The sequence below is a fragment of the Curtobacterium sp. 1544 genome (genome assembly GCF_040544915.1).
In the GTDB taxonomy this organism is placed as follows: domain Bacteria; phylum Actinomycetota; class Actinomycetes; order Actinomycetales; family Microbacteriaceae; genus Curtobacterium; species Curtobacterium pusillum_C.
Genome location: NZ_JBEPKX010000009.1, coordinates 1 through 55,270, shown reverse-complemented (window position 1 = coordinate 55,270; position 55,270 = coordinate 1). Strand labels below are relative to the sequence as shown.

Below are 55,270 nucleotides of genomic sequence, written 5' to 3'. Positions count from 1 at the left end.
GTCGGGGCGGGCCTCGCCGTTCGGCGGCCAGTGCACGAGCCAGAGGTCGAGGTGGTCGAGGCCGAGCTGGTCGAGGCTCTCCTCGATCGTCTCGCGCACGCGGTCGGCGTTGTCCGGCGGCAGCTTCGTCGTCACGAAGACGTCGTCACGGGCCAACCCCGAGTCGGCGATGGCCTTCCCCACCCCGCGCTGGTTGCGGTAGCCGGTGGCGGTGTCGATGTGCCGGTAGCCGGCCTGGAGCGCCTCACCCACGGCGGCGGGGGCATCGGCGTCGGGGATCTGCCAGGTGCCGAAGCCCAGGAGCGGCATCGACCCACCGGTGACGGACACGGACGGATTGGCGTAATCGGTCATGTGCCCGTGTCTACCCCTCGACCCTCCGCGGGGGTCCCGGGAGATGTCCGAGGTCTCCGGCATGATCGTCGAGGCCGTCCGGCCCGCACCACCCGCACCACCAGGAGCACCACCGCAGCATGACGTCCCGCCGACGCCGCACCCGCACCAGTCTCACGTCCGTCCTCGTCGTCCTCGGGCTCGCCGTCGGGGCGTACGCGCTCCACACGACCGGCTTCCTCGCACCCGATGCCGAAGCCGCACCCGCCGTCACCAGCGCACCCGCGGGGTCGGACGCTCCCGTCATCACGACGGAACCCGCCGCGCCGGAGACGACCCGCGCCTCCAGGCCGGGGTCAGAGCCGACCACTTCGGTGACCGGCACCGCGACCGACCAGCAGGACGCGCAGACCGCGCGGGCGCAGCTCGCCGACCTGCCCGTCAAGGGCAAGGCGCCGGCGACCGGCTACGACCGGGTCGGGGACTTCGGGACGGCGTGGCTCGACGTCGACCGGAACGGGTGCGACACCCGCAACGACGTGCTCGCCCGGGACCTCACCGAGATCACCCGGCAGGGGCCCTGCAAGGTGGTGACGGGCACGCTCGTCTCGCCGTACACCGGCGCGACGATCGACTTCGTCCGCGGGAACACGACCTCGACGCTCGTGCAGATCGACCACGTCGTCGCGCTCGAGAACGCCTGGCGCACCGGCGCGCAGCAGCTCCCCCAGGCCCAGCGCGAGGCACTCGCGAACGATCCCGACAACCTGTTCGCCGTCGACGGGCACTCGAACGCGCAGAAGCGTTCCGGCGACGCCGCGACCTGGCTGCCCGCCGACAAGTCCTTCCGCTGCACGTACATCGAGCACCAGGTGGCCGTGAAGACGAAGTACCGGCTGTGGGTCGCCCCGGCCGAGCACGACGCGATGGCGAGGATCCTGCAGTCCTGCTGATCACCGCCGTCGGGCAGCGCGCCCCTCCCGGGCGAACCACACCATCGACGCGACGACGAGCACCAGGGCGAGCCGCGCGATCCAGAGGAGCGCCGGGCTGGCCGGTTCGCGGAACGGCACGCCCAGCAGGACGCCGACGGCTTCGAGCAGCCGACCGCCGCGTCCGACGTAGCCGTGGGACTCGCTCGGCACCGCGAACGTCACGGCGATCGCGAACGCCACGATCGCCAGGAGCATCGCCGCGAGCGACGCAGCGACACGGTTGCTCCCCGTGCGGCCGATCAGCGTCGCGACCAGCGTGACGACGGGCAGCACGACGAGCATGTCGACCAGCCACGCGAGCAGCAGCCCGATCGCGGACAGGAACGCGAACATCGACGAGAGGAACCACCCGGTGGGGTCGTCGTCACGCACGACCACGACGACGCCGAGCGGGAACGCCAGCACGACCAGCACGAGGTCGAGCAGGAGCAGGTCGAGCGCGGTGCGGCGGCCCTCCCGCGAGGTCTGTTCGGCAGCCCGTACCCGGTTGCGGCTCTCGAGCGAGTCGAACGGGTTCCACCGCAGCCCCACGACGAGTCCGGCGATCGCCATCGCGCAGAGCACGCTCGTGATGCCCGTCCCCCAGTCCGGGTCGGGCGTCAGCACCAGGAGCGCGACCTCACCCACCGCGGCGAGCGCGAACGCCACGCCGATCACGAGCAGCACCGCCTGCCTCCGTGTCCCGTCCCACACGATCCTGCTCAGCAGCGTCCTGTTCCCCACGGCACGGCAGCCTAGCGCCCGCGCGGGCCGCGTTTAGACGACAGGTGTAGCCTAGTTCGGGCCGATGCGGACGCACCGACCTTCACCGTCGAAGACCTCAGGAGGCCTCCCATGACCACGTCCCGCTTCACCGACCGCGTCGTCCTCATCACCGGCGGCGGTTCCGGCCTCGGCCGCGCCACCGCCGTGCGCCTGGCGACCGAGGGTGCCGCACTCTCCCTCGTCGACGTGTCCGCCGAGGGCCTCGAGGCATCGAAGGCCGCCGTCCTCGACGCCGCCCCGGACGCCCAGGTCCTGACCACCGTCGCCGACGTCTCCGACGAGGCCCAGGTCGACGCCTACGTCTCGGCGACCACCGAGCGCTTCGGACGCATCGACGGTTTCTTCAACAACGCCGGCATCGAGGGCAAGCAGAACCCGACCGAGTCCTTCACGGCAGCGGAGTTCGACAAGGTGGTGTCGATCAACCTCCGGGGCGTGTTCCTCGGCCTCGAGAAGGTCCTCGCCGTGATGCGCACGCAGGGCAGCGGCATGGTCGTCAACACCGCCAGCGTCGGCGGCATCCGCGGCATCGGCAACCAGTCCGGGTACGCCGCCGCCAAGCACGGCGTCGTCGGTCTGACCCGCAACTCCGCCGTCGAGTACGGCCGCTACGGCATCCGCATCAACGCCATCGCGCCGGGAGCCATCTGGACGCCCATGGTCGAGAACTCGATGAAGCAGCTCGACCCGGAGAACCCGCGCGGGGCCGCCGAGGAGTTCATCCAGGTCAACCCCGCCAAGCGCTACGGCGAGGCTCCCGAGATCGCCGCCGTCGTCGCCTTCCTGCTCTCCGACGACGCGTCCTACGTCAACGCGACGGTCGTCCCGATCGACGGCGGGCAGTCCGCCGCGTACTGACCCACGCAGCCCGGCGCGCGCCGATCTCGGTGTGCGCTGGGCATCGGCCTGGAGGCACGGCGCACCCCCGCCACGCATGGCAGGCTGCGAGCATGGCTGAGCAACTCACGGTCCCGCAGGCGTTCGCGCTGCTCCAGGTCGAGTCCGACGGGCGGAAGTCCACGGACGTCCAGACGCTCGACGCCGGGCTCGCCGGCGCCGTCCTCGCCGACCTCGCCCTCCGCGGTGTCGTCTCGCTGCAGGACGGGCTGGTCACCGTCGTGAACGGCGCCGCGACCGGCGACCCGGTGCTCGACGGCGTCGTCGGCACCATCGCGGCGACCGACAAGCCCCGCAAGGCGAAGTGGTGGATCACCCGGCTCGCCAAGCGCCCGCTGCGCGACGACGTCTTCGCCGGGTTGATCTCGCGGGGCGTGATCACGCTCGAACAGGGGAAGGCGCTCGGCATCTTCCCCACGACCAAGTACCCGGAGCGCGACGGCGGGCCCGAGACGCTCCTGCGCTCGACGATCGCCGACGTCCTCGCACAGCGGTCGGCCCCGACGCCGTTCGCCGCAGCGGTGATCGGACTCCTCGACGCGACGAACACCCTCCGCAAGCACTTCGGCAAGGTCGACCGCGCGCTCGTCAAGGAGATCACCTCGGGCAGTTGGGCGACCCCGGCGGTCAAGGCGGTCCTCGAGGAGATCCAGATGGCCGCGATCATGGCCAGCGTCGCGGCGTCGACCGCAGCCACGACGGCGACGATCTCCTCGAGCTGACCCGCGGACTCAGGCGCCGAGTGCAGTGATCGCGGGTGCCCACCAGTAGCCGAGCAGGGCACCCGCGGGGACGGCGAGCACCGCCACCACCCGCGCCTTCCGGAGCAGGGCCCGACGCGCTTCGGCCTGCTGCCGGTCCCGCTCGAGACGCTCGAACCGTTGGACGTGCCTGAGCGTGTCGTTGATGACGACAGCGTCCACGTGCCAGGTGCCGCGTTCCTCGGCGAGCATCGTGAGGTAGTGCACGGCCTCGTCGGAGTGCGCGCGCGGCAGCCCGGTGATCCACGGCCCGATCTCCTGGGGCCGCAGCGTGACGACCGCCGGCGCCTTGTCACCGAACCGGAGCTTCGCCGCGGCGACCACGAGGATCGGCTGCACCAGGATCGGGCCGCCGGCCGCAGCCGAGAGCAGCCGGGTTGCTCGCTCGCCCTCCGTGAGGGCGCTGTGCATGTGCCGGGTCCGCTGCCCGCTCACCATGAGCGTCCGCCCGCCGACCCAGACGTCCTGCCCCGAGTGGTTCTTCGTGTTGATCGAGAACACCCCGGTGGGCCCGATGACCAGGTGGTCGATGTCGGTCTCGTGCTTGCCGACAGGGACGGCGTGGAGCACGGTGAAGTCCGGACCGAGCGACTCGAGGGCCGTCGCGACCTCCCGCTCTCCGATCGCGCCCTTGAACCACGACCGTGCGTCCGGGTGGAGCGGGTCGTGACCCCAGAACCGTTGCCACCTCGTTCGAGCCGGAGCGCCGGACTGGATGGACAGGCACTCCTGCATGACCGCGTAGCCGGGCTTCCGAGCGCGCAGCGTGAGCGGCGCGCTTCCTCGTACTTCCCCCATGCGTCCACCGTCCCACGGCGACAGGTGTCGGACGAGCCCTCGTTCAGGCGTCACGGTTCGGCGCAGCGCGGCGGACGGGGCAGTTCCGTTCCGGGTTCGACCGTTCTGGTTCGCGATCGCCGGGGTTCGTGAACCGGAACGGTCAATCGCCGGAACGAGAACGGGCTCGCCCCGGCGACGATCGGCTCAGGAGCGGGGTTCGACGAGCTCGATGAACCGGGACAGCAGGGACAGCCCGGCGATCGACGGCGGCAGGCCCGTGGTGAGCGCGGGCGAGTACACGAGGTACGCCGCCCACTTCGCCCGGGACAGCGCCACGTTCAGGCGGTTCGGCATGAGCAGGAAGTCGAGTCCGCGCGGGATGTCGGCAGCGCTCGACGCCGCCAACGACACGATCGACATCACGGCTTCGCGCCCCTGGAACATGTCGACGGTGCCGACCTGGGTCCCCCGGAGTCCGGCACGGTCCAAGGCGTCGCGGATCACGGCGCCCTGGGCGTTGTACGGCGCGACGACGATGACGTCCTCGTCGGTCAGGGTCCGGATTTCGTCGCCGTCCACCCATCGCCGTCCGACCACGTCCTGTGCGATTTCCACGACGCGCGCGGCTTCCTCCACCGAGGACGTCGTGTTGCCGGCGTGCACGACGGGTACCGGGTGCACGCCCGCGTCGACGTCGTCGAGGTGCCGACCGGACACCATCGAGGCGAGCTGCCCGTCGTAGGACAGAGCAGAGACCGAGGCCGTCAGAGCGGGTTCCATGCGCCGGGTGCGGGCGAGGAAGTAGCCGAACTCGGACGGCAGCACGTGTGTCCCGTCGGTGAGCCACCCGAGCGCCGACTGGTCGACGGGTTCGGGGTGCGACCCCTGCGACACCTGGGGCAGCTGCTGCGGATCACCGAGCAGGAGCAGGCGGGTCGCGGCGACCGAGGAGGCGATCGTAGGCGCGAGCGAGAACTGGCCGGCCTCGTCGACGACGAGCAGGTCGAGGGAGCCGCGGGCGATCGTGGCCTCGTTCGCGAAGGTCCACGCGGTGCCGCCCACGACGCCGCCGGTGCCCGAGGCCTCGCACGACGACAGGAACGCGGCGATCGCGGCGCCGTTCTTCACGGGCGTCCACGCCGCGGCCTCGACGTCCTCCGGGTCGGCACCGGCGCGCGGCACCTTCACGACCCGATCCTCCGGCACGCCCGCTCGCACCACCGAGGCGAGGAAGTTCTCCGAGGTCGCGTGGGACTGCCCGACGACACCGACGCGCCAGCCGTACTCGCGGACCAGCCGCGCGACGACGTTCGACCCCACGTAGGTCTTCCCGGTGCCGGGAGGGCCCTGGATCGCCAGGTACGACCGGTCGAGGCCGAGCAGCGTCGCGACCACGGCGGACACGGTGTCGTCGCCCTGCACGGGAACGATCGGCCCGCGCGGCGGAACGCGGCGGAGCAGGTCGAAGGCCGGGTCGGGCAGCATCGACGGCAGCGCGTCGAGCACCGCCTGCCCCCACTCGGCGATCGCTTCAGGCTGGGGCTTCGCGCGGGGCGGCGCTGCCGGTGCGAGGGCGACCGGGAGGTCTCCGTGCGGCGATCCGCCGACCGGCAAGCCCTCCTTCACGAGGACCTCGACGGCATCGCCGTCGTCGCTGACGTCCACGATGACCGCGCGGGACGACGCGCCCTTCGAACCAGGGCCCGGAGAGACGACCGATGGCGGGAGCGGGTCGTCGTAGACGAGGTGGGGCGTGCCTCCAGGCCGGAGCCGCGAACCGGGCGCGAGCGTCCCCGACAACCGGATCTCACGCGACTGCGACCGGGCACGCGGCAGCGTGTCCCAGTCGCGCTCGACGGACGCGCGCTCGACGACGAGGACGTCGCGGGTGTCCGCCCACTCGTCCACGGGGTTGCGGAGGCGGTCGAAGTGGTCCTGCCAGAACGTCTTCGCCTCGCGACGGTGGTAGTCGATCGCGGCCGCGGCGAGCGCCAGGGCGGTCTGGTCGGGGGTGCGGTCGAGGGCGTCGACGTCCTCGAGTTCGGCGGCGAGCGCGAGGTACACCGGGTTCGGCTCGCGGTCGACCGGGATCGGCGGGAGGAGTTCGTCTTCCTCCCGTGGGTCGGCCGGCGAATCGGCGCGCAGCGACAGGAGCCAGTCTCGCAGCCGGAGCGTCGAGCGGCAGTCGTAGGCGTTGTAGTCGGCGACCTCGTCGAGCATGTGCTGCCCGCGGGTCGCGTCGCCCGTGCGGATCTCGGTGATCGCGTCGACGTAGGCGGTGATGCTGTCTGCGGCGTTCGTGACATCGCTCAGCCGGAGGTCCTCGCCCATGTACAGCGGCTCGAGCTTCTTGATCGAGTAGCTGCGGCTGCCGACCACGAGGGCCTTCCGCACCACCGGGTACAGGTCGACGAGCACGCCCGCGCGCAGGAGGTCGTCGACCGCCTCTTCGCCGACGCCGTGCCGGGCGGCGAGGGACAGCAGGTGCGTCCGCTCGTACGCCGCGTAGTGGTAGATGTGCATGCCCGGGTACTGCTCGCGCCGCCGCTGCACCCAGGCGAGGAAATCGACGAGTGCCTGCCGCTCCTCGCGCAGCGTGTGCGCCCAGAACGCCGTGAACCCGGCTTGGTCGTCCACCAGCCCGAACAGGTAGTCGATGCCCCAGTGCACGCCGTCCTCGGTGTACAGCGGGTCGCCCTCGAAGTCGAAGAACACGTCGCCCGGGTCCGGTGCAGGGATCGCGTCGAGGGCCCGGGCGTCCAGGACCTCGAACAGCGGCTTGCGTCCGCCGGTGTCCTGGCCGTCGACCTGGAGGCGCGCCTGACGCACCAGCCGCTCTCGCGTCGAGTTCGCCATACCTGGCACGGCCGTGGCCCGGTCCGCGAGGTCGTCGATCGTCCGCACCCCCTGCCGGATCAGCTTCGTCCGCTGGTCGAGGCGCATGCCCGCGACGAGGACCAGGTCGCGGTGCTGTTCGACCTGCGTGCTGCACACGTCGCACCGGCCGCACGACGAGTACCGCGGGTCGCCCCACTGCAGTGGTTCGTCCGCCTCGAGCCGCTCGGCGATCACACGCTTGAGCTCTGCGCGCTGCGTCCGGTACACCGGGGCGATGTCGGCGAGGTCGTGCGTGGTGGTGGTCCGGTCGCCGAGCACCAGGTGGACCTGCTCGCCGGTGGGGATGCCGTGTGCCTGCATCCGCTCGGCGTAGGCGGCGAGCTGCAGGAGGGCGCTGATCTTGGCGTGCCGGGCGAGCTTGGTGTCGTAGACCTCGTACTCGCCGCGGTCGTTGCGGATGATGAAGTCCGCGAAGCCGATGAAGCCCGCGTCGTCCGCGGTCGGAGGTGCGTGGAAGGTCGGCTGGTACAGGACGTCGGCGCCGTTGCGCATGGCTGCTAGGGCCGCCGCTGCCGCCGCGGGGTACTCGGGCGGGGCCGGGCGCTCGAACTCCACGACGTCCCGCGTCTCCTTGAGGATCGCGAGGTAGTCGAGCTCGTGCTGGTCCCCCAGCCGGGCGGTGCGCTCGAGCATGTCGTCGTGCGTCTCGGGCAGGGCTTCGCCGCGGCCGAGCTTGGCGTCCATCCGCCGCAGGAACGCCCACTCGCACGAGGCCCACGTGGACAGGTCGCTCGGGCTGAGCAGGACGTGCCCGTCGGTGCCGATCTGCATGCACTCCCCCGTCTCGTCCGGTGCCCTGCGAGCCTAGGGGCGGCCGCCGACACCGCCGACAGCCACGAAGCGCGGCCCGTCGTAACCGTCGCGGGAGACGTGCGCCGTGAAGTCGGCGAGCGTCCGGACCCAGTGCCCGCGTTCGCCGTACAGCGCCTGGTACACGACGACCGGCTCCTCGGTCTCGACGTCCCGCGCGACGAGGAGCACCTCGTAGTCGTTCCCCTTGAAGTGGCGGTACTGGCCGGGCGTCACGTCGTCGCTCATCCCCCGATGCTAGGGCCGCTCCTCAGGTGCTCGGTACGCTCGGCACCATGAGCGAGCAGACCGAGCAGGCACGGACCGAACGTGGCCTCGACCGCCTCGTGAACTTCTCCGACGCGACCGTGGCGATCGCGATCACGCTCCTCATCCTCCCGCTGGTCGACATCGCCGGGGAGCTCACGCACGGGGAGAGCGCGGGCCACCTGCTCAGCGAGCGCTGGCCGGCAGTCCTGGAGTTCGGCATCACGTTCTGGGTGATCTCGCGTTCCGGACGCTGCACCACCAGGTGTTCGAGCACGTGCGCTCCTACAACCTGCGGATCGTGCGGCTGAACTTTCTCTGGCTGCTCAGCATCGTGTTCCTGCCGTTCGCCGCCAACCTGCTCAACACCGGCGAGAGCGACGACCGGGTGTCGCACGGGCTGTACCTCGGAAGCATGGTCGTCACGAGCCTGACGCTCACCGTCATCGAGTGGGAACTCCGACGCTCCCCGGAACTCCTGTCGTCCCCGCTCGGTGACAGCTGGAAGGGCCCGACCGCTGCCGGTCTGCTCGCCCTGGCCCTGGTGCTCGCGATGATCTTCCCGTCGATCGGGCTGTTCTGGGTGCTGCTCCTGCTGCTGCAGACCCCGATCGCCGCGGTCGTCCGACGCCGCCGCTGACCCGTCACAGTCGGTCATGTCGGTGACCCGGGCGCCGAGAGGACGTACCGTCACGGCATGACCGTCATCGCGGCCGCCGCCGCCCTCGTGGGTGTCCTCGCACTCGCCACGATCCTCGGCGTGGTCCTCCGCACGAGAACGGGACGCGCACGCCCGACGGGCGGACGCACCGGACGCGCGGGCACCGCGCAGACACACCCCACCGCGGACCTCGCTCCTGCCGACGCCTTCGGCACCGCCGCCACCCTCGTGCAGTTCTCCACGCCGACGTGCGCCCGCTGCCCGGCCACCCGCCGTCAACTCGACGCCGTCGCCGACACCACCCCCGGTGTCACGCGCATCGAGATCGACCTCGCCGAACGCCCCGAGCTCGCCCGTCGCTTCGACGTCATGCAGACCCCCACGGTCCTGCTCCTCGACGGTGACCGCGCCGTCCGCACCCGCTTCGGAGGGCCACCCCGTCCCACCGAACTCTCCGCAGCCCTCGACACCGTCCTGACCACAGGCACAGAGGAGTCCCGATGACCACGCCCACCACCCCGAACGGCATTGATCCGCGTTCCCCACGCTTCGGCGCGGCCATCACGACCGTCCTGCTCGCCGCGACGATCGTCCTCACCCTGATCCCCGCGACCTGGGCGGCCGGCATCGTCCTGCTCGCCGTGATCGTGGTGCTCTTCGCCATCGGCGGCATAGCCGGCATCCGTCGCCACCCCTACGGCGCGCTCTTCCGCCGGTTCGTCCGCCCGCGGCTCGCCCCGCCCGCCGAACTCGAGGCGCCCGAACCCCCGACGTTCGCCCAGCAGGTCGGCCTGGTCATCACGGCGCTGGCGTTCGTCCTCGCCCTGGTCGGCGTCCCGTACGCCGCACCCGTGGGCGCCGCGATCGCGCTGGTCGCCGCCTTCCTCAACGCCGTCTTCGATGTCTGCATCGGCTGCCTGCTCTACGTGTGGCTGGTCCGGGCGGGCGTCTTCCGGCAGCGCACCACGGCCTGACGCGAGGGCCGGGAGGCACGGCTCGCCCCCGTCACCCCGGCACCTCGCGCAGACGGCCGGTCCGCGCGCGCTCAGCCCAGCCGGCCACCACCGTCGACGTGCAGCGTGGTGCCGGTCACGAACCCGTTGTCTATCGCGAGCAACACCGCCGACACGACGTCGTCCGGCGCGCCGACGCGGCCGACCGGGTTCGACGCCGCGGTCTCGGCGAACATCCCCCGTTTGGCGTTATCGCCCATGCCGTCCCACGCGCCGGAGTCGACGATGCCCGGCGAGACCGCCACGGCACGCAGCGGCGCGAGCTCGACGGCGAGCGCCTCGACCAGGAACGACACCGCACCGTTCGTCGTCGCCATCACGGCGAGTCCCGGCGCCGGCTTCCACGCCGCGACGCCGGAGAACAGCACGAACGCACCACCGGCACGCATCACCGGAGCGAGGTGCTTCGCGAGCAGGATCGGCCCGACGACCTTGGCGTCGAACGCGCCGCTGATGGCGCCACGGTCGAGCGCTGACACCCGACCGTTCGCATGGGCGGCCGCGAGGGAGACGACCGCGTCGAAGGGCCCGGCTGCGGCGAGCGCGGCGATCGACTCCTCGTCGCCGAGATCCGCGCGGAGGACTTCGACGCCCTCGAGCGCCTCGGGCATCGCGGCCGCGGTCCGTTCGGGGTGGCGAGCACCGATGACGGGTTCGTCCCCGCGATCGAGCAGTGCTGCGGCGATGGCGCGCCCGATCCCGGATCCGCCGCCGATGAGCAGGATGCGCTTGTTGTCGTCGTTCGTCATGGTGTGGTCCTCTCGTCGTTCCGAGCACGGCGGTCACCGTGCTCCGATGGGAACCTCGGCGAGTCCAGCGCGCGTCCCGAAACGCCTTCGATGTTTTCTGGGGATTCCATAAACTGCTTTGATGGCCAATCTCAGAGCGTTCGAGGTCTTCCTCGCGGTCGTCGACGCCGGCTCGATCTCCCGTGCTGCCCGGACCCTGCACCTCACGCAGCCCGCCGTGTCGCACCAGATCGGGAGCCTCGAACGTGACCTCGGCGTTGCCGTCCTCGATCGCGGGCGGCACGGCGCGACCCTGACCGCCGCCGGGCGGGCCTTCGCTCCCGCAGCCCGGGCAGCGGTCGATGCCGCCGTCCGCGCCGACGCCGCAGCCCGGGGCCCCGTCGCGCTCCGGCTCGTCGTCGCGCAGAGCTTCACGGTGCCGTTCGTCGTTCCGGCGCTCCGCGACCTCGTCGACCGCGGCGTTCCACTCCCCACGCTGTCCGAGGGCTCGAGTGCCCGCACGATGGTCGAGGCGGTCCGCTCTGGCGAGCAGGACGTCGCGGTCGTTCCGGGGCCGGTGGAGGCGCCGGACCTGCTCCTCCGAACCGTCGGACACGAGGAGGTCGTCGTGGTCGGCTTCCCCGGAACGGCCATCACGCTCGAGGCCGTTGCCGACCGGCCCGTGATCGGCCTCCCGGTCGACCGCGGGTACGGACAGTGGCTCGCCGAACGCTTCGCCCGGGCAGGTCTCACTCCCGAGGTCGTCGCGACGGTCGACTCACCCGCGGCCGCCGCAGCCCTCGCGTCCGCTGGGCTCGGTACCGCCGTGGTACCGGAGTCCGCGGTCGCCCGCGCCGTGCCCCGGGCACACCTCGATCCACCGGTGCACCGCGCGATCGTGGTCGTCGCGCGCTCGCAGGACGTCGTCGACTCGGTCGCCTCGGCCTTCGAGCAGGAGGGAGAGCGGGACGCGTCGTAGCGGGCCTAGAGGCGGCTCCCCTCCGCCCCGCCGCTCACGTCGCCGACGGCGGAGACTCCCCCCATGGCAGCCTCCGACGCCGGCGTCGGGTCACGCGGTCAGCGCCTGCTCGCTCAGCGTGACGAGGTCGTCCGCGCGGAGGTTCGGCCAGCCGTGCAGCAGCTCGCGCCAGTCCACCGGCAGCGCCGAGGCCCCGTAGAGCGCTCCGGCCAGGCCTCCGGCGATCGCCGCGACCGTGTCGGTGTCGTTGCCCGTGCGGACGGCTCGGACGAGGGCGTCCTCGAGCGAGGTGCTGTGCTTGACCGCGGCGTAGGCGGCCTGCATCGCGGAGACGACCCACCCGTTCGAGTCCGTGAAGTCCACCGGCTCGGAGTGCTCCGCCGTGACGAGCCGGTCAACCCACAGCCGGCGCCGGTCGAGGTCGAGCAGGTCGAGGCCGCGGAGGACGTCGAGCTCCCCGGTCAGCACTGCGTGCCGGATCGCCACGCACCAGAGCACGCACGCGTCCCCTGCGTCCGTCTCGAAATGCGTCAGGTCACTGATCGCCCGCGCCGCTGAGGCGAGCCGCTCCTCTTCTGCGAGGTCCCCGCGCAGGTACGCGAGGACCAGCGGGGCGGTCCGCATGAGCGACCCGTTGCCGGCGGAGCGGCCCTTAAAGTCGTGTTCCTGCCGGGCCGCAGCGCGTGCGTGGGAGGCGGTTCGTGCCTCCAGGCCGGTGAGGACGTTGCGTGTCTGGATGCCGACGTCGGGCGCGTTGACCGACCACGCTGCCCAGGCGGCCACGAGGCCGTCGAGCGCCTCCTCGGAGGCGGGGTCGCCGCCGCGCGCGACCGTGCGGAGGATCGGGACGGCCATGCTCGTGTCGTCCGTCCACTCTCCCGGTGCCCAGCCGAACGAGCCGCCGCCGGCCATCCGGATCGGGGTGGGCGCGGGGACGGCGGGGCGGAACTCGTAGCCGGCACCGAGGGCGTCGCCGGCGGCGGAGCCGAGGACGGCACCGACGGCCCGGTCGACCCGGACGGTGGTCTGCGTGGTCATGTGGGCCTCCGATGCAGGTTTACGCGGAATTGCGTAAAACCGAGTCTGCACGCTCCTGTCGGTTTGCGCAAGTGTGCGTAAACTCGTGCTCATGACGAACGAGTACCGCGACGCCGACGGCAAGCGCCTGACGGACTACCCGCGCCCGTCGGTGGCCGTGGACACCGCGGTCCTCACCGTTCCCGCGAGTGGACCGTTGTCCGTGGTGCAGGTCCTCGACGCGGTCGACGGAGACTGGCGGCTGCCCGGGACGTTCGTGCACGAAGGCGAGCGGCTGGCTTCGGCCGTCCTGCGGTCCCTCTCGACGAAGGCCGGCGTGACAGGGCTCGCGCCGGAGCAGTTACACGTGTTCGACGATCCCTCGCGGGACGACCGGGGGTGGGTGCTGTCGGTGGCGCACGTTGACGTGGTACCTGCTTCGTCGCTGTCTGCGACCCTGGACGCGTCGCGTGCTCGGATCGTGCCGGTCGCCGACGTCACGGGCATGGTGCACGGGCACGACGACATCGTCGCATTCGCGGTCGATCGGCTCCGTGCCGCGTACGCGGGTGCGCCGGATCCGCACCGACTGCTGGCTGAGCCGTTCACGATGACGGAGCTGCGGCGGGTGCACGAGGCCGTTCGAGGCGAGGCGCTGCTGCCGGACTCGTTCCGGCGGGCGATGCTGCCGATGCTGACGGCGACCGAGGCGAAGCGGGCCGAGGGGCCCGGGAAGCCGGCGACGCGGTACCGGCGGCGCTGATCAGTTCCCCGCTGCTCGCGGGATGATGCAGTCGCTCTCCACGAGCAGTTCGTTCGACTTCGCCCGGTACTCGATCTCGGAGAGCGTGTCGGCCGGCCGGAGCGACGGATCCCCGTCCCCCTGGTGGGTGTAGGCGTGGTCGGCGCCGCGGCTCGCCTCGTCCCGATCGTCGAAGTGGTCCGACAGCGCCTCGGTCGTCGCGTCGCGGTCGAGGGAGTCGGGCAGCGCGATCGTCGCCGTGTAGGTCGTGCAGGCGTTGCCCCCCTCGGTCTTCCCCGCGGTGAAGTCACGTCGGACGTCCACGGCGTCACGACGGAGGTGCAGCACACCGAGCGCCTCGGTGATCTCGGGGTCCATGCGGTCCGCGGCCTGGTGCGCGTCGGCCGGGTCCGCGGGGTCCAGTTCGTCGAGCTCGTCCTGTGCGAGCGTCGCGCGGTAGGCCCGATCGTCGGCGGGTGCCTGCCGGATGACACCGACGGCAGGCAGGACGACGCACACCCCGGCGACACCGACGCACAGGGCGGCGACGACCGTCAGGACGACTGCCGGTCGACCGTCCCGGCGGCGACGCACCGCGACGATCCCGATGGCGAGGAGGACGAGCGGGACGCCGAGGCCGATCACCAGCGCCGCGATCTGCGAGCCCAGGTAGTCGCCGCTGCCGTGGTTGAACGTGCGCCAACTGACCGAGATCAGCGTGATGACCTGGAGGCCGAGTGCGAACACCGTCGCGATCGGGGCCACCACGGCGAGCACGACCAGCAGTCCTCGGCCGATCCCCTCTGGCCTCGACGAATCGTCGTCCCCCACGAGCCCTCCCCTGTCGTCAGGTCCAGGGTGCCACACCGGGGCGACGACGACAGCGCCGCCGCCGCGCATCGAGTGAGCAGAAAACGTCGAGTCCAGCGCGGCGACTCGACGTTTTCTGCTCACTGAACGCACGAGCGCCGCCGCCCAACCGACGTAACACGCAATTTACTTTCACGCCTAGCGCCCACGTTTGCAATGCGCTTTCATGGAGCGCATGACGATCACCGATCGCGCCGACCGCGCCGACGCGTTCGCCCTCGTCCGGACCCAGTCCCGCACGATGCCGACGAGCATGCGCGCCATCGCCGACGCCGTCCTCGACGCGCCCGCCACGGCTGCGACGACCAGTGCCGCCGAGCTCGCCGGACGCGCCGGGGTCTCGCCCGCCACCGTTTCCCGCTTCGCCCAGCACCTCGGGTTCGCGAACTTCGCCGCACTCCAGCGGAGCATGACCCGGGCCGTCGAGCGGGGCATCCACGAGCGAGCGGACACCGAGATCCACGCCGGCGTCAGCGTCGACGACGACGTGGCCACCGTGATCGCGAAGGTCACAGAGGACGTCCGGGCCGTGATGAGCGACACCCGTGCGACCCTCGACCCGCACGCCCTCGAGGCCGCAGCCATCCGCATCAGCGAAGCCCGTCGGGTCGTCCTCTACGGCGTCGGCGCGAGCGGCATCGTCGCGCGGGACCTGCACCTCAAGCTCGAGCGCATCGGCATCGCGAGCTCGATCGCCGACGACCCGCACAACGCCCTGACCCTCGCGAGCGTCCTCGGCCCCGAGGACGTCCTCGTCATCACGAGCCACTCCGGCACGACGACCGAGGCCCTCGAGGTCGCAGCGCTCGCCCACGAGAACAGCGCCACCGTCGTCGCAATCACCGGCCACGCCGCCTCGCCACTCATCGACCACACCGACCACGTCCTGCTCGGTGTCGCCGGCGCCGAGAGCGACCTCCGCCCCGCCGCGATGGGCAGCCGGATGAGCCAGCTCGCCATCGTCGACGCCCTCTTCATCGTCGTCGCCCAGCGCACCGACGAACGCTCCCGCCCGCTCCTCGCACGCAGCCGCCACGCGGTCCGCACGCACCACCGTTCCTGAATCGAGCACCATGCCCCACCACGACGACCTGCGCGCCGAACTCCGGCACCTCGCCACCGAGGCCACCGACTCCACCCTCGACGACATCGACCTCGTGCCCACCCTCGAGGCTGCCCAGCGCATGAACGCGCTCGACCGCAGCGTGCCTGCGGCACTGGAGCCGTGCCTCCCGGCCATCGCCCTGGCGGCAGACTCGATCGCCGCAGCGTTCAGTCGAGGCGGCCGCCTCGTCTACGTCGGCGCCGGCACGCCGGGCCGGCTCGGCGTCCTCGACGCCAGCGAGTGCCCGCCCACCTTCGGCACCGACCCCTCGCAGGTGGTCGGCCTGATCGCCGGCGGCAAGGTCGCGCTCACCACCGCGGTCGAGGGCGCCGAGGACGACGAAGAGGCCGCCGTTCGCGACCTCGACGCGCTCGGCCTGACGGCCGACGACGTGGTCGTCGGGATCAGCGCGTCCGGGAGGACGCCCTACGTGATCGCAGCCATCCTGGAGGCGCGGCGCAGGTCCGCCCTGTCGGTCTCCGTCGCGTGCAACGCCGACTCTGCCGCGGGGCGGGAGGCGGACATCGCCATCGACGTCGTCGTCGGTCCCGAGTTCATCGCCGGGTCCACCCGCCTGAAGGCGGGGACCGCGCAGAAGCTCGTGCTCAACATGCTCACCACGCTGGCGATGGTGCGCAGCAACAAGACGTACGGCAACCGGATGGTCGACGTGCGGGCGACGAACGCGAAGCTCGTCGCCCGGGCGTTCACCCTCGTGCAGGACGTGACCGGGGCCTCGGACGCGGTCGTCTCGTCAGCGTTGGACGACGCCGACGGCGAGGTGAAGACGGCCATCGCGGTGATCCTGACCGGGGCGTCGGCGTCCGTCGTCCGTTCACGACTCACTGCTGCTGACGGTTCCTTGCGCGCCGTCCTTTCCTGATCTCTTCCGTTCGTCCTCCCTTTCCTCCGAGGAGCACCATCAATGACCGATGCACAGCAACTCGCACAACAGATCCTCGACACCGTCGGTGGGTCCTCGAACATCGCCGACGTCGAGAACTGCATGACCCGGTTGCGGGTCGAGGTGGCGTCTCCTTCCTCTGTTGATCTGCCCGCTCTCCAGGCCACCGAGGGCGTCATGGCCGCGATCGCCGCCGGGTCCAACCTGCAGATCGTGCTCGGGCCGGGGTTGGTGGACCGGGTGGCTGACTCGTTGGAGGGGCTGCGGGCCGGGCCCGCTGGTGCGTCTGTGTCACCTGATGAGCTCGCCGCTCGCGGCACCGCGATCAAGGCGTCCGCCCGTTCCCGCTCCGACGGCCGGACCATGCGCGCCATCCGTCGCATCTCGGCGATCTTCATCCCGCTCATCCCCGCGCTGATCGCCTGCGGGCTCATTGCCGGGATCAACGGCATCCTGACGAACCTCGGCTGGTTGCCGGGGGTGACGCCGTTCCTCGCTGTCCTGTCCAGTGGCTTCCTGTCGCTGCTCGCGGTGTTCGTCGGGATGAACGCGGCAAAGGAGTTCGGCGGGACGCCCATCCTCGGGGGCGCGGTCGGTGGGATCATCGTCGCGGCCGGTGTCGCGAACGTGACCGTGTTCGGTGAGACCCTCGCGCCCGGGCAGGGCGGTGTGCTCGGAGCGCTGGCGGGCGGCATCCTCGCGGCCTACGTCGAGCGCTTCATGCGGCGGGTCACGCCGGACGTCATCGCGCTCATCGTCGTGCCGACCGTGACCGTCCTCGTCGCCGGCTCCGTGACGCTCGGCATCCTGATGTCCGTCGCGGGAGTCGTCTCGGTCGCGATCGGCACCGCCGCTACCTGGCTCCTCGCGAACGGCGGGGCGTTCGCCGGGTTCATCCTCGGTGGGTTCTTCCTGCCGCTCGTGATGACCGGGATGCACCAAGGGCTGATCCCGATCCACGCCACGCTGATCGAGCAGACCGGGTGGACCGTGCTGCTGCCCGTGCTGGCGATGGGTGGTGCCGGGCAGATCGGTGCATGCATCGCGCTGTGGGTGCGGTTCCGGTCGAACGCCTCACTCGTGCGGACCATCCGCGGGGCGCTGCCGGCAGGGTTCCTCGGGGTCGGCGAGCCGCTGATCTACGGTGTGACGCTCCCCCTCGGGCGGCCGTTCATCACCGCGTGCATCGGTGGGGCGTTCGGTGGCGGGGTCGTCGGGCTGTTCGACCAGCTCGGGCACTCCGTCGGGGCGATCGCCATCGGCGCCTCAGACCTCTCGCTCATCCCGCTGTTGAACGGCTCGTCCGGCTACGGCTGGGCACTGCTCGGGTACGGTTCGGGTCTCGTCGCGGCGTACGTGGTCGGGTTCGTGGCGACGCTCTTGTTCGGGGTGTCCGCGTCAGTCAAGGCCGACCTCGAGTCGCAGTCGGCTGCTCCGGCCGGGGATCCGGTCGCTCCGGAAGCACCGATCGCGACAAGTCCCGCTGCTGCGTCCGCTGTTGACTCCGTCGGGGCTGCGCGCTGATGCGGTTGGGCGCGAGCGCGTACCTAGCGGACGCTCCGCTGACGGGTCCGACGTTCTCGGCCGCGGCGGAGGCAGGTGCGACGCTCGCGTTCACCTCATTGCACATCCCCAAGGACTCGGCCGCGGGCGCCCGAGCGGCGGCGACCGCGATCGTGTCGGCGGCCACGGACTCCGGGCTCTCGGTCGTCGCCGATGTCTCCCCCAACACCGCTCGGTTGCTCGGAGATTCACCGTGGGAGTTCCTGCAGTCGATCGGGGTGGCCCGGGTACGGATCGACTTCGGATTCTCGGTCGCTGAGATCCGATCGATCGCTGCCGTCCTGCCGATCGCTCTCAATGCGAGCACGCTGCGCGCCGTCGATCTCGCGCCGTTCGCGGACCTCGACGTCGAGCTGATCCACAACTTCTACCCGCGGGAGTGGACCGGGCTAGCGCTGGCGTCTGTCGCCTCGTCCGTCGCGGTGGCACGTTCGTTCGGGTGGCGGGTCGGGGCGTTCATTGCGGGCGACTCTGTCCGACGGGGGCCGCTCGGCGAGGGGCTGCCGACCGTCGAGGACCATCGGACGATTCCGCCGTTGTTCCAGGTGCTGGCGCTCGTCGACGCCGGTGTGGACGACGTGTACGTCGGGGATCCGGCGCTGACCGATCGCTCGTGGGCGCGGCTGGGTTCGTTCGTCAGGGATGACGTCGTCGTGCTCGACGGCGTTGCGGCGCCGGGCGTGCACCCGGCGGTGGTCGAGACGCTGGCGATCTCTGATCGGAACTGGCCCGACGCTGCCGAAGCGATGATACGGCTGGAGCACTCGCGGGAGCGGTTCGCTGGGCTACCGCTGCCTGAGGGCGGCGGGCAGCCGAGGCCGGCGGGCTCGGTCACCGTTCAGTTGCCGGCGGCGGGGAGGTACTGCGGCGAGGTGGCGATCACGCTCCGAGACCTGCCCGCCGACGACCGCGTGACAGTCGTTGGGCGGTTGTCAGCGCAGGTCCCCGAGTTCCGCGCGCGCTCCTTCACAACGCTGCTTCACTGACTCCCCATCCACCAAGTGCACTCTGTCGCGCCATGCGGCCGCTGGTTCGAGAACGATCGTCGAGATGGAACTCTGGGAAGCCGACGACGCTCGCCGACGGTACATGGCGCGGTTCAGCCGCCGGGACACCGCACCCGAGCTCGCCCTCAGGCGTGAGCTCCACCGACGTGGCCGGCGGTTCTTCGTGGACAGACGGGTCAGCGAGGGCTGCCGTGTCCGGCCGGATCTCGTCTTCCCTCGCGCACGCATTGCGGTGTTCGTCGATGGGTGTTTCTGGCACTACTGCGAGGAGCACGCCAACCTTCCGAAGGCGAACGCCGAGCTCTGGCGCCAGAAGCTGCTCGCCAACCGACGGAGGGATGCCGCGAACTCCGCTGTGCTCCGCTCGGAGGGCTGGCGTGTGGTCAGGGTGTGGGAGCACGGCGACCCACGTGAGGCCGCGGACTCAATCGAATTCGAGCTCGCGCGGTGGAGGTCGATCGTCGGCCGCTGACCGGGTAGAACTGGCTTGTGGACACCATAGAAGTGGTCGCGGCCGTGGCGGTTCGCGGGGACGGCACGATCCTTGCATGCAGACGCGCGGCAGGGCGAGCATCCGCCGGCCTCTGGGAGTTCCCTGGCGGAAAGGTCGAGCACGGCGAATCAGCAAGTGATGCCCTCGAGCGGGAGATTCGCGAAGAGCTCGGAGTCGAAGGTGTGGTCGGCGATCTGATCACGCGCGACGTGACGCTGGTCGGAGAGGTCATGATCGACCTCGCGTGCTACTGGATGTCGTTCGCGACTGCAGAGCCAAGCGGAAGCACGGACCATGACGCGTTGCGTTGGGTGACACCCGCTGAACTCTTGACGCTTAACTGGGCGCCTCCCGACCTTCCCGCCGTGAGGCTGTTGCGCGGCGATCAGCCGAGACCGTAACGCCGGGCGGCGGCCTTCTGCCACCTTCGGTGGTACGCGAAGTACCGCTCGGTGGAAGAACTCCACGCGCCACACGTTCGACCGACGATGGCCTCGACAGCGAGTTCGAGGTCGACGGTCATTGGTGTTCTGCGGGGCCCCTTCTCGATCGTCCCGTCACGCGCCACGGTCACGTACCCGAGCTCGAACATCGAATCGCAGCCCAGGGAACACGCGGCCATCACGATGTCCTCACGGCTCCGCTCCGTGTTCGTCGTGTCCGCTCGGCGTTTGATGTGGGCGGTCACGAGCAAGGAAACTGGGAGGTCACGCGCACACAGCGCGCAGGTGGCGAGAAGCTCGCTACCGAAGAGGCGCCGCCGCAGACGAGTCTGCTCACCACGGACGTTGACGACGACCTGCCTGTCTCCCCGGTAGTCGAAGCCCGTCGCTGCCTCGATGTCAACCGGCCAAGACGGCACCTGCGCGGCGTCGACGCGCAGTCCCACCTCGTCCAACAGCCAATCAGCGAGATCTCCGCTCACCTCGGACAGGTAGACCTGTTTGACCGCGCCGTTCTTCGAGAACGGCCAGCTCGTGTCGTCCCGATCAGTCCGGAGCTCCACGGGGATGTCCGCGAGCGCTATCGGGATCTCGAGTGCCTGTATGTCGACGCGAAGGAGGCGTCCATCGGCCGACCAGGGCCGCGTCGCAATGTCGAACGGCGGGGGCCCGTCGAAGGCCGGCGCCAGGACACGACTCCACCCCCGCAGCGCATTGCGCGAGTAGTGCATGACGACGTCGTCCGGTCTCGCTTCGAGCATGCGGTCCCAGTGCGCACGAGGCGTGCCGACGTCCTGTCCAGAGCGGGGTCGGGATCGTTTCGGTGCCCACAGGACTCCTGCACGCCGTTCTTCGTCGAAGGTCTGTCCCTGGTTGACCCAAAAGACCCGCACGGTTCCCCCGATCACCCGTTTTGCTAACCCACGTGAGGCTAACGGGACCAAGGGGAAAGAGCGAGTCGGGACTCAACCCGACATCAACAGCAGGAGTCCTCAGTCGTCCGATCGGAACGGGAGGGTTCGAGCGAGGTGATCCCGAAGGAGTGGGTCGACGACGTACACGTACGTTCCCCGGATACCGCGGGTCAGCAGAACCGAGTAGACGTTCGCGACGTACCGCAATATGTCGTCGTCCGTGAGGACGACGCCGAGCTTCGGCAGGTTCTGTTTTCCCTTCTTGTCGTGGTAGTCCGCCCTGCTGAACACGATCTCCCCCGAGTTCTGGTCGAGCTTGATGTCCGGGCCGATGATGACCCCCGCGTAGTTCAGGTCGTAACCCTGCACCGTGTGGATCGAACCGACTTGGTCAACCGCGCCTGTCGAGGTGATCCAGTCCTTGTCCGTCCGATTCCACTGGAGCTCGACGCCATCGAGTGCGATGTCGACGGCGTCGCGGTCCTTCTTGCTCTTCCACTCCCACGCGAATCCCGCAACGAGGCGCGAGAGGCCGAAGCGGCGGTCCATTTCCCTGATGGCGGCATGCATCTCGCCGAGGTCAGCGAACAGGCGGAGATCGTAGTCACCCAGGTCCGGGGGCGAAGGCCTCTCGCCCCGGAGCACCGACCGCACGAACCCGACGTAGTCCGATCCAGCGGCCACTCGCATCTGGGTCGTGAGGGGATGGAACCGGTCGGTATCGCGGGCGTCACGGACAAGGGAACGCTGGGATCGCGCCGATAGGTCCGCAGGTCGGACGCTTTGTTCAGGATCGAGGAGCAGCACGCGATGGGTGCTCTGCGCAACGATCCAGTCGAGCTGCGTGTGACGTGGATCGTCGTCACCGAGCAACTCCCGGTTGATCTCGGAGAAGTCACGGTTCTGAACGCCGGAGGACTGGTTGGAACGTCGGCCGAGGCGATGAGCCTCATCCACGACGAGCAGGTCCCATCGCGCGTCGGACTTCCCGACGTCGAAGGGTGAGAGCACCATCTCCGGCGCGAGACCGGGAGTGCTCTGGAAGACCCGTTGAAGCGAGCGGCGCAGCGCCTGTTGCGGGACGACCAGCCCGATGCGGAAGCCCTCCCCGAGGATCGACTGGTACTCGCTCGACAGGAACGTCGCGAACAGGGACTCGCGCTCACCGTCGAAGTCCGTTCCGTCGATGATGTCTCTGAGGAGCTTGATGAGGTAGACCCCGAGGACCGTCTTTCCCGTACCCGGCTCGCCGCGGACGACCACCGTCTCACTCACTCTGTTCTCCACGTCGTGGAAGAGGTCCTCCACCACGCGCAGGACAACTCGAGTTTGATCTCCATTGAGCGCCTTGAACGGAGAGAGTTTGAAGATCTCACTGTTCTCGAGGTCTTCGAGCGATTGTTCGAAGAGGCCGTCCTCCCGGAGCTGCGCAAAGATTTCTTTGAAGCGTTCTTGGTATGAATCCCGCGCGTAGTACTGGGCGCCCACAATTCCGGCGTTGCTGTTGAGCAACTGGTACTTCTGATCCGCGTTCAACCAAGCAATCAGTTGAGATTCGAGATCGAGGCAGACGGACTTGTTGAAGGTCTTGTCGATGATGAGGCGCACGCGCCGGAGCAGGTCACCACGGGCACGGAGGTGCTGCCTCATGCGCCCGCTGGCGTTCAGCGTTTCGCCGACGTACGCCAGACCGGCCTGCTCGTCGTCGATCACGTAGACCACTGGCCAGTTCACCGTTCGAGGCTCGACCTCGGCGAACGTGCCGAGCGAAGCCGCAGTGAAGTCGAGGACGGCGATCTCAGAGGCGGTCATACTTCACACTGGAGCCTCGGGCTTGCTCAACCGGGTACTTCCTTCTGGTGACCTTGAGCTTCTCGCGGACGATCTCTGTCGGTTCCAGCCCCAGGCGATCCGCGAGCAGATGGCAGTACGTCAGAACGTCAGCGAGTTCGTCTCTGACTCGACCGGCGTCTGCGTCACTCGACCACTGGTAGCACTCGAGGAGCTCTGCAGCTTCGATCGCGATGCTCTTCGCCAAGTTCTCCGGCGAGTGGAACTGTGCCCACTCGCGCTCCGCGACGAAACGCCGAAGTTCGTCTCGTAGCCGCTCATCCGCCATGCCGGCACGCTAGCAGTCAGATCGGTCCGCCCAGCTTGCAACACTAAGACCGCTCTGGAAGGACCAGGAATCACGATGGTGAGATGGCGCGATCGACGCGGACGGCTACGAACGACTTTGGTCTGAGAAGCACGATCAAGCTCGCCCGGCGCCCCAGCAACGAGGCATCGGGCAAGCGGGCGGTGTCAGCACACACAGGGACGCTCACCCCCGTTCGAGGGTTAGCGACATTATCTCAAATCAAGCTAGCGTCGATGCAGGGTTATGGGGGGTTTCAGTTATGGATCTGACTATCGACGAACTGCTCCATGCGGTTGCGAGTGCACTGGGCCTAGAGGACGTCGAAATCCTGACGAGCGGCGGTCAGAAGGTGGTCCTCAGTGCCACGCTCGCGGGAGCCCCCGCCATCGCGAAGATCGTGCCCGTCCCGGCCGGTCCGCAGGGACTCATCGCCATCGAGCGGTCGCATCGCGAGGTAGAGGTACTCGCGGCTGTCGACTCGCCCGCTGTGGTCAAAGTGCTGAGTGATGCGGTCGAGATTGGAGACCCGACCTGCGCGGTGTGCTGGGTTGAGGAGCGGCTGGGCGGTGATGACCTCTCTGACCACCTCGGCATGCGCTGGGACGAGGAGGAAGTGTGGGACCTCGCGCGAGACCTCGCAGTCGCGCTGGCAGCGTGCCATGACCTGGATGTCGTCCACCGAGATCTGTCGGCGAAGAACGTGAGGGTGCTCCCCGACAACCGATTCGTGCTGATGGACCCCGGACTCGCACGACACCTAACGAAGGCGACCATCACTGGCTACTACCAACCCGGCACGGCGGGATGGCGATCTCCCGAACATGTTCCGGGCGGAGACCCAGTACCGGCATCCGACGTTTTCTCGCTCGGAATCCTCTTGTACTACGCGCTTACGACGAGCTTTCCGGTGGATCCGATGGTCGACGAAGTCAGTTACAACCGTGCGCTCACGTCCGAGCAGGTCCGGCCTATCACCGAGCGAAGGGCGGACATCTCCGAGCCACTCGCATCCGTGGTCGATCGATGCCTCCAACGGCAACCCGCCCGAAGATATCTCGACGGTGCAGAACTACTCGCGCACCTGGACGCGATTCACCCCAAGAGAGGACCTCGTTCGTGACTGGCGTCCTTATTCATGACGGGCGCCGCCCGGGTCAACGACTGTGGACGGTTGACGCCGTGCGCGCCGGAGCGGCGGGCGGCGCTGTCATCTCGCCGTTCGCGACCCCGCGGGTCTCGGCCCCGCGGCATCCAAACGCCAGCGTCGTCGCAGACGACGTTAGAGGCGCGGGCGGTGAGGTGTTTTTCGACCCGATGACCCACGCTGCACTTCTACCTAACGCCGACAAACTCGACTTCTATAACCAGTGGGAACTGTGGGGTCCTAGCGGACGGGGATTGGACACCCAACAGCGACGTCTCGAGCACGTTGAGCGTGTGTTCGGCGTTCAGGACATCGTGGGGGCTCCGCCGTTAGCGCCAACTCAGTCCCTAACAAGCTCGGTGTCCGAAGATGCCCGCAATGTTGTCGCAACGGCGCAACTCGCATCATCCATTCGACCTGACACCGTGCAGGCACTCGCCGGCAATCGGAATTTCTGGGGAAGCGGTTCATCGCTTGACGCATTCGTCGGTGCGCTCGCGGCGCTGCGAGCGCCAACTTGGATTTTGACTGTGACCAACGAGGTTGTGCTCAATGGAAGTCCCGAACTCAGTGATGTCGATGCGTTTGTGGGCTTCTGCCGAACGGTGCATTCACTGTCGCTTCGTTCACGAGTCATCGTTGCTCATAGCGATTATTCGGGATTGCCCGCCATTGCTGCTGGCGCCGACACCGTGGGTTCCGGATGGGACCGGGCGCAGCGGACGTTCGACCCCCTCGCCTTCCACGTGAGCTCGGACGACGCGCCGCGTATCCCAGCATCGTACGTCACTCAGGGTGGGCTCCAGGCCGTGCTGAGGCGCAGCGTTGCCGACGCGCTCGAACGTTGGGACCGGCAGATCGCAGCAGGCTGGAGGGGCGGGCCGATGCCACCGAGTGATGCGGCCGAGCGACTGCATCATCTATCGCAACTCACCGAGACGGTGCGCGCGATCAATAGCAGCACGGACCGGAGCGCACGAACGGCCCGACTGCGCTTAGGCTACGAAGCAGCCTCGGACGCCTTCGATCGAATTCTCAGCGATGTTCCGGGACAGGTGACTCGCGGAGACAAGAGTGCGTGGTCGACGAATCCACTCGCTGTGCTAAACGCATACGCTGCTGCGGAAGGTCTTTAGCTAGACCACTCCTCATCCAGGGCGGCGCTGACTCGCTCCGAAAGGGCGAGCCGGCGGCCGGCATTCGGCTTCCCGATTCGTGGACGAACAAGCCAGCGCTCTCCGACAGCGAGCCCGAGACCGAACTCACGAAAGCGATCTTTCGCGAGATCCAATGAGCTAGTCGCTTCCAGGAGTACGACACCCGCAGCATCGCACCATGACGCGTACTTGAGGGCCTGAGCAAGCCCACGCCGCCAGTCCGATACCTTCGCCTCGATCGCATACGCACGCCCCACCGGTTGAAGTCCAGGCGTCCGCCGAAATCCACCACCGGCACGAAATACCGCCCCCCTCGATTCAAGGTCGCGCAGTCGCCTCGCTACAGACGCGGATGACAATCCCAATTCTTGCGCGATCGAGGCGGGCGTACGCGTTGCCGCTTCGTGCGTGGACGCGACGATGCTCGCGTCCGACTCGCGTGTTATGTGAGGTACATCGAGATGGGAGCGCTGACGGAACCCGTCGCTGACACGTGTGACCGCGAGGAGGTCGACGACCCCGACAGGGCCGACGAATTCTGCGCCAAGTACCAGTCCGAGGTCTGCACCAGGCAGACGGGAAGCGACGGTCCGCACCGTTTTGTCTAGTTCCCGCTCCCGTACAGGTAGGAACGGCCGCCCTGGGCGCGTGCGCGAGCGCACCTCAACGGTCTGAACGGTCATCCTCCGACGATACCGACGACTGCCAGCGGCTTCGAGAAGGCGGCCGCGCGTCTACCCCAGAAACCTCATGTACACCGCAATCGCAGCCGCGCACGGGAACTCCGCCACCAAGCGAACGACGCCGAGCAGTGAACATAGCGCTTCGTGACTGCTGAACGCACGGAGCGAGACAGCCCGCATCCTGGACCCGCTCGCTGGCATCGACTACCACCTCCTCGCCGGCCGCCGCCGGCCCGCCAGCCGAACAGCCCAGGTAGATGTGGTCGTGGTCGGCCGCGGAGGCGGGCATCGGCAAGACCATCGTCGGCCTGCACCACACCGCCGACCTCTAGCCGCTCGACCGGCGACCTCTTCCTCTTTGCTACATGCCGCGCGTGCTCGAGCCGCTCCTCGAGTGCCTGGCGCCCGACATGGTCGGTCGCATCTCTGGCTGATATCAGCAGTTGCGATTCATGCTCACCTTCTGATAACGTCCCTCCGGGCGTAGGCGAACGGAACGCGCTCCGGCAACGGAGAAAGATCGGGTTCGACTCCCGGCCGCCAGTCATTGCAGCCCAGTTCTGTAGCGGTTGGCGGTTTGGAGTCGATTTGCCTTACGCGGCGACGCCTGAGTTCAGTAAGCACTCTGAGAACCTCGTCGAGATCCGGAAGACCCTTACTCAGCTCGAACGAGTGCACAAAGCGTCGATCAGATCTGGGCACTTGGAGACAGAGTTTGCTCTTCGGCGGGTTCACGCCGTGACGGTGGGCATATTCGCAGAAGCTGTTCTACGTAAGATCATCGCAGACCCTCACGGGTTCAATCAGCGAGAGCGGAAGGCTATCTGGGCTACCCGCTCCCAGCTCGACCGGTGGCTTCTCACAGTCGACCTCGCGTTCCGGCGCCACAACCATGTTCTGTTCCACGATGAACTTTCCATCAACACCCTGGGCGATCGATTCGACCGATATGCGCAAATCAGAACTGCGCTCGAACGCGAACTCAAGCCTCTGATTGAAGATAGGAACAAATTTGCACACGGGCAATGGAAGCACTTTTTGAAGAGCGGGAAAGATGATGAATTCTCCCGCGAGGCACCATCGCCCCCAACGTATACTGCAATTGTCGCTCAATATAAGGCAACGAACGCGATCGCCGCGATGATTCACGTACTCGCCGTTTCGGACCCCGCTTTCCAGCGTGATTATGACAATCACTTTCGGTCCTTCAACGACTCTGTACGTCGCATGCAGACCGACTATTATTCTGATTTTGCCGCGCGACTTCGTGCGCGACGCGGAGGTAGGAGCTAGCAAAACTCATCGGGGTGCGCGGTCGCCGCCTCTCGGCCCGCCCACTCGTAACTCGTCGCCAGTCCTAATCCTGGTGCTCGCGCCCACTGACAGTGTTGTTCGGTTGGATGGGCCTCTGCAAACGCCGTCATGGCCCGCTCCAAACGGAACTCTCCTTACCTCGCCGACGTCCGACGAAACCCCCGCCACCGCCGTCGGCGATGTCGCCGAGCTTGTTCACATCGAAGTCGATCACCTCCTTAGATACTCGTGCTTTTGCACGGAGATGGAATCGCTCGCAGATCCGGCATCGATATAGTGCGTCGGATGAGCGCGGGGAGCTCGAGCAGCGTCAGTGTGGGATACGGAGATTTCCAGCGGAACGGGTGGTTGAACTGAGTAGCTCCACGCCGCCGCGCGAAGCCACCCACGAGCCTGCGACCCGCGCCGCCCGGCCCTACGCCTCGCCATCCCCCGATCGGAGGATGCCGGTCCACCTCCCCCACCGATCCGCGCGCGTCCCGACCCGACCACGCTGGTCTCATGCCCGAACTCCCCGCCATCGAGGTCCACCACCTCACGAAGCAGTACCCCACCGGCAAACGCGCCGTGGACGACGTCTCCTTCGACATCCCCCGCGGCGAGACCTTCGCCCTCCTCGGCCCGAACGGCGCCGGCAAGACCACCACGGTCGAGATCCTCGAGGGCTACCGCACCCGCACCGGCGGCGACGTCCGCGTGCTCGGCCACGACCCGGCCCACACGACGCGCAGCCACAACGCACGGATCGGCATCGTCCTCCAGACCAGCGCCGAGTCCCCCAACGTCACGGTCGCCGAACAGCTCCGCCACTTCACGACCTTCTACCCGCGGCACCGCAGCGTCGAGGAACTCCTCCAGAAGACCGACCTCGAGACGCAGCGCAACACCCGCATCAGCCGCCTGAGCGGAGGCCAGCGCCGCCGCGTCGACGTCGCCCTCGGCATCATCGGCCGCCCCGAGGTCCTCTTCCTCGACGAACCCACCACCGGCTTCGACCCGGAGGCCCGCCGGCAGTTCTGGGACCTCATCGACGAGATCAAGCACGAGGGCACGACGATCCTCCTCACCACGCACTACCTCGACGAGGCCGCACACCTGGCGGACCGGGCGGCGGTGATCGCAGACGGCAAGCTGCTCGACATCGCACCGATCGACGAGATCGGCGGCGCCGACGCCCGGACACCCCGAGTCCGCTGGCGCAAGCAAGACGGCACGCACCACGACGAACGCACCACGGACCCGGTCGCGCTCATCAAGAACAACCCAGACCCCATGCACAACCTGGAAGTCATCCGCCCGTCCCTCGAGGACGTCTACCTCGGAATGGTCGGCCAACGATGAACACCACCGCCATCGGCGCACACCGCATCGGCTACGAACTCCGCTCCTACTTCCGCGCCCCCGACGCCGTCTTCTTCACCTTCCTCTTCCCCATCGTCATGCTGGCGCTCTTCTCGGTCGCGTTCAGCAGCGCCCCGGACATCCAGGCGGGTCCGAGCGTCAGCGTCGACTACGCCACCTACTACCTACCCGGCCTGGTCGCGACGGGCATCCTCCTCTCCGGCACGCAGTCCCTCGGCGTCGACATCGCCGGCGAGCGCAGCGACGGCACGCTGAAGCGTCTGGGCGGCACACCCCTGCCGGTCGTGAGCTACTTCATCGGCAAGATCGGCATGGTCCTCGTCACGACGGTCGTGCAGACCGCCCTGCTGCTGGCGATCGCGAGCCTTGTGTTCGGCGTGGACCTGCCGACCGACGGCGGAGCGTGGTCGCACTTCGCGGGCATCATGCTCCTCGGCGTCGCCACGAGCTGCGTCCTCGGCATCGCGATCTCGGTGCTCCCCCGCGAGGGCCGCCGCGCCACCGCCACGATCGTCCCCATCGTCCTGGTCCTCCAGTTCATCTCCGGCGTCTACCTCCCCTTCACGCAGCTCCCCGACTGGCTGCAGAACGTCGCGTCCGTCTTCCCCCTCCGCTGGATGGCGTCGGGCATGCGGTCGGTCTTCCTGCCGGACGCGTTCGCGTCCGCCGAGCCTGGAGGCGCGTGGCACCTCGGCCTCGGAGCGCTCGTCCTGACAGCGTGGCTGGTCCTGGGCGCGGTCGCCTGCATGCTGACGTTCCGGTGGAGTCGCAAGGACGCGTGATTCGGCCTGTGGATAACCGCTCGGCGGCGTACCGGCGATGGGATGCTGAGGCCATGGACCGCATCACCGCGCAGCGCAATTGGGGGCTGCACGTGGCGTTCGGCGTCACGATCGCCCTCGTCGCGGTGATCACCGTGCTCGGGTGGTCGCCGTGGTCGAACCGCTGGCCGGCGTTCGCGATGCTCGCCGTCCTCGCCGTCGCCTACGCGGCGTTCGGATGGCGCGGCTACGACGTCCCACGCGCCGCCGCCGGCTTCGTCCCGCTGCTGGTCCTCGCGGCACTGGTGCTCCCGGCGATCGTGCCGAGCACCGCGCTCGTGCAGTGCATCCTGTTCCCCGTCGCGTGGACCCAGATCCAGAGCACCCGGACGGCGGTCGGCGTCTCGGTCGCGATCGGCGTCGCCGCGGGGATCGGCCTGCAGATCGCGAGCGGCCCGAGCGCCCTCGTCAGCACGATCCTCATCGAGGGGGTCAGCGTCGCGGGCGCCTGCGCGCTCGGCCTCTGGATCACGCGGATCGCCCAGCTCTCCGACGAGCGCCGTCGCCTGCTCGACGAGCTCCGCTCCACGCAGGACTCCCTCGCCGAGGCGAACCGCCGCGCGGGCGTCACCAGCGAACGCGAACGGCTCGCCCGCGAGATCCACGACACCGTCGCCCAGAACCTCGCCGGCATCGTCATGCTCACCGAGCGCGCCCGCGGCGACCTCGCAGCGGACCGCGTCGACCACCTCGACGAACGCCTCACCGTCCTCGAAGAGTCCGCACGCGCCGCCCTCGAGGAATCCCGCACCCTCGTCGCGGCGAGCGCCGCCGGCGTCGCGGCCGACAGCCTCGGCGCCGCCCTGCACCGCCTCGGCGAACGCTTCACCCGCGAGACCGGCATCCCGGTCACCGTCGACGCACCGGACTGCGCGCTGGATCGCGACACACAGGTGGTGCTGTTGCGCGTCGGCCAGGAGGCCCTCGCCAACGTCCGATCGCACGCCCACGCCGCCTCGGTGCAGGTCGCACTGCACGTTGCGGCCGACCAGGTCGGCTTGCGGATCACGGACGACGGCGTGGGCTTCGACACGTCCGTACCGACCGCGGGCCACGGGCTCCGCGGGGTGCGCGAGCGGCTCGCCCTCGCGGGTGGGACCTGCACGATCGCGAGCAATGCCGGACGCGGCACCGTCGTCGAGGTGTCGTTGCCAACCGGGGCCGAGCCGCGCCTCCAGGCAGTCACCGAACCCGTGACGGAGGTGACCCGGTGATCCGCGTCGTCGTCGCGGACGACCACCCGATCGTCCGCGCGGGCATCGTCGCGCTGCTGCAGGACGCCGACGACGTCGAAGTTGTCGGGCAGGCGAATGACGGCGAGGCCGCGGTGGCGATCGTCCTCGCCGAGCGGCCGGACGTCGTCCTGATGGACCTCCGGATGCCCGGCCTGAACGGTGACGACGCGACCGCGCGCATCCTCGCCCGCGAGCCGGGGATCCGCGTGCTGATCCTGACGACGTACGAGTCCGACGACCAGATCCTCGCGGCGATCGAGGCCGGCGCTGCCGGGTACCTACTCAAGGCTGCGCCGGAGTCGGAGATCCTCGCGGGCCTGCGTGCCACTGCCCGCGGCGAGACGGCGCTCGCTCCCTCGGCGGCAGCGGCCCTCGTCCGCCGGACCACGGGCAAGCCGACCTCCGGGCCGTCCCTGTCCCCGCGGGAGCTCGAGGTCCTGCAGCTCGTCGCCCAGGGCAACTCGAACCCGGCGATCGGCCGCACGCTCTTCCTCAGCGAGACGACGGTGAAGACGCACCTCGGGCACGTGTTCGAGAAGCTCGGCGTGAACGACCGAACCCGTGCCGTGACCCGCGCGATGGAGCTCGGCCTCCTGGGGTGATCCCCCGTCTGGTCACCCGTCACCCGGCCCTCCGGCAAAACAGGTCGTCTCGACGGTCACGGCGCCCGAGGCCTTCGTCGTGTCGGCGTACGCCTCCCTCAGCCACCCACCACCGATCGCTCGGAGGTCCCAGCCGTACGGGTCCGCATCACGGAGTCCTGCACGACGGAACACCTCCCGCACCGGCGCCGTCCGCCGCTCAATCTCGGCCGCATCCCCCGACGGCTTCGCGTCCGACTCGTCCGTGTCCGGCCCCGATCCGTCCGAGGAGCCCGATCGCACGGACCACACCCATCGGTACTCCGTGCCCTGCTGCAGGTTCGACAGCGGGCATCCGCGGGTGTACCGATCGACCTGACCGGCGCGCACGTCCTCGCCGAGAGCTTCCACTGCCCGTGTGCCGACGTCCGCCAGGTCTCGCTCCGCTTCCGACTGCGTCCGGCTCGTCTCGAGCGCGGTGAGCGGCTGCGCCCGCCGGTGCGCGTCCGCCGCCCAGCTCTGCGCCACGCGCACCGTGGGGTACCCGAGGCTTCCGGCCGCCAGGCACGTGAGCACGATGCATCCCACAGGACCCACCAGCGTGACCGATCGATCGCGTCGTCGTCGTACCAGGAGGAGGATCGCGCCGGTGAGTGGAACTCCGGCACACACGAGCGTGACGAAGGCGCTCCCGGTCGTCTGGCCCGCGAGCGACCGGTCCGAATCGTCGACCCCGTTGTAGCCGGCGAGCGCCACGAGCAGCCACGCGATCCACCCGGCCGGCAGCAGCAGGCCGCTCGCCACGATCCACCAGACTCCGTGCCGCCGCCGCCGCGTCGGCGACCGTCCCATGTCCTGAGTCATCATCCCCCATGTGTTTCGCCGCGGTGCCGCTGAATGCTCCACGTCCGAACGCATTCAACATATGGCAGCTCGGCCTCCCGCGGTGATCAGCCGTTCTCCCGCTACCGCCCAGCTCCGCACACGAGGATCGGCGCAGGGGGAGAACATGCACCGAGAGTTCGACCACGCACCGCGCCGGTGGCCGTGGACCGTCGTGATGCTGGTCGGCGGCATCGTCGGCGCACTCGAGGCCTTCGGCATCATCGGCGTCACCTGGGTCTCCGACCCGACCGTCGACCAGCCGATCGTCACGGAGCACGACTGGTGGCCGCCCGACTCCGCCCTCTTGGTCCTGGTGGCGTTCTTCGCGATCCCGGCCGGACTCCTGATCGGCGGAGCGGTCGCCGCCGGCATCCACGCACTCGCCATGGTCCTCGACGACACGCTCGGCCTGGTACCCGCCGTCGTCGTCGCAGCCCTGCTGACGGCCGCCGTCGGGTTCGCCGCGGGACTGCCCATCGCCACCCTCGTCGAGGCTCCCCCGGTCACCCTGCCCTTCGCCACCACGGCCGCGGGCGCGGCCGGCGCCCTCCTGTCGGGTGCCGCCCTCCGGGCTCCGGACCGCCGGGGCGCGACCGCCTGACGACCCGTTTTCGGACTGGAGGCACGGCACCAGCCCGCCCCGCGCCTCCAGTCCGATCCGTCCCGGCTCCGGAGCTAGACGGCCGTCGCCAAGGCGAGTTGCGCCCTGGCCGCGACCGCGTCCGCCGCCGGCGGACGCCCGTACGCCTCCCGGTAGTCCCGCGAGAAGTGCGAGGCACTGCGGAAGCCGACGACCGAGGCCGCGCGGGCGGCGGTGTCACCATGCACGACCATGAGTCGTCGCGCCTCGCCGAGCCGCGTCCGCTTGAGGTACTGGGCGGGCGTCATGCCGGTCGCCTCCTTGAAGCGTGCGAACAGGGTGGACTCGCTGACCCGGAGTTCGCGGGCGAGGCGCTCCATGGACCACGGTTCGGCCATCCGCCCGTTCAGGAGTGCGGTCGCCGCAGCGACGACGGAGGTGCCGGAGCCGTCGAGCGCGGCGGTGATGCGCGGTGCCTGTTCGGTCTGGAGCAGACGGAGGACGACCTCGCGGGCGACGAGGGGGAACAGCACGGGGACGTCGTCCAGCCTGGCACAGGTCGTGCGGGTCGGCGACGGTCGACTCGGTACGACATCGCCGACGTCGTGCGACGTCGGACTCGTCGTTCGTTGCGCACGCGCGCATTCGCGGACGCGCGGGAGCGACATTCCTCGGGGGCGTCGAGCAGGGCGAGCAGGCGGGCGAAGGCGTCGGCGAGGGGCGCGGTCCAGGTCCCGAGGCGGGGCACCTCGCCGCCGGCCGGAGCGGCGCGCGCGGACATCGTCGACACGACCTCGCCGACGATCGCCGGGTCGAGGCGCCAGACGGCGGACACGAAGCCGTCGTCCCCGGCGGTGTCCACGACGCCGGCGACGACGGGCAGGTCGACCGGGGTGATGATGAACCGTTCGCGGCCCCAGACCTGGTCGTCGTCGCCCACGATCGAGCGTTTCCGGCCGCGGAGGACGACGGACAACGACGGCACGTACCGGCGGTCGAACGGCCCGGTCGGCTCGTGGACCTCGGAGACGGTGAGGCCGAGGGCGTCGGCCCGGTGCGCGGACCCGGCGCGAGCGGAGGCGGCGTGGTGGTCGGTGCCCAGGACGGCAGCGTGGGCGGACGCGATCGCCGCGGCCCGGTCGAGGTGCTGCGCGGTGAGGTCGTCCACGGCTCCAAGCTACCCAGGCGTCGACCGCGGAACCGTGGGGTGCGGGATCCGGCAAGGTCCTCGTGGATCCGGGCAAGGGCTCGAGTGCCGGGCCGTTCGAGCATCGAGTCATGACCGATGCACCCGCTTCCACCACCACCACCCGTACCGCCCTCGTGACCGGAGCCTCCAGCGGCATCGGCGAGGCCATCGCCCGCGAGCTCGCCGCCGCGGGCGTGTTCGTCGCCGTGCACGGCCGCAACGCCGAGCGCACGAGCGCCGTCGCCGCGTCCATCGAGGAGCAGGGCGGCCGCGCCGTGCCGCTGGTCGCCGACCTGTCTGCCGGGCCGGCCGAGGTCCGTGCGCTCGCGACGGCCGCGACCGAGCGGCTCGGGGGCCACGTCGACGTCCTCGTGAACAACGCCGGCGTCTACCCCGGTGGACCGACGGAGTCCTTGTCCGATGACACCGTCGACGCCCTGCTCGCCACGAACGTCCGCGCGCCGCACGTCCTGGTCGCCGCCCTCGCCCCGTCGATGGCCTCGCGCGGGTCCGGCGTCGTCGTGAACATCGGCTCCTGGATGGCCCGCGTCGGGGTGCCCTTCATGGCGCTCTACCCGGCGACGAAGGCCGCGGTCGAGCAGCTCACCCGTGCCTGGGCCGCGGAGTACGGGCACCGTGGCATCCGGGTGGTGACCGTGGCTCCGGGGGCGACGGCGACGCCCGGTAACGCGGACTCGGCCGACGTCCTCGCGGCCATGACGGAGGGCACACCGGCGGGGCGGCCCGTGCAGCCGGAGGACATCGCGCGGGCCGTGCGCTGGGTGGTGTCGGACGAGGCGGCCTTCGTCACCGGTGGCGCCATCGACGTCGACGGTGGGATCGCCTCGACACGGATGCGCTGACCGTGGCCGCCCGCCCGGGCCGGGTCGGCACGATGGGGGCATGCGCTTCGACGTGGTCCTCGCCCGCTCCGACGGTCCCGCGGTCGCCGCGGAGATCGGTCGGAGCGCTCATCGCTCACGCTCAACGCGGTACCAACGGGGTTGGAGCCGGCGCGGGACGCCGGACAGCAGGATCCACAGGCCGAGCGCACCGGTCAGGGCGGCGGCGACAGCGAACACGAAGGAGAACCCGAAGACCGGCGTCCGGATGAAGCTCGCCGCGAGACCCATCGACAGCACGGCGAGTCCCAACCAGAACCACCCGAAGACGACGTTCCGGTGGAGCCGACCGATCCACGAACGCCAGACACCGGCGTAGGCCAGCGCCCCGAGGCCGCCGAACACGAATCCGATGGCGAACAGGATGAGGACGAATCCGAGCGGGGTCATCCGAACGTCTCCTTCCCCCCGCTTCGGCGAGATCCCGTCGTCAACGATCGTCGCGGGTCACCGCGCCGATGACCTGTCGGACGACCGTCTCGGTTCGGATCGGTCGGAGGGCGACTGCACCGTCGGCCTGGGTGTACCGCTCGAGCCAGCCGAAGCCAGGAACATCGATCGCGAAGATCCCGAACCCGGTCTCTTCGGACCAGCCGAAGACCGACCGCCACCCGGGAGCTTCCCAAGCCCGTCGAAACCACTCCGGATCGTCGGGTGCTGGCACTTCGAGCCCCGATCGGCCGCCGTGCTCCTCGTACCGCGCTTGGAGTGCCGCGAGGGAGACGGTCACGGCCTCCTGCTCTCCGACGAACCACGTCGGTTCCACGGCGATCCAATCGAGGAGGTGTCCGACCGCGCCGGCGACCGAGGTGACCCCGAGGCCGACCCGTCCACCACCGAGTTCGACCCGCATGGCCGCCCGACGCCCATCCACCCAGATCGCGGCGTGGTGCGTCCCCTCTTCAGACTCGATCCGCGTCCGGAGCGAACGAGTGGCGTTCGCGATGATCCCGACGAACTCCGAGCCTGCATCTGACAACGCCCCGAAACGGTTGACCAGCCCGAGCTCCCGAGCGGCTCGACCCTCATCCGAACGGCGAGTGCTGGCGGACACCAGCCCGCGGCTCCGAAGGTGCCAGAGGTGGTCGAAGAGCGACTCCGAGCCCTGCCACTCGAGTCGACATCCGGGCTGGTAGTCGCGTACCCGGTCGAGCGATTCGAGCTCGACGCCGGCCCGCTCGCTGGCAGCAACGTCGATCCGCGGCATCATCGGCTCGTTCCCTCCTGCACGTCGACCAGACGCACGGAATCCATGACCCCTGAGAGCAGCGGTTCGACGGCGGTCCATTCGAGCACGGAGGCGCTGGCTGTCAGGTGGACTGCCGTGTCCCCAGTGGTGATGACGCGTTGGTCGACGATGATCCAGTCCTCGCCGAGCGGGTACCCGAAGAGCAGTCGCGCGCTGGGACCGAGCGCGTGCTCCTGGCGACGGACCTCGAGGACTCGCGTTCCCGGGTGTGCGGCGATGGCAGCAGCCATCATTCCGGAGGACGCCTCGATCAACGACACCGTCGTCGATTCCTGCGCCACGACCACGTTCGGCCGGAACCCGTTGGTCGTCGGGCGTTCGAACACGGTGCCGAAGGTCGCTTCGGTGACGACCCAGCCGTCGGGCAGGTCCGCCGCGATCACGTGCCACTCCGATGCCGGTACCAGCGCGGCGTCAGCCACGCGGGCACACCGAACACGAACAGTCCGACCGCGACGAGGATCAGCACGAACGCCGAGATCATCATGACCGCTGTGAAGACGAACGCGTGCGTCGACAGGAGCGCTGCGAAGACACCCAGGCAGATACCACCGAAGCCGAGGAAAGCGGTCGGGAAGATGCGGTCGGCGCTCCACGAGCGCGTCCAGCTCCGCCAGAGCCCGGTGTAGGCGGTCAGTCCCACGAGCGCGAACGCGCACGACACCGCGATGATCGCCCAGATCACCCGAAGATCCCCTTCCACACGTCGTGCACGCCCTTCGCGAAGTCCGACCCCTGGTACATGTCGTTCAGCTTGTCACCGAGCATCTCGCCACCTGTCCCGCCGAGCCAACCGCCGATCGCGCTCCCGACGATACCGCCCACGACGGTCCCGACCCCTGGGAACAGGGCAGTCCCGATGGCGCCACCGATCCATGCGCCGGCCGCGGCCGCGCCGACCGTCGTGCCTCCCTTGATGACCGTGGTCGTGACCGCGCTCTCGGTCCGGCGTGAGTCGGACCAGTCGGGGTGGTCGACCTCGTCCTCGTGCCACTGGTCGTTCCAGGTCGAGCCGAGAGTGAGGACTGTTCCAGCGGCGCCCAAGACCTTGGTCGCACCCTTGGCTACGTCCGGCATCGCCTCGAGCAGGGCGTTCTTGTCCTTCACCAGGAAGTTGTGCGAGCCGTACCGAGGATCGTCGAGGGGGATGTCGGGCCCCTTCGGCGGGTACGGCTTGGCGATCTCCCCCGGCGCCTGCCACCATGCCTTGCCGTTCGCGTCGAGGAATGACGGCGGCGGGGTGCGCAGCGTGGCTTCGGGGATCACTCCGGCAGGCACCGTGGTGAGCTGGCGCCACCGTTCGAGTGTCTCCTGCGAGATCGACATCCCCGCACCGACGATGGCTCCGGACGTCCCACCGCCGACGAAGCTCAAGAACTTCGAGGCCGCTGACTGCTCGTACGCCTTGAGCGCGTTGATGGCGCCCGCGCATTCCTGATCTGCCTGCAGTGCCGCGGCGTTGAACTGGTCCACGCGTCGCTGCAGGGCATCCTGCTGGTCACGACGCGCGTCCTTCGCTGCCGTGACTTCTTCGTCGGTCGCGCCGACCGGGGTCGATGTGTCGGCTCCGGCGAAGGTGCTGATGTCCGAGAGGAGCGTTGTCCGCTGGGTCTGGAGCGTCTGCACCGTCGTCGAGTACGTGTCGAGGGCGCTCTTCGCCTTCGCCGCTGCGTCGACCAGCCCGACCACGTCCGCATCGATCGGCGACAAGGCGTTCCGGAGCGTGGCCGCTTCTGGCGCGTCGTAGACATCGGACGACCCGAACGCCTTCCACGCGGCCTCGATCGCGTCGGCCTGTGTCTGCGCCGTGCTCGCCGCCGACACCAGGTCCGCACCGACCGACTCGAGCGTCGCGGGGTCGGGCAACTCGTTGACAATGGGGGCGAAGGTCACTGCTCGATCCCCTTGTTCGCATTTGCCGCCATCTCCTCGTCGCCGGCCGCGTACGCGTTCGCGATCGATCGCGCCGCCGCGATGGACGCGGTCACGCGGCTCCCGATCGACGCGAGTCGGATCTCTCCTGGGTTCTGCTTGAACGCGCTGAGTGCCGTCGCGGTGTTCACCGCGCGCGCTGCGAGCGACTCCGCGGCACCGGCGGCGTTCTGCAACGACTGCTCTGCCGTCGCCATGTCAGCGAGAGCGGTCTCGGCGTCCGAGATCGCTCGGTCGAACGCGGCCGGATCGAGCCGCCATCCGTTGATCGCCATGCGGCATCCCCCTCAAGCGCTGCAGTGTGTCGGAACCCGTCGAGGATACCGACACTCTCGGTTGCAGGGAACCTGACGCCCTCGATCGACCCGCTACCGTTGTGTGCGACGAGGGAGGGGATCGTGTGATCTGGATCATCGGCGCGGCCCTGATGCTCATCGGCCTGCTCGGCTACACCGGCCTCTGGCGCTCCTGGGCGAAGGGCGGCCTGTCGTACTGGGTCCTCGGCCTGTTCTGGTTCGGCCTCGGCATCGTCCTCGTGAGCATCGTCCTCGCCCTGCCCGACCGCCCGACTTGGCTCTTCTGGATCCCCGCGGTGATCGCGCTCCTGGGTGCCGCCTCGACCTGGTACCTGCCCCCGGCGCTCACCCCGCGCTGGTTCCGCGCGCTCCGCAGCAGCTGGCGCTGAGCGACGCCGCTCGCGGACGCAGAACGACTTCCCCGAGTTCGTACGACGTCGGAGAAGTCGTTCCGAGTCGGCCCCCGAACACGCACCAACGCATCACCCACCGGACTGGAGGCGCGGCACCTGCCCGCCCCGCGCCTCCAGTCCCAGGACGGGCGCGTCTGCCATCCGACGCCCGCCCTGGTCAGCGCCCCGCGTCCGCCCCCTCCGGCGGCGTGCCCGGCTCGCGCCGGACGCGGAGCACCCGCGCCGTCGGCGTCGCCCCGCCGTGGTCGACGTGCAGCACCCCCGCCGCCGCGTCCCACGAGACGTCCCACGCCCCGAGCTCCGTCGGGAACAACGGCTCGACCGTGACCGTGCGCCCCGCCCACCCCGACAGCGGCAACGACACCGAGGACGACGCGCCGGGCAACGCCCACACCGACAGGTACAGGTCGCCCGACGCAGCGCGCAGCCCGAGCGCGACCCAGGCGTCCTCCCACCCGGGCAGACCGAGCGGCCACTCCGGCAGCGCGGTGTCGATGATCTCCAGCACCTGACGGTGCGCGGCGATCGCGGACCCGAGGACCTCCCGCTGCGCCCCGGACATCGAACTGAGGTACCCCGACAGGTACATCCGCCCGAGCACCCCGTTCACGAGCGACAGCGTGAACAGGTCGTCCGACATCGACGGCGCCGGGTAGGCCCAGTTCCCCGCCTGCTCCGGCAGCATCGCAGCGGGTGCAGCGGCAGCGATCGACGCGTACAGCACCGGGTCCTGCTGGTCCGAGGTGGACTGCAGGTGCAACCGGGACAGCACGGCGGCGTCGGCCCGCATCGCCCCCGAGGCGCAGTTCTCGATGAGCAGCGCCGGGTACCGGGCCTGCACGTCGTCGAGCCAGTCGAGCAGGGCACGCGCGTGCTCGAGCGACCCCGAGAACGGCCCCGTCATCGTGTTGTAGTCCATCTTGAAGAAGCTGATCCCGAGCTCCCCGACGAGCCGGTCGACCACGGCGTCCAGGTGTGCCCGGGCCTCCGGCGAGCGCAGGTCGAGCAGGTGCCGCCCGTGCTCGGCGACCCGAACCCCGCGGTGGTGCACGAAGGCGGTCGACGGCAGCGACGACGCGAGCGGCGAGTGGATCCCGATGACCTCGGGCTCGAGCCAGAGCCCCGCCTGCATGCCCCGCGACCGGATGTGGCCGATGACGAACTCGAGCCCGGTCGGGAACCGCGACGCCGCCGGCTCCCACGCCCCGACGGTGTCCCACCAGTGCCCCTCGGCGTACCAGCCGGCGTCGATGCAGAACAGGTCGGCCCCGGCGTCTGCTGCCGCGTCGACGAGCGGCAGGAGCTTGTCGGTCGTCGGGTCTCCCATGAGGGTGTTCATGTAGTCGTTGAACACCAGCGGCATCGAGGCGTCGACGGGCCGCAGCGACCGCCGTGCCCGCCGCTGCGCCGTGAGCACCTCGAACGCCCCACCGACCGACGAGGCGATCCCGACCGACACCGGCACCGACACGAACGGCCGGTCCGGCGCGACGACGGTCGTCCACTGGTGTTCCTGGTCGGTCGGTCCGCTCAGCAGCAGGTACGCGTGCCGACGGGTCTCCCCCAGCTCGTACAGCCACGGGCCGTTGTGCTCGACCTGCCAGACGAGCGCGTACGAGGCACCGTCCAGCACGCCGATCGGCAGCGCCTCGCCCGTCGACCACGAGCCCCGGTTCTGCACGACGGCACGGCTGCGGGGCGGGTGGTGCTGGGCCTCGCGGTCGATGCGCGCGAGCCCGATCGACCGCAGCGGATCGCTCCGCCACCGGTTCTCGGCCGCCCAGTCGTTGTCGGCGTGCAGCAGCGACAGCTCGTCGACGGTCACGCCCGAGTCCGTCAGGAACGCCCCGGTCGCGAACGACGACACGAAGTCGACGACGTGCTCGCCGCGCTCCGCGCGCACCTCGGTCCACGTCTGGAACGCCGGCACGCCGGCTTCCGTCCGGAAGACGGACTCGGCCTGGAGGCCCGTGGCCGCGTCCTCCTGCAGGATGCGGAACCACAGGTCGGTCCCGTCCTCGTGCACGTGGTGCGACACGGGGCGCAGTCGCGCCCCGATCGTGGAGTCGACGTGCCGGAACCCGCCGGGGAACCGACCGTGCTCGACGGTCGTCAGCTCGACGAGCGGCTGCGGATCGGCGGGTCCGTCGGCGAGCGCCCCTCCGGCCGGCACGAAGGACACGAGCGCCGCGGGCTGGTCGTCGCCGACCCGGAAGCGCGCCGAGAACCCGGGCGTGGTCCAGTCGACGAAGGCCCCGGTCATCGTGCCCCGACCGGAGCCGGTTCGCTCGACACCCACGCACCGATGCCGTGGTCGTAGCAGGTGGTGTTGTCGATCGTCGAGCGGTCGAGCGCCGGCCCGGAGGTCACCCGGCGGTCGGTGCGCTCCGGGTCGGGTGCGGCCTCGGCGAGCAGCCGCGTGTAGTCGTGCTGCGGGTTGAGGATGACGTCGTCCGAGGGCCCGCGTTCGACGACCCGGCCGCGGTACAGCACCAGGATCTCGTCCGAGAAGTGCCGCGCGGTGGCGAGGTCGTGCGTGATGTAGAGCACCGCGAGGTGGTCCTCGCGCTGCAGCCGTCCCATCAGGTTGAGCACGCTGAGTCGGATCGACACGTCGAGCATCGACACGGGCTCGTCGGCGACGAGCACCTGCGCGCCGGGTGCGAGGGCGCGGGCGATCGCGACGCGCTGCCGCTGCCCGCCGGAGAGCTCGTGCGGCCGACGCGAGGCGAAGTCCTCGTCGAGGTTGACGCGGCCGAGCAGTTCCCGGACCTTCTCGGCGGTCTCCTCGGCACCGCGCGCACGGTGGTGCAACTGGAGCGGCCGGGCGATGTGGTGCTCGATGGAGTGGAACGGGTTGAGCGACGCGAACGGGTCCTGGAACACCATCTGCACGTGCCGCCGGTACATGCTGCCGACGACGGGGGTGCCGTCCTCCAACCGGACGTCGATCGAGCCGCGCGTGGTGCTCTCGAGCTTCGCGAGCATCCGGGCGATCGTGGACTTGCCCGACCCGGACTCCCCCACGAGCGCGACGGTGCGTCCGGGCAGGAGCTCGAACGACACGTCGTCGACGGCGCGCAGGGTGGTGCGGCGCAGGCCCTTCCGGGTGTGGAAGTCCTTGCCGAGGTGGCTGACGGTCACACTGGTCACGACGCGACCTCCTCATCGATGCCGGAACGGATGAACCCGCCACGGGCCCCGGACAGGCTCGGGAACGACTGCAGCAGCCGGCGGGTGTAGGGGTGCTGCGGGTCGTGCTGGATCGCGTCGGCGGTGGCGCACTCGACGACCTCGCCGCGGAGCATGATCGCGATCCGGTCGCTGATCTCGAGCAGCAGGGGCAGGTCGTGCGTGATGAACACGACCGCGAAGCCGAGCTCGTCGCGCAGCCGGACGATCTCGCGCAGGATCTCCCGCTGCACGACGACGTCGAGCGCGGTGGTCGGCTCGTCCATGATCATGACCTGGGGTTCGAGCAGCATCGCCATCGCGATCATCACGCGCTGCCGCATGCCGCCGGACAACTCGTGCGGGTACGCCGTGATGCGTGACGGGTCGACCCCGACCCGTCGGAGGGCGTCCTCGGCGATCGCCCGACGTTCCTTGCGGCCCATGCCGCGGCGGTGCTCGACGAGGGCGTCGTCGAGCTGCGCCCGGATGGTGGTGACGGGGTTGAGCGCGTTCATCGCCCCCTGGAACACCATCGACAGCTTCGACCAGCGGACGGCGCGGAGCTGCTCGTCGCCGAGGCCGAGCAGGTCGACGTCGCTGCCGTCCCGGTCGTGGAAGGTGATGCTGCCGGACGCGACCTTCGCCGGCGGCTTGTGCAACCGGGTGATGGCGTAGGCGAGCGTGGTCTTGCCGCAGCCGGACTCCCCCGCGAGCCCGAGGATCTCGCCGGGCGCGAGCGTCAGCGAGACGTCCTTGACGGCGTGCACCGGGTTCTCGGTCTCGTAGACGACGTCGAGGTGGTCGATGGTGAGGACGGCGTCCCGGGTCATCGGGCGACCCCCTTCCGGTCGGTGGCGGTCTCGGGGAGGCGAGTCGTGCCTCCAGTCCGGGCGGCGCGACGCGCACGACGTTCGCGCCGTCGCTGCGCCCGCACGTTCGCGAGTCGCGGGTTGATGACCTCGTCGATGGAGAAGTTGACGAGGGAGAGCCCCATGCCGAGCAGCGCGATGAGGAGCCCCGGCGGGACGAACCACCACCAGGCGCCCTGGGCGAGCGCGAAGCCGTTCTGCGCGTAGAAGAGCATCGTGCCGAGGGTGGACGAGTTCGAGGCGCCGAGGCCGAGGAAGGACAGGCCGGCCTCGCCGAGGATCGCGGCGATGACGGCGAACACGAACTGCGACGCGAGCACCGGCAGCAGGTTCGGCAGGATCTCGACCGCGATGACCCGCCAGGGCCGTTCGCCGGCGACCCGGGCGGCGGACACGTAGTCGCGGTTCCGGATCGACATCGTCTGCGCCCGGAGGACCCGGGCGGATCCGGCCCAGGACGTGATGGCGAGGACGATGGCGATGGTCCAGAGCCCACGTGCCTCCTGCGGGACGAGGCCCGAGATGACGATGACGAGCGGCAGGCCCGGGATCACCAGGAAGACGTTCGAGAAGAGCGAGAACGCCTCGTCCATGATCCCGCCGAGGTACGCGCCGAGGATGCCGAAGAACGCGGACAGCACCGTGGCGAGGACGCCGACGATGAGACCGATCTGCAGGCTGCCGCGGGTGGCGTAGGCGAGCTGGGCGAGGACGTCCTGCCCGGTCTGCGTCGTGCCGAGCAGGTTGTCGGCGCTCGGCGGCTGCATGCCCGAGTCGCGGATGGTGGTCGGGTCGCCGACCAGGAACGGGCCGAGCAGCCCGAACAGCGCGACGCCGACGATGAGCACGATGCCCGTGACGAGCCAGGGGGTGAGCGTGGGGAGGAACCGGCGGATGCCGCCCTTCGGTCGGGGCGCACGGGCGGTCGCGATGCCCCGGGTCGTGCCGGCGTCCGCTTCCTCGGTGAGCGCACCGATGGTGGGTTCCGTCTCCTGTTGGATGTTGGTCATGGTCGTGTCCTCCTAGCTCCGGGCCCGGGTGCGCGGGTCGATGAGCCCGTAGAGCAGGTCGACGACGAGGTTCGCGCCGAGGACCGCCAGGGTGATGAACAGGAAGATGCCCTGCATGAGCGCGTAGTCGTTGTTCGTCACCGCGGACAGGAGCTTCGAGCCGATGCCCGGGTACGAGAACACCTGCTCGGTGACGACGGACCCGGACACGATGAACCCGAGGGAGATCGCGAACCCGGCGACCGACGGCAGCACGGCGTTGCGGGCGGCGTAGTTGCGGAGGACCTTGCCGTGCGGCAGGCCCTTCGCCATCGCCGTCGTGATGTAGTCCTCCGACAGGGTGGACACCATCATGTTCCGCATGCCGAGCAGCCACCCGCCGAGCGAGGCGAGCACGATCGTCGCCGCGGGGAGCACCCCGTACTTGAGCGCCGACATGAGGAACTCGCCGTTGAACCCGGGCGTGAGGGTGACGTCGTAGCCGCCCTGCGCCGGGAACAGGTGGATCCCGGTGGCGAAGAAGTACACGAGGATGAGCGCGAGCCAGAAGTACGGCACCGCGGCGAGCAGGGTGGTGGCCGGCACGAACGAGTCGAGCCAGGTGCCCGGCCGCCAGCCGACGAAGGCGCCGAGGGCGACCCCGATGACGGCGGCGAGCACGGTGGCGATGCCGACGAGGGCGATCGTCCACGGCAGGGAGCTCCCGATGACCTCGGTCACGGGTGCCGGGAAGTAGCTCACCGACACCCCGAGGTCACCGCGGAACACGTTGCCCAGGTACTGGCCGTACTGGGCGAGGATCGGTTCCGAGGTGTTGCCACCGAGGAGCAGCTCGTACGCCTGCCGGGTCGCCGGGGTCACCTGTCCGCCGCGCTGCTGGAGCTTGGCGAGCAGGATGTCCACCGGGTTCCCGGGCAGGAGCCTGGGGATGATGAAGTTCAGCGTCAACGCCGCCCAGAGGGCCACGATGTAGAAGCCGATCTTTCGCAGGAAGTAGTGCATACGAGCGCTCCTCGGTCGCAGTCCGCCGTCAGCCCTTGGCGGGCTTGAGCGCCTTGAAGATCTCGGCGTTGTCCGGGCTCGCCCAGACCGCCGGGAACGCGTACAGGTCGTCCTTCGTCGGCCAGCCGGTGAACTTCGCCGCGTGGAACTCGCTCGTCGTCCCACCGGTCATGATCGGGATGTACGGCATGTCCTCGACGACGTGCTGCTGGATGACGTCGAGTTCGGGCTGGGTCGCGGCGGTGTCCTCGGGGTTGATCGTCGCGAGCTTCGTGAGCGCGGCGTCGACCTCGGGGTTGCTGTACCGGGCGATGTTCATCGGGGCTGCTTCGCCGACCTTGGCGGTGTTCGCGGTCGAGAAGTAGTTGTTGTACAGGTAGTACGGGTTCGCGGTCGGGCCCTGGCCGAGCGAGTCGATCGCGAGCTGGTACGTGCCCTTGGTCTTCTTGTCGGTCCACTCGTTCCAGGACGACTGCTGCGCCTTGAGCTCGATGCCCGCGGCCTTGAGCTGCTGCGTCATCGTGTCGATCGCGGTGATGTAGTCGGTCCAGCCGGTGACGACCTCGACCGTCAGGGACAGCTTCTTGCCGTCCTTGGCGTAGATGCCGTCGGCGCCCTTCGTGTAGCCGGCGCCCTCGAGCGAGGCCGCGGCGGCCTTGGTGTCGGCACCGTCCGGCAGCACGGCCGGCGAGATGTCCTTCGAGATCGTGTCCTTCTGCGTCGTGGTGAGCGCGAAGGTCGGCGAGATCTCGCTGGCCGTGTTCGAGAACGCGAGCGAGTTGAGCTGCTTTCGGTTGATGGCGTCGGCGATCGCGTGGCGGACGGCCGGGTCGGTCTGCGGCCCGGTGCAGCCCATCGCGGTCGACGAGCAGGTCAGCAGCGCCATCTGGTTCTGGCCGACGGTGATGCCGTCGTAGCCCTGGTAGTGCGCGGGGATGTCGTCCATGTTCGGGACCGGGCCGGTCTGCCAGTCGATCGACCCCTGCGACAGGGCGTCGGCGCCGGCGGTGTTGCCGGACAGCGACAGGTAGCGGATGGTCTTCACGGCCGGGGCGCCGTCCCAGTACTTCTCGTTCGCCTCGAGGGTGAAGGCCTGCGCCTTGAAGTTCCCGAGCGTGTACGGCCCGGTGCCGACCGGCTTCCGCACGACGTCAGTCGTCGGGTCGATGTCCTTCCACAGGTGCTCGGGCACGATCCAGGTCTTGCCGAGCAGGTTCGGGCCGAGCACGAACGACGGCTTGGCGAAGGTCACGACGACCTTGCTGTCGCCCTCGGCCTTCGCGGTGCCGTCGTACCCGATCGAGTTGAGGGCCTTCTGCTTCTTGAGCATGTCGAGCGTGAACACGACGTCCTTCGAGGTGAAGGGCTCGCCGTCGCTCCAGGTGGCGCCGTCGCGCAGGGTGATCGTCAGCTGCGTGCCGTCACCGTTCCACTCGTACGACTTGCCGAGGAGCGGCTTCGGGTCGTTCGTGTTCACGTTCGTGATGAAGAAGAGCGACTCGTAGATCGTCCCGACGCCGCCGATGTTGGACGGCGACCACGGGTTGAAGTTGATCTGGTAGTCGCCGGACTGTCCGGTGTATGCGATGAGGGTCGAGTCCGAGGCGCCGGTGCTGGCGGTGCCGCTGGAGCTGCAGCCGCTCAGCGCGAGGCCGGCGGCGAGGAGAACGGCCGCGCCGATGGCGAGCCGTGAACGGGTTGGGTTGAACATCGTTGTCCTCTCGGTCTGCGTCGTCGCAGGATCCACGTTGTGAGCGTGATTGTTACACGCCTAAACTAAGTCGGTCAAGGGGTCGCGCACGACCCCGCGGACGGACCCCGACGCTGAGGAGACGCGATGGAGCGGACCACCCTGGACGGCACGTGGACGGTCGAGGCGGTGACCGGGCCGGAGGAATCCGAGCGGCACCGCGACCCGGTCGAGGCGGTGGTCCCCGGCTGCGTGCACACCGACCTGCTCCGAGCGGGGCGGATCCCCGACCCGTTTGACGGCGACGACGAGGCCGCGACGCAGTGGATCGGCGACACCGTCTGGCGCTACCGCCGCACCTTCGAGTGGAGCGCCCCGGACGAGACCCGCCACGACCTCGTCGCCGACGGACTCGACACCCTCGCCACCATCGAGGTGAACGGCATCGTCGTCGCGACGACCGCGAACCAGCACCGCTCGTACCGCTTCCCGGTCGGGCACCTGCTCCGGCCGGGCACGAACGAGGTCGTCGTCACCTTCGACGCCCCGGTCCCCGCCGCCGAACGCCTGTCCGCCCTGCACGGCGGCGAGCTCCCCCACGTCAACCACCACCCGTACAACGCGCTCCGGAAGAACGCGTCGAACTTCGGGTGGGACTGGGGCATCGACGTCGCCACGAGCGGCATCTGGCGGTCGATCGGCATCGAGTCCTGGAGCGGCGTCCGCATCGCGGCCGTCCGCCCCCTCGTCGACGTGGACGGCACCACCGGCGTCCTCACGGCGCACGTCGACGTCGAGCACGCCGGTTCCACCGGCGCCTTCGCGCAGGCCATCGGCAGCGCGCCCGTCACGTCCGCGGGTGGTGACGGCACGGTCGGACTGGAGGCGCGGATCACCGTGGCCCCGCACCGCGCGTCCGCAGCGTCGGCCGGTTCCGGCACCGTGCCTCCAGGCCGCGCAGCGTCTCGACCGGTGGTCGACGGCTCGGCGACCGTGCGTCTGGAGGTGCCCGACGTCGCGGTCTGGTGGCCGCGCGGCGAGGGCGACCAGCCGCTGTACGACGTCCGCGTCGCGGTCGGCGACGACGTCTGGAACGGCCGCGTCGGCTTCCGCACCGTGACCCTGGACACCGCGGCCGACGCCGGCGGCGCGCCGTTCCTGCTCCGGGTGAACGACCGCCCGGTGATCGTCCGCGGGGCGAACTGGATCCCGGACCACGCGTTCCTGACCGAGATGACGCCGGAACGGTACGCGGCGCGGATCGACGACGCCGTCGAGGCGAACGTGAACCTGCTCCGGATCTGGGGCGGCGGGATCTACGAGTCCGACGACCTGTACGACCGGTGCGACGAGCTCGGGATCCTGGTGTGGCAGGACTTCCTGTTCGCGTGCGCCGCCTACGCCGAGGAGCCCTGGCTCGCGGACGAGGTCGAACCCGAGGTCCGCGAGGCCGTCACGCGCCTCAGCCCGCACCCGTCGCTCGTGGTGTGGAACGGGAACAACGAGAACCTCGTGGCCTACGCCGAGTGGGGCTGGCGGCCGTCGCTCGTCGGGCGGACCTGGGGCAACGGGTACTACCGGTCGCTGCTGCCCTCCATCGTCGCGGAGCTCGACCCGAGCCGGCCGTACACACCGGGCAGCCCGTTCTCGTTCGACGAGTACCTGACACCGAACGACGAGCGCAACGGGAGCGTGCACATCTGGGACGTCTGGAACCGGCTGGACTACCGCGCCTACGCCGACTGGCAGCCGCGGTTCGTCGCCGAGTTCGGGTTCCAGGGGCCGCCCGCGTGGTCGACGCTCACCGCCGTGGTGCACGACGAGCCGCTCGACCCGGACGGCCACGAGATGCTCGTGCACCAGAAGGCCGACCACGGCAACCGGAAGCTCGCCGACGGGATGCGCGGGCACCTGCCGACGCCCGCTCCGGGCTCGGCGTGGCGCATCGAGGACTGGCACTTCGCCGCGCAGCTCAACCAGGCGCACGCGATCCGCTTCGGGATGGAGTGGTTCCGCTCCCGGACGCCGGACAACACCGGGATGATCGTGTGGCAGCTCAACGACGACTGGCCGGTCGTGTCCTGGGCGCTCGTCGACCACGCGGGCATCCGGAAGCCGGTCTGGTACGCGGTGCGGCACGCCTACCAGCCGGTGCTGCTGACCGTGCAGCCCGGGTCGTCCGGTGCGGCGTCGTCGGCTGGCGCGCTCGACGTCGTCCTCGTGAACGCCTCGGGTGCGCCCGTGTCCGACGAGGTCACGGTGTCCCGCGTCGCGTTCGACGGCACCGTCCTCGAGTCGTCGTCGTTCCCGCTCGCCGCCGGCCCGGCCGACGCCGCGCGCGTGTCCCTGCCCGAGGCCCTCGCGGTCCCGGGCGACGCCGCGTCCGAGGTGCTCGTCGTCACCGGTGCCGGCACCCGCACGGTGTTCGACCCCGCCGAGGTCGTCGACCAGGTGTTCGCACCGTCCCCGCTCGTGGCGTCGGTGGAGTCCACCGCGGACGGCGCTCGGGTGACCGTCACGGCGACGTCCTACGCCCGGGACGTGTCGCTGTTCCCGGACCGGGTCGACGCCCGGGCGCGGGTGGACGAGGGGCTCGTGTCGTTGCTCGCCGGGGAGTCGGTGGTGTTCACGGTGACGGGCGCTCCCGGCATCGACACCGCGGCGCTCGCGGGCCCGCTCGTGCTCCGGCACGCAGGCCAGCTGCGCGCCTGAGTCCGGGCGCCGGGCCCGGCCGGGCGCCGCCGGGCGCCGCCGGGCGCGGCCCGGGGCCGAGTCTCGCGTCCAGCGACCGATCTCGTGGCTTCGAGCCCGAGATCGGTCGCCGGGGCCGAGTCTCGCGGCCGGCCGGCTGACCAGCCGACCGGCCGACCACTCAGATCGCCTGGGCCTCGAGCACGAGGGCCGTGCCGGGTGCGAGGGCGAGCATCCGGACGCCGACGTCCTCGAGCACGGCGCCGGAGAGCTCCAGGCTCCCCCGCTCGAGCCACGGCGTCCGGGTCACGTCGACGCCCTTCGGTACCCGCAGCCCGGTCACCGGTGCGATCCGGTAGCGCCGCGCCCGGTCGAGCCCCCGCAGTCGGAGCGGCACGGCGAGCGACCTCGGCCCGGTGACGATCCGGGCGACCCGCACGAGGGCACGGTCCCGGTCCGCCCCGACCACCAGCGTGGCGTCGAGCCCGGGGTCCCCGAGGTCCAGGTGGTGCACCCGCCCGGAGTGCAGCAGCCCGCGCTCCCGCTTGTACAGCGCGGTCCACTCCCGCAGCCGGTCGAGCTCCGCGGGGCTGCACCGCGTGACGTCGGTCTCGATGCCGGCGCTGCCGAACAGCGACACCGCCATCCGGAAGTCCAGGTCCAGGTGCCGTCCGGTGGTGTGGGAGACCTCCGGTCCGACGTGCGAGCCGATGAGTTCGAGCGGCAGCAGGAGCTCCGTCCAGCGCTGGATCGGCAGGCGTTCCATCGCGTCGTTCGAGTCGGAGGCCCACACCCGGTCGGTGCGCTCGAGCACGCCGAGGTCCACGCGGGCACCGCCGGAGGCGCACGCCTCGATCTCGAGCCACGGGTGCCGTCGGCGCAGCTCGTCCATCACGGCGTACACGCCCCGGGTGTGGGCGTCGAGGCCGACCCGTCCCGCGTGCACGGTCTGCACGACGTCGCGGTTCTGGTCCCACTTCACGAAGTCGACGTGGTGCTCCCCGATCACCGCCGACATCCGGTCGAGCACGTGCTCGCGGACGTCCGCGCGGGCGAAGTCGAGCACGTACTGGTGCCGCCAGGTCCGGGTCTCCTCGGGTGCCTGCAGGAACCAGTCCGGGTGCTCGACCGCGAGGGCGGACACCGGGCTGACCATCTCCGGCTCGAACCACAACCCGAACTCCATGCCGTGGGATCGGACGCCGGCGACGAGCGGGCCGAGGCCGTCCGGCCAGACCTCGGCGTCGACGGTCCAGTCGCCGAGCGCGGTGGTGTCGGAGCGGCGGCCGGTGAACCAGCCGTCGTCGAGGACGAACCGCTCGACCCCGACGTCGGCGGCGACCCGCGCCAGGGCGAGGAGCGGCTCGAGCTCCTGTCGGAAGTAGACGGCCTCCCACGTGTTGAGCACAACCGGACGCGGTGTCCGCGGGTGCCCGGGCCGGGCGCGGAGGGAGTCGTGCGACCGCGCGGCCAGCCCGTCGAGCCCGGCGTCGCTCCACACGAACACGGTGTCCGGCGCGGTGAACGTCTCGCCGGGCGCGAGCACGATCTCCCCCGCGCGCAGGAGTTCCCCGGCGCCGAGCACCGGCCGGGCCTCGGCGAGCCGGTCGTACCGGTGCACGGAGTCCGCGCTCCACGCCGGGTGCACTGCCCAGAGCTCGCCGGTGGTGTCGTCGAAGCCCGCGGTGCCGAGCACCGTGAGCGTCGGGGCGTCGTGCCCGGTCCGGCCCCGGCGGCTCTCCCGCACGTGCACGCCGTCCGTCATCGCCCGCCGTTGCGGGGTGCGCTCGCGCGTCCATCGTCCGGCCAGGTCGAGGACCTCCGCCGCACGCTCCCCCACGGGGAGCACCGCTTCGAGCGCCTGCACCTCGACGGTCCCCGCGCCGGTGTTCGTCAGCGCGTGCCGGACGCGCAGGACCCCGGCGTCGTCGAGCACGTACGCGCTGTGCAGCGACACGTCGTCCGACACCGCGTCGACCGTCAGGACCCGGTCGTCGGCAGCGACGACGACGTCCCGCCAGACCGGCACGAGCGGACGCCCGTCGACCTGTCCGGCGAGGGCCGGCCGGCCCTCCCACCCGTCGTGTTCGGTCGGCAGCACGGTCAGCGGCCACGCGGCGTCGAACGCGCTCGGCGACACCGCCCGTGCGAGCGCCAGGACGAGGTCGTCGGCGTCCTCGGGCACCACGTCACCGACGTCGCGACCCCAGTGCAGCACCTCGGGCAGTCCGTCGATGCGGGCGGCGACCACCAGGCTCGTCCCCGCGGCACGCAGCACGTGCACCCGCACGGCGGCGGCGGGCACCACGGTGGTCACCTCGTCGCCGTCGAGCACGGTCATGCCGTCGCCGCCTCGAGCAGGACGCGGACGCCGCCGGCGGGCACGACGGTCTCCGGGCCGTGCCCGGAGCCGTCGAGCAGATCGGTCCCGGCGGCCGACAGGGTGACGTCGTCGGGGCGGTGGTTCAGGAGGAACAGGATCCCGGTGCCGTCCTGCCGGACGCGACGCACTGCCTCCAGGCCTGGAGGCGCGGTGACGGTCCGCGCGATCGCTCGCTCCTCGACGATCCGGTCCGCGATCCGCTGCACGCCGTCCGCGTCGAGCATCGCCGAGACGTACCAGGCGCCGCCGCCGGCGGCGCGGCGCGTGACCGCCGGACGGCCCGCGAGCGGGCCGTCGACGTGGCGGAGGACGACCTCGGCGTCCTCGACGACGAGGTCCTCGGCCCAGTCGGTGACGACGGTACCGTCGTCGAGCAGGACCCGGTCGTCGCGCTGCAGCGGGGTGAACTCCTCGGCCCACACGCCGAGCACGTCGCGGAACGCCCCCGGGTAGCCGCCGGTGCGGACGCGGGCGGTCTCGTCGACGATCCCGGAGGCGTAGGTGACGAGGAGCGTGGCGCCCCGGTCGACCACGGCGCTGATGCGCGCGGCGCCCGCGTCGTCGACGACGAAGAGCGTCGGGAGGACGACCACGTCGTACCCGGAGAGGTCGGCGTCGATCGGCACCACGTCGGTGAGGACCTGGCGGCGCCAGAACGCGGTGTGCCAGGCGCGGAGTTCGTGGCCGTAGCGGAGCCCCCGGTGCGGCTTCAGCCCGGACTGCAGCGCCCAGCCGGACGGCTCGTCCACGACGATCGCGACGCGCGCGGGTTCGACGGGGGCACCCTTCGCGGGGCCGAGCGCGCGGAGGGCCCGGCCCAGGGCACAGACCTCGCGCCAGACCCGGCTGCGGGTTCCGGCGTGCGGCAGCATCGCGGAGTGGAACTGCTCGGCGCCGGCGGTGGACGCGCGCCACTGGAAGAAGAGGGCGCCGTCGGAACCGCGGGCGACGTGCGCGAGCGAGTTCCGCAGGATCTCGCCGGGCTCCTTCGCACGGTTCCGCTGCTGCCAGCTCGGGCCGCCGGTCGAGTGCTCCATGAGCAGCCACGGGGTGCGGTCCCGCGTGATCCCGCGCATCCGGTCGGCCGAGGCCGCGAGGTCCTCGGCGCGGTCGGGGTCGTCGACGAGCGTGTAGTGGTCGTTCGCCGGGATCGCGACGTGCTTCGCCCACTCGGCGTAGTCGACGACCTGCGAGCCGGCACCGACCATGAAGTTCGTGGTGACGGGCGCCTCGGAGTGCTGCTCGATCACGGCGCGCTCGGCCTCGTAGTAGGCGAGCAGCGCGTCGGACGAGTACCGCTCGAAGTCCAGGGCGAGGCCGGGGTTCGGCGCACCGCCGACGCCGCGCGGCGGGGACACCTCGTCGAAGGACGTGTAGGTGTGGCCCCAGAAGGCGGTGCCCCACGCGGCGTTCGCCGTGTCGACCGTCTGGTACTTCGCGCTGAGCCACCGCCGGAAGTCCGCCGCAGACACCTCGCAGTGGCAGCGCCCGTTGCCGCCGCCGAGCTCGTTGCTCACGTGCCAGAGCCGAACGGCCGGGTGCTGCCCGTAGCGCGCGGCGATCGCCTCGACGATCCGGAGCGCGTGCTCGCGGAACACCGGGGACGCCGGGCACCAGCCGAGCCGGCCGCCCGGGCGTTCGCGGCGCTCGGTCGCGTCGACGGGCAGGACTTCGGGGTGCGCCGTGAGCAGCCAGTTCGGCGGCGCGGCGGTCGGGGTCGCGAGGTCGACCGCGATGCCGTTCTCGTGCAGCAGGTCGAGGACCTCGTCGAGCCACTCCCACGTGTACTCCCCCGGGGCACGCTCGAGCAGCCCCCAGGAAAACACCCCGACCGTGACGAGGTTCACGCCAGCCTCGCGCATGAGCCGGACGTCCTCGCGCCAGACCTCGCGGGGCCACTGCTCAGGGCTGTAGTCACCGCCGAACGATAGGTCCTCGGTGGGCCAGGGCACGGAACGGGCAGGGGTCACGACATCTCCTTCGACGGTGGACCCGAACAGCATCCCGCCCGTCAGAGGCGTTTGTCAACTTGCGTAACTAAGTCGCTCGTGCCTCGTTGCTCCTGGCTCGTGGCTCAGAACCGCAGGAGTCTCCGCACGGCGAGCACGGCGGCCGCCCGGGCCCATTCCGAGAACTCGAACGGCTGCACGACCACGGTGACCGCGGGTTCGTAGGGACGGAGCCCGTTCCGGAACGCGGCGTCGACCTCGGCACGGGCGATGTCGTACACGGGCAGGCCGTCACCGGTCAGGACGATCGACTCCGGGTCCACCAGCGTGACCACGGTGGACAGGAGGACCCCGAGGGCCGTCCCGGCGTCCCGGAAGGCCTGCAGTGCGGCTTCGTCCCCCGCCCGTGCGAGGTCCACAACGGCACTGTAGTCGGAGTCGTCGTGTCCGGCGTTCCGCGCGATGATCGAGCTCGGGAGGTACCCGGAGACGCAGCCCTCGTGCCCGACACCGCAGTCCGGTCCCCCGCCGTACACCGGCAGGTGCCCGACCCGACCGAAGCGACCGTGGGCACCCTCGGAGACCTCGCCGTTCGTGACGAGGCCGAAACCCACGCCGGCACCCACCGTGACGAGGGCCATCGAGCCCACGCCGGCGCCGGCGCCGATCCAGTGCTCCTTGGCCGTCAGGGCGTCGACATCGTTCACCGTGAACGTCGTCAGCCCGGTCCGCGCCTCGAGCATGGACGACAGCGGGACGTCCCGCCACCCGAGGAACTGCGACACCTCGACCACCGTCACACCGTCACGGGTGACCACGTCGCCCGGGACCGAGACGCCGAGCGAGGAGATCGCCGGCGATGCCGCACGGAGCCGCTCGGTCACCTCCGCCACCTGCTGCACCAGTGCATCGGGGGAAGGATCCCGCAGCGTCTCCTCGTGCAGGGCCAGGACCCGTCCCGCGAGGTCCGTCACCGCGGCGTACAGCCGGTCCTGGGTGAGCTTCACGCCGAGGAACTCCCACACGCCCTCACTCGTCCGGAGCAGCTCCGACGGACGACCCGTGGCTCCGCGGACGTCCGTGCCGACCTCGATGACGAAGCCGTGCTCCTGGAGCGTCCGGACCGCCCGCGTAAGGCTCGCCCGCGACAACCCGAGCGCACGCGCGATCTCGGCACGGGAGAGCACCCCGTGCACGAGGATCTCGCGCAATGCCGCCCGCGTGGCATCGGTCAACACCGGCCAGGTGGCTGCACGGTCGAGCTGGTTGGTCATCGGCTGATCCTATTGCCAGACCCCCGGGAACGCAGAAAACCCCTGACCAGTACTGGTCAGGGGTTCCCTGGTGTTACCAAATTAAGTCCGGCGGCGTCCTACTCTCCCACAAGGTCCCCCTTGCAGTACCATCGGCGCTGAGAGGCTTAGCTTCCGGGTTCGGAATGTGACCGGGCGTTTCCCTCTCGCTATGACCACCGGAACACCTTCGACCCAATCGCTTGGAATCAGAAAGCTGTTCCGCGCATGCGCGGTGTTCAGTTTCTTGTTCCCGATCGTCTGTCGGGAACCACAAAGTGGACGCGAGCCCCACACCCGAAGATGTGGGAAATAGTTGTGTTGTCAAGTCTTCGGCTTATTAGTACCGGTCAGCTCCACGGGTCGTTAGTCCCCGCTTCCACATCCGGCCTATCAACCCAGT

The 55,270-nt window shown here is 70.0% G+C and carries 56 protein-coding genes and 1 rRNA gene (1 of these 57 cut by a window edge); 26 read left to right on the top strand and 31 right to left on the bottom strand.

Features of this window, described 5'->3' with window-relative positions:
- Window positions 1–354, bottom strand: partial view of an aldo/keto reductase gene (locus ABIC61_RS07605; RefSeq protein ID WP_354029421.1) — the start only. 426 nt of this gene lie to the left of the window's left edge; 354 of the gene's 780 nt are visible here — the first part of the coding sequence; its start codon is at window positions 352–354; its stop codon lies beyond the left edge, outside the window.
- 119 nt (window positions 355–473) lie between these two features.
- On the opposite strand from ABIC61_RS07605, the gene ABIC61_RS07600 reads away from it, so the two are divergent.
- Window positions 474–1,286 (top strand): HNH endonuclease family protein, encoded by an 813-nt coding sequence (locus ABIC61_RS07600; protein ID WP_354029420.1) that lies wholly within the window; start codon window positions 474–476, stop codon window positions 1,284–1,286.
- Here ABIC61_RS07600 and ABIC61_RS07595 read toward each other — a convergent pair whose 3' ends face one another.
- The gene (locus ABIC61_RS07595) at window positions 1,287–2,051 is read right to left on the bottom strand and encodes a hypothetical protein (RefSeq protein WP_354029419.1); all 765 of its coding nucleotides are present in this window, start codon (window positions 2,049–2,051) and stop codon (window positions 1,287–1,289) included.
- A gap of 111 nt (window positions 2,052–2,162) precedes the next feature.
- Here ABIC61_RS07595 and ABIC61_RS07590 point away from each other — a divergent pair, with 111 nt between their 5' ends.
- Window positions 2,163–2,951, top strand: coding sequence for an SDR family oxidoreductase (locus ABIC61_RS07590; RefSeq protein ID WP_354029418.1), 789 nt, complete (start codon window positions 2,163–2,165; stop codon window positions 2,949–2,951).
- A gap of 92 nt (window positions 2,952–3,043) precedes the next feature.
- Window positions 3,044–3,712: a GOLPH3/VPS74 family protein gene (locus ABIC61_RS07585; protein WP_354029417.1), complete on the top strand. Its 669-nt coding sequence runs from the start codon at window positions 3,044–3,046 to the stop codon at window positions 3,710–3,712.
- 9 nt (window positions 3,713–3,721) lie between these two features.
- On the opposite strand, the gene ABIC61_RS07580 is transcribed toward ABIC61_RS07585, so the two are convergent.
- From ABIC61_RS07580 to ABIC61_RS07570, 3 genes are all read right to left on the bottom strand, one after another.
- Complete coding sequence (locus ABIC61_RS07580) at window positions 3,722–4,549, bottom strand: nuclease-related domain-containing protein (RefSeq protein ID WP_354029416.1); 828 nt, start codon at window positions 4,547–4,549, stop codon at window positions 3,722–3,724.
- A 186-nt stretch (window positions 4,550–4,735) separates the two neighbouring features.
- Complete coding sequence (locus tag ABIC61_RS07575; protein WP_354029415.1) at window positions 4,736–8,200, bottom strand: TM0106 family RecB-like putative nuclease; 3,465 nt, start codon at window positions 8,198–8,200, stop codon at window positions 4,736–4,738.
- Window positions 8,201–8,233: 33 nt separating this feature from the next.
- Complete coding sequence (locus ABIC61_RS07570; protein WP_354029414.1) at window positions 8,234–8,467, bottom strand: DUF1653 domain-containing protein; 234 nt, start codon at window positions 8,465–8,467, stop codon at window positions 8,234–8,236.
- Window positions 8,468–8,514: 47 nt separating this feature from the next.
- Between ABIC61_RS07570 and ABIC61_RS07565 the strand changes: the two genes are divergently transcribed.
- The 4 genes from ABIC61_RS07565 to ABIC61_RS07550 are packed head-to-tail and all read left to right on the top strand — an operon-like array spanning window position 8,515 to window position 10,120.
- Window positions 8,515–8,796, top strand: coding sequence for a TMEM175 family protein (locus ABIC61_RS07565; RefSeq protein WP_354029413.1), 282 nt, complete (start codon window positions 8,515–8,517; stop codon window positions 8,794–8,796).
- On the top strand, window positions 8,751–9,125 hold the full coding sequence (locus ABIC61_RS07560) for a TMEM175 family protein (RefSeq protein WP_354029412.1): 375 nt from the start codon (window positions 8,751–8,753) through the stop codon (window positions 9,123–9,125). Before ABIC61_RS07565 ends, ABIC61_RS07560 begins: the two co-directional genes overlap by 46 nt.
- Window positions 9,126–9,182: 57 nt before the next feature.
- Window positions 9,183–9,650, top strand: a complete 468-nt coding sequence (locus ABIC61_RS07555) for a TlpA family protein disulfide reductase (protein ID WP_354029411.1) — start codon at window positions 9,183–9,185, stop codon at window positions 9,648–9,650.
- Entirely contained in the window at window positions 9,647–10,120 is a 474-nt protein-coding gene (locus ABIC61_RS07550; protein WP_354029410.1) for a DUF4395 domain-containing protein, read from the top strand. Before ABIC61_RS07555 ends, ABIC61_RS07550 begins: the two co-directional genes overlap by 4 nt.
- Window positions 10,121–10,191: 71 nt before the next feature.
- On the opposite strand, the gene ABIC61_RS07545 is transcribed toward ABIC61_RS07550, so the two are convergent.
- Complete coding sequence (locus ABIC61_RS07545; protein WP_354029409.1) at window positions 10,192–10,908, bottom strand: SDR family oxidoreductase; 717 nt, start codon at window positions 10,906–10,908, stop codon at window positions 10,192–10,194.
- Between the two features lie 121 nt (window positions 10,909–11,029).
- Here ABIC61_RS07545 and ABIC61_RS07540 point away from each other — a divergent pair, with 121 nt between their 5' ends.
- Window positions 11,030–11,866, top strand: coding sequence for a LysR family transcriptional regulator (locus ABIC61_RS07540; protein ID WP_354029408.1), 837 nt, complete (start codon window positions 11,030–11,032; stop codon window positions 11,864–11,866).
- A 90-nt stretch (window positions 11,867–11,956) separates the two neighbouring features.
- On the opposite strand, the gene ABIC61_RS07535 is transcribed toward ABIC61_RS07540, so the two are convergent.
- A complete protein-coding gene (locus ABIC61_RS07535) occupies window positions 11,957–12,904 on the bottom strand; it encodes an ADP-ribosylglycohydrolase family protein (protein WP_354029407.1) in 948 nt (315 codons plus the stop codon).
- Window positions 12,905–12,995: 91 nt separating this feature from the next.
- Here ABIC61_RS07535 and ABIC61_RS07530 point away from each other — a divergent pair, with 91 nt between their 5' ends.
- A complete protein-coding gene (locus ABIC61_RS07530) occupies window positions 12,996–13,646 on the top strand; it encodes an NUDIX hydrolase (RefSeq protein ID WP_354029406.1) in 651 nt (216 codons plus the stop codon).
- Here ABIC61_RS07530 and ABIC61_RS07525 read toward each other — a convergent pair whose 3' ends face one another.
- Complete coding sequence (locus ABIC61_RS07525; RefSeq protein ID WP_354029405.1) at window positions 13,647–14,456, bottom strand: hypothetical protein; 810 nt, start codon at window positions 14,454–14,456, stop codon at window positions 13,647–13,649.
- 214 nt (window positions 14,457–14,670) lie between these two features.
- Here ABIC61_RS07525 and ABIC61_RS07520 point away from each other — a divergent pair, with 214 nt between their 5' ends.
- The 6 genes from ABIC61_RS07520 to ABIC61_RS07495 all read left to right on the top strand — a co-directional run bounded on the left by ABIC61_RS07520 (window position 14,671) and on the right by ABIC61_RS07495 (window position 19,968).
- Complete coding sequence (locus ABIC61_RS07520; protein ID WP_354029404.1) at window positions 14,671–15,558, top strand: MurR/RpiR family transcriptional regulator; 888 nt, start codon at window positions 14,671–14,673, stop codon at window positions 15,556–15,558.
- 10 nt (window positions 15,559–15,568) lie between these two features.
- Complete coding sequence (gene murQ / locus ABIC61_RS07515; protein ID WP_354029403.1) at window positions 15,569–16,483, top strand: N-acetylmuramic acid 6-phosphate etherase; 915 nt, start codon at window positions 15,569–15,571, stop codon at window positions 16,481–16,483.
- 42 nt (window positions 16,484–16,525) lie between these two features.
- Window positions 16,526–18,028: a PTS transporter subunit EIIC gene (locus ABIC61_RS07510; protein WP_354029402.1), complete on the top strand. Its 1,503-nt coding sequence runs from the start codon at window positions 16,526–16,528 to the stop codon at window positions 18,026–18,028.
- Window positions 18,028–19,053 carry a MupG family TIM beta-alpha barrel fold protein gene (locus ABIC61_RS07505; RefSeq protein ID WP_354029401.1) on the top strand — a complete coding sequence of 342 codons (1,026 nt, stop codon included), beginning with the start codon at window positions 18,028–18,030 and terminating at the stop codon, window positions 19,051–19,053. Before ABIC61_RS07510 ends, ABIC61_RS07505 begins: the two co-directional genes overlap by 1 nt.
- Before the next feature lie 64 nt (window positions 19,054–19,117).
- Window positions 19,118–19,546, top strand: coding sequence for a very short patch repair endonuclease (locus ABIC61_RS07500; protein ID WP_354029400.1), 429 nt, complete (start codon window positions 19,118–19,120; stop codon window positions 19,544–19,546).
- A 17-nt stretch (window positions 19,547–19,563) separates the two neighbouring features.
- Entirely contained in the window at window positions 19,564–19,968 is a 405-nt protein-coding gene (locus tag ABIC61_RS07495) for a (deoxy)nucleoside triphosphate pyrophosphohydrolase (RefSeq protein ID WP_354029399.1), read from the top strand.
- Here ABIC61_RS07495 and ABIC61_RS07490 read toward each other — a convergent pair.
- From ABIC61_RS07490 to ABIC61_RS07480, 3 genes are all read right to left on the bottom strand, one after another.
- Complete coding sequence (locus tag ABIC61_RS07490; protein ID WP_354029398.1) at window positions 19,953–20,771, bottom strand: hypothetical protein; 819 nt, start codon at window positions 20,769–20,771, stop codon at window positions 19,953–19,955. The two genes, ABIC61_RS07495 and ABIC61_RS07490, sit on opposite strands and share 16 nt — an antisense overlap.
- 231 nt (window positions 20,772–21,002) lie before the next feature.
- Complete coding sequence (locus tag ABIC61_RS07485; RefSeq protein ID WP_354029397.1) at window positions 21,003–22,736, bottom strand: DNA/RNA helicase domain-containing protein; 1,734 nt, start codon at window positions 22,734–22,736, stop codon at window positions 21,003–21,005.
- The gene (locus ABIC61_RS07480; protein ID WP_354029396.1) at window positions 22,723–23,043 is read right to left on the bottom strand and encodes a nucleotide pyrophosphohydrolase; all 321 of its coding nucleotides are present in this window, start codon (window positions 23,041–23,043) and stop codon (window positions 22,723–22,725) included. The genes ABIC61_RS07485 and ABIC61_RS07480 overlap by 14 nt, the downstream gene beginning before the upstream one ends.
- Before the next feature lie 280 nt (window positions 23,044–23,323).
- On the opposite strand from ABIC61_RS07480, the gene ABIC61_RS07475 reads away from it, so the two are divergent.
- Window positions 23,324–24,184 carry a serine/threonine-protein kinase gene (locus ABIC61_RS07475; RefSeq protein ID WP_354029395.1) on the top strand — a complete coding sequence of 287 codons (861 nt, stop codon included), beginning with the start codon at window positions 23,324–23,326 and terminating at the stop codon, window positions 24,182–24,184.
- On the top strand, window positions 24,181–25,344 hold the full coding sequence (locus tag ABIC61_RS07470) for a hypothetical protein (protein WP_354029394.1): 1,164 nt from the start codon (window positions 24,181–24,183) through the stop codon (window positions 25,342–25,344). Before ABIC61_RS07475 ends, ABIC61_RS07470 begins: the two co-directional genes overlap by 4 nt.
- Here the strand turns inward: ABIC61_RS07470 and ABIC61_RS07465 are convergent.
- A complete protein-coding gene (locus tag ABIC61_RS07465) occupies window positions 25,341–26,048 on the bottom strand; it encodes a winged helix-turn-helix transcriptional regulator (protein ID WP_354029393.1) in 708 nt (235 codons plus the stop codon). The genes ABIC61_RS07470 and ABIC61_RS07465 overlap by 4 nt on opposite strands.
- Before the next feature lie 738 nt (window positions 26,049–26,786).
- Between ABIC61_RS07465 and ABIC61_RS07460 the strand changes: the two genes are divergently transcribed.
- The 5 genes from ABIC61_RS07460 to ABIC61_RS07440 all read left to right on the top strand — a co-directional run bounded on the left by ABIC61_RS07460 (window position 26,787) and on the right by ABIC61_RS07440 (window position 31,382).
- Complete coding sequence (locus ABIC61_RS07460) at window positions 26,787–27,341, top strand: hypothetical protein (RefSeq protein ID WP_354029392.1); 555 nt, start codon at window positions 26,787–26,789, stop codon at window positions 27,339–27,341.
- Window positions 27,342–27,863: 522 nt separating this feature from the next.
- Window positions 27,864–28,703, top strand: a complete 840-nt coding sequence (locus ABIC61_RS07455; RefSeq protein WP_354029391.1) for an ABC transporter ATP-binding protein — start codon at window positions 27,864–27,866, stop codon at window positions 28,701–28,703.
- Window positions 28,700–29,506, top strand: a complete 807-nt coding sequence (locus ABIC61_RS07450) for an ABC transporter permease (protein WP_354029390.1) — start codon at window positions 28,700–28,702, stop codon at window positions 29,504–29,506. The genes ABIC61_RS07455 and ABIC61_RS07450 overlap by 4 nt, the downstream gene beginning before the upstream one ends.
- A 53-nt stretch (window positions 29,507–29,559) precedes the next feature.
- The gene (locus tag ABIC61_RS07445) at window positions 29,560–30,759 is read left to right on the top strand and encodes a sensor histidine kinase (RefSeq protein WP_354029389.1); all 1,200 of its coding nucleotides are present in this window, start codon (window positions 29,560–29,562) and stop codon (window positions 30,757–30,759) included.
- Window positions 30,756–31,382 (top strand): response regulator transcription factor, encoded by a 627-nt coding sequence (locus tag ABIC61_RS07440; protein WP_354029388.1) that lies wholly within the window; start codon window positions 30,756–30,758, stop codon window positions 31,380–31,382. Before ABIC61_RS07445 ends, ABIC61_RS07440 begins: the two co-directional genes overlap by 4 nt.
- 12 nt (window positions 31,383–31,394) lie before the next feature.
- Here the strand turns inward: ABIC61_RS07440 and ABIC61_RS07435 are convergent, their stop codons facing one another.
- Window positions 31,395–32,228: a hypothetical protein gene (locus ABIC61_RS07435; RefSeq protein ID WP_354029387.1), complete on the bottom strand. Its 834-nt coding sequence runs from the start codon at window positions 32,226–32,228 to the stop codon at window positions 31,395–31,397.
- A gap of 142 nt (window positions 32,229–32,370) precedes the next feature.
- Here ABIC61_RS07435 and ABIC61_RS07430 point away from each other — a divergent pair, with 142 nt between their 5' ends.
- Window positions 32,371–32,847: a hypothetical protein gene (locus tag ABIC61_RS07430; protein ID WP_354029386.1), complete on the top strand. Its 477-nt coding sequence runs from the start codon at window positions 32,371–32,373 to the stop codon at window positions 32,845–32,847.
- Window positions 32,848–32,921: 74 nt separating this feature from the next.
- On the opposite strand, the gene ABIC61_RS07425 is transcribed toward ABIC61_RS07430, so the two are convergent.
- Both ABIC61_RS07425 and ABIC61_RS07420 read right to left on the bottom strand, forming a co-directional pair.
- Entirely contained in the window at window positions 32,922–33,224 is a 303-nt protein-coding gene (locus tag ABIC61_RS07425) for a helix-turn-helix transcriptional regulator (protein WP_278309307.1), read from the bottom strand.
- A gap of 8 nt (window positions 33,225–33,232) precedes the next feature.
- Window positions 33,233–33,994: an AraC family transcriptional regulator gene (locus ABIC61_RS07420; RefSeq protein WP_354029385.1), complete on the bottom strand. Its 762-nt coding sequence runs from the start codon at window positions 33,992–33,994 to the stop codon at window positions 33,233–33,235.
- Window positions 33,995–34,104: 110 nt separating this feature from the next.
- Between ABIC61_RS07420 and ABIC61_RS07415 the strand changes: the two genes are divergently transcribed.
- Window positions 34,105–34,878 carry an SDR family NAD(P)-dependent oxidoreductase gene (locus ABIC61_RS07415; protein ID WP_354029384.1) on the top strand — a complete coding sequence of 258 codons (774 nt, stop codon included), beginning with the start codon at window positions 34,105–34,107 and terminating at the stop codon, window positions 34,876–34,878.
- 108 nt (window positions 34,879–34,986) lie between these two features.
- On the opposite strand, the gene ABIC61_RS07410 is transcribed toward ABIC61_RS07415, so the two are convergent.
- The 6 genes from ABIC61_RS07410 to ABIC61_RS07385 are packed head-to-tail and all read right to left on the bottom strand — an operon-like array spanning window position 34,987 to window position 38,373.
- Window positions 34,987–35,307 carry a hypothetical protein gene (locus ABIC61_RS07410; protein ID WP_354029383.1) on the bottom strand — a complete coding sequence of 107 codons (321 nt, stop codon included), beginning with the start codon at window positions 35,305–35,307 and terminating at the stop codon, window positions 34,987–34,989.
- Between the two features lie 40 nt (window positions 35,308–35,347).
- Window positions 35,348–36,124 (bottom strand): hypothetical protein, encoded by a 777-nt coding sequence (locus ABIC61_RS07405; protein WP_354029382.1) that lies wholly within the window; start codon window positions 36,122–36,124, stop codon window positions 35,348–35,350.
- A complete protein-coding gene (locus ABIC61_RS07400; RefSeq protein ID WP_354029381.1) occupies window positions 36,124–36,588 on the bottom strand; it encodes a hypothetical protein in 465 nt (154 codons plus the stop codon). Before ABIC61_RS07400 ends, ABIC61_RS07405 begins: the two co-directional genes overlap by 1 nt.
- Window positions 36,546–36,851: a hypothetical protein gene (locus tag ABIC61_RS07395; RefSeq protein ID WP_354029380.1), complete on the bottom strand. Its 306-nt coding sequence runs from the start codon at window positions 36,849–36,851 to the stop codon at window positions 36,546–36,548. Before ABIC61_RS07395 ends, ABIC61_RS07400 begins: the two co-directional genes overlap by 43 nt.
- The gene (locus tag ABIC61_RS07390; RefSeq protein WP_354029379.1) at window positions 36,848–38,059 is read right to left on the bottom strand and encodes a glycine zipper domain-containing protein; all 1,212 of its coding nucleotides are present in this window, start codon (window positions 38,057–38,059) and stop codon (window positions 36,848–36,850) included. The genes ABIC61_RS07395 and ABIC61_RS07390 overlap by 4 nt, the downstream gene beginning before the upstream one ends.
- Complete coding sequence (locus tag ABIC61_RS07385; RefSeq protein ID WP_354029378.1) at window positions 38,056–38,373, bottom strand: DUF6507 family protein; 318 nt, start codon at window positions 38,371–38,373, stop codon at window positions 38,056–38,058. The genes ABIC61_RS07390 and ABIC61_RS07385 overlap by 4 nt, the downstream gene beginning before the upstream one ends.
- 125 nt (window positions 38,374–38,498) lie before the next feature.
- Between ABIC61_RS07385 and ABIC61_RS07380 the strand changes: the two genes are divergently transcribed.
- Window positions 38,499–38,783 carry a hypothetical protein gene (locus tag ABIC61_RS07380; protein WP_354029377.1) on the top strand — a complete coding sequence of 95 codons (285 nt, stop codon included), beginning with the start codon at window positions 38,499–38,501 and terminating at the stop codon, window positions 38,781–38,783.
- Between the two features lie 181 nt (window positions 38,784–38,964).
- Here ABIC61_RS07380 and ABIC61_RS07375 read toward each other — a convergent pair whose 3' ends face one another.
- The 6 genes from ABIC61_RS07375 to ABIC61_RS07350 are packed head-to-tail and all read right to left on the bottom strand — an operon-like array spanning window position 38,965 to window position 46,573.
- Window positions 38,965–41,070 (bottom strand): glycoside hydrolase family 36 protein, encoded by a 2,106-nt coding sequence (locus tag ABIC61_RS07375; protein ID WP_354029376.1) that lies wholly within the window; start codon window positions 41,068–41,070, stop codon window positions 38,965–38,967.
- Window positions 41,067–41,960 carry an ABC transporter ATP-binding protein gene (locus ABIC61_RS07370; protein WP_144750675.1) on the bottom strand — a complete coding sequence of 298 codons (894 nt, stop codon included), beginning with the start codon at window positions 41,958–41,960 and terminating at the stop codon, window positions 41,067–41,069. Before ABIC61_RS07370 ends, ABIC61_RS07375 begins: the two co-directional genes overlap by 4 nt.
- A complete protein-coding gene (locus ABIC61_RS07365) occupies window positions 41,957–42,811 on the bottom strand; it encodes an ABC transporter ATP-binding protein (protein WP_079238720.1) in 855 nt (284 codons plus the stop codon). The genes ABIC61_RS07370 and ABIC61_RS07365 overlap by 4 nt, the downstream gene beginning before the upstream one ends.
- Window positions 42,808–43,860: an ABC transporter permease gene (locus ABIC61_RS07360; protein ID WP_354029375.1), complete on the bottom strand. Its 1,053-nt coding sequence runs from the start codon at window positions 43,858–43,860 to the stop codon at window positions 42,808–42,810. The genes ABIC61_RS07365 and ABIC61_RS07360 overlap by 4 nt, the downstream gene beginning before the upstream one ends.
- Before the next feature lie 12 nt (window positions 43,861–43,872).
- Entirely contained in the window at window positions 43,873–44,862 is a 990-nt protein-coding gene (locus ABIC61_RS07355) for an ABC transporter permease (protein WP_079238718.1), read from the bottom strand.
- Window positions 44,863–44,890: 28 nt separating this feature from the next.
- Window positions 44,891–46,573: an ABC transporter substrate-binding protein gene (locus tag ABIC61_RS07350; protein WP_354029374.1), complete on the bottom strand. Its 1,683-nt coding sequence runs from the start codon at window positions 46,571–46,573 to the stop codon at window positions 44,891–44,893.
- A gap of 126 nt (window positions 46,574–46,699) precedes the next feature.
- Between ABIC61_RS07350 and ABIC61_RS07345 the strand changes: the two genes are divergently transcribed.
- Window positions 46,700–49,264, top strand: coding sequence for a glycoside hydrolase family 2 protein (locus ABIC61_RS07345; protein WP_354029373.1), 2,565 nt, complete (start codon window positions 46,700–46,702; stop codon window positions 49,262–49,264).
- 160 nt (window positions 49,265–49,424) lie between these two features.
- Here ABIC61_RS07345 and ABIC61_RS07340 read toward each other — a convergent pair whose 3' ends face one another.
- The 4 genes from ABIC61_RS07340 to rrf form a co-directional block, all read right to left on the bottom strand.
- Window positions 49,425–51,584 (bottom strand): alpha-galactosidase, encoded by a 2,160-nt coding sequence (locus ABIC61_RS07340; protein WP_354029372.1) that lies wholly within the window; start codon window positions 51,582–51,584, stop codon window positions 49,425–49,427.
- Window positions 51,581–53,596: a beta-galactosidase gene (locus tag ABIC61_RS07335; protein WP_354029371.1), complete on the bottom strand. Its 2,016-nt coding sequence runs from the start codon at window positions 53,594–53,596 to the stop codon at window positions 51,581–51,583. Before ABIC61_RS07335 ends, ABIC61_RS07340 begins: the two co-directional genes overlap by 4 nt.
- A 104-nt stretch (window positions 53,597–53,700) precedes the next feature.
- Window positions 53,701–54,849, bottom strand: a complete 1,149-nt coding sequence (locus tag ABIC61_RS07330) for an ROK family transcriptional regulator (RefSeq protein WP_354029370.1) — start codon at window positions 54,847–54,849, stop codon at window positions 53,701–53,703.
- An 85-nt stretch (window positions 54,850–54,934) separates the two neighbouring features.
- A 5S ribosomal RNA gene (gene rrf / locus ABIC61_RS07325) occupies window positions 54,935–55,051 on the bottom strand.
- Window positions 55,052–55,270 lie beyond the last annotated feature (219 nt).

Excerpts from the sequence above, each read along its gene's own strand:
- ABIC61_RS07345 (WP_354029373.1), top strand. The coding sequence starts at position 46,700 with ATGGAGCGGACCACCCTGGACGGCACGTGGACGGTCGAGGCGGTGACC.
- ABIC61_RS07510 (WP_354029402.1), top strand. The coding sequence starts at position 16,526 with ATGACCGATGCACAGCAACTCGCACAACAGATCCTCGACACCGTCGGT.
- ABIC61_RS07555 (WP_354029411.1), top strand. The coding sequence starts at position 9,183 with ATGACCGTCATCGCGGCCGCCGCCGCCCTCGTGGGTGTCCTCGCACTC.
- ABIC61_RS07485 (WP_354029397.1), bottom strand. The coding sequence starts at position 22,736 with ATGACCGCCTCTGAGATCGCCGTCCTCGACTTCACTGCGGCTTCGCTC.
- ABIC61_RS07450 (WP_354029390.1), top strand. The coding sequence starts at position 28,700 with ATGAACACCACCGCCATCGGCGCACACCGCATCGGCTACGAACTCCGC.
- ABIC61_RS07360 (WP_354029375.1), bottom strand. The coding sequence starts at position 43,860 with ATGACCAACATCCAACAGGAGACGGAACCCACCATCGGTGCGCTCACC.
- ABIC61_RS07500 (WP_354029400.1), top strand. The coding sequence starts at position 19,118 with ATGGAACTCTGGGAAGCCGACGACGCTCGCCGACGGTACATGGCGCGG.
- ABIC61_RS07350 (WP_354029374.1), bottom strand. The coding sequence starts at position 46,573 with ATGTTCAACCCAACCCGTTCACGGCTCGCCATCGGCGCGGCCGTTCTC.
- ABIC61_RS07465 (WP_354029393.1), bottom strand. The coding sequence starts at position 26,048 with ATGACCGTTCAGACCGTTGAGGTGCGCTCGCGCACGCGCCCAGGGCGG.
- ABIC61_RS07480 (WP_354029396.1), bottom strand. The coding sequence starts at position 23,043 with ATGGCGGATGAGCGGCTACGAGACGAACTTCGGCGTTTCGTCGCGGAG.
- ABIC61_RS07505 (WP_354029401.1), top strand. The coding sequence starts at position 18,028 with ATGCGGTTGGGCGCGAGCGCGTACCTAGCGGACGCTCCGCTGACGGGT.
- ABIC61_RS07535 (WP_354029407.1), bottom strand. The coding sequence starts at position 12,904 with ATGACCACGCAGACCACCGTCCGGGTCGACCGGGCCGTCGGTGCCGTC.
- ABIC61_RS07405 (WP_354029382.1), bottom strand. The coding sequence starts at position 36,124 with ATGCCGCGGATCGACGTTGCTGCCAGCGAGCGGGCCGGCGTCGAGCTC.
- ABIC61_RS07340 (WP_354029372.1), bottom strand. The coding sequence starts at position 51,584 with ATGACCGTGCTCGACGGCGACGAGGTGACCACCGTGGTGCCCGCCGCC.
- ABIC61_RS07570 (WP_354029414.1), bottom strand. The coding sequence starts at position 8,467 with ATGAGCGACGACGTGACGCCCGGCCAGTACCGCCACTTCAAGGGGAAC.
- ABIC61_RS07435 (WP_354029387.1), bottom strand. The coding sequence starts at position 32,228 with ATGATGACTCAGGACATGGGACGGTCGCCGACGCGGCGGCGGCGGCAC.
- ABIC61_RS07490 (WP_354029398.1), bottom strand. The coding sequence starts at position 20,771 with ATGCTCGAAGCGAGACCGGACGACGTCGTCATGCACTACTCGCGCAAT.
- ABIC61_RS07365 (WP_079238720.1), bottom strand. The coding sequence starts at position 42,811 with ATGACCCGGGACGCCGTCCTCACCATCGACCACCTCGACGTCGTCTAC.
- ABIC61_RS07425 (WP_278309307.1), bottom strand. The coding sequence starts at position 33,224 with ATGGCCGAACCGTGGTCCATGGAGCGCCTCGCCCGCGAACTCCGGGTC.
- ABIC61_RS07590 (WP_354029418.1), top strand. The coding sequence starts at position 2,163 with ATGACCACGTCCCGCTTCACCGACCGCGTCGTCCTCATCACCGGCGGC.
- ABIC61_RS07385 (WP_354029378.1), bottom strand. The coding sequence starts at position 38,373 with ATGGCGATCAACGGATGGCGGCTCGATCCGGCCGCGTTCGACCGAGCG.
- ABIC61_RS07585 (WP_354029417.1), top strand. The coding sequence starts at position 3,044 with ATGGCTGAGCAACTCACGGTCCCGCAGGCGTTCGCGCTGCTCCAGGTC.
- ABIC61_RS07545 (WP_354029409.1), bottom strand. The coding sequence starts at position 10,908 with ATGACGAACGACGACAACAAGCGCATCCTGCTCATCGGCGGCGGATCC.
- ABIC61_RS07575 (WP_354029415.1), bottom strand. The coding sequence starts at position 8,200 with ATGCAGATCGGCACCGACGGGCACGTCCTGCTCAGCCCGAGCGACCTG.
- ABIC61_RS07445 (WP_354029389.1), top strand. The coding sequence starts at position 29,560 with ATGGACCGCATCACCGCGCAGCGCAATTGGGGGCTGCACGTGGCGTTC.
- ABIC61_RS07330 (WP_354029370.1), bottom strand. The coding sequence starts at position 54,849 with ATGACCAACCAGCTCGACCGTGCAGCCACCTGGCCGGTGTTGACCGAT.
- ABIC61_RS07475 (WP_354029395.1), top strand. The coding sequence starts at position 23,324 with ATGGATCTGACTATCGACGAACTGCTCCATGCGGTTGCGAGTGCACTG.
- ABIC61_RS07580 (WP_354029416.1), bottom strand. The coding sequence starts at position 4,549 with ATGGGGGAAGTACGAGGAAGCGCGCCGCTCACGCTGCGCGCTCGGAAG.
- ABIC61_RS07520 (WP_354029404.1), top strand. The coding sequence starts at position 14,671 with ATGACGATCACCGATCGCGCCGACCGCGCCGACGCGTTCGCCCTCGTC.
- ABIC61_RS07540 (WP_354029408.1), top strand. The coding sequence starts at position 11,030 with ATGGCCAATCTCAGAGCGTTCGAGGTCTTCCTCGCGGTCGTCGACGCC.
- ABIC61_RS07455 (WP_354029391.1), top strand. The coding sequence starts at position 27,864 with ATGCCCGAACTCCCCGCCATCGAGGTCCACCACCTCACGAAGCAGTAC.
- murQ (WP_354029403.1), top strand. The coding sequence starts at position 15,569 with ATGCCCCACCACGACGACCTGCGCGCCGAACTCCGGCACCTCGCCACC.
- ABIC61_RS07565 (WP_354029413.1), top strand. The coding sequence starts at position 8,515 with ATGAGCGAGCAGACCGAGCAGGCACGGACCGAACGTGGCCTCGACCGC.
- ABIC61_RS07375 (WP_354029376.1), bottom strand. The coding sequence starts at position 41,070 with ATGACCGGGGCCTTCGTCGACTGGACCACGCCCGGGTTCTCGGCGCGC.
- ABIC61_RS07530 (WP_354029406.1), top strand. The coding sequence starts at position 12,996 with ATGACGAACGAGTACCGCGACGCCGACGGCAAGCGCCTGACGGACTAC.
- ABIC61_RS07600 (WP_354029420.1), top strand. The coding sequence starts at position 474 with ATGACGTCCCGCCGACGCCGCACCCGCACCAGTCTCACGTCCGTCCTC.
- ABIC61_RS07355 (WP_079238718.1), bottom strand. The coding sequence starts at position 44,862 with ATGCACTACTTCCTGCGAAAGATCGGCTTCTACATCGTGGCCCTCTGG.
- ABIC61_RS07430 (WP_354029386.1), top strand. The coding sequence starts at position 32,371 with ATGCACCGAGAGTTCGACCACGCACCGCGCCGGTGGCCGTGGACCGTC.
- ABIC61_RS07550 (WP_354029410.1), top strand. The coding sequence starts at position 9,647 with ATGACCACGCCCACCACCCCGAACGGCATTGATCCGCGTTCCCCACGC.
- ABIC61_RS07415 (WP_354029384.1), top strand. The coding sequence starts at position 34,105 with ATGACCGATGCACCCGCTTCCACCACCACCACCCGTACCGCCCTCGTG.
- ABIC61_RS07410 (WP_354029383.1), bottom strand. The coding sequence starts at position 35,307 with ATGACCCCGCTCGGATTCGTCCTCATCCTGTTCGCCATCGGATTCGTG.